The following is a 55,837-nucleotide window of genomic DNA, read 5'->3' on the forward strand; positions in this document are numbered from 1 at the left end:
GCCCTTCTCGCGGCACTGTTCGGCGATCATGGCGACGGCGCCCTCGGCCATCAGCCGGGGATCGAACGGGGCCGGGTCCAGCTCGAAGGCGTCAGCCTCCAGCCGGGAATAGTCGAGCACGTCGTTGATCACCCCCAGCAGGGCGTTGGAGGCGGCCGAGATGCGGGTGGCGTAGTGCCGCTCCTTGTCGGTCAGGGTCGGGCTGGCCTGCAGGAAGGCGGAAAAGCCGATGATCGAGGTCAGGGGGGTGCGGATCTCGTGGCTGGTATTGGCCAGGAAGTCGGACTTGGCGCGGGTCGCGGCCTCGGCGGCGTCGCGGGCCTCGATCAGGGCCACCTGGTCCCGCATGGTGTCGGTGATGTCCTGGAAGACGCCGAACAGGCGCACGGGCCGCCCCTCGGCGTCCATCTCGCAGCGGGCCTTGGACCGGGTGGTGCGTTCCTCGCCGTCGTCGCGGGTGATGCGCAGGGTGGCGTCATAACCTGTCCCGGTTCTGAGGGCCCGGTCGACCAGGGCCCGAACCACGGCGGCGTCCTCGGGATTATAGGCGCCGATGGCCGAATGGAGGGTGGGATCGACCGACCCGGGCTGGAGCCCGTGGATGCGATAGACCTCGTCGGACCAGGTCACCTGACCGGTGGCCACATCGACGCTGAAGTGCCCGACCCCGGCCATGGACTCGGCCAGCTCCAGGGTCTCGCGCTTGGCGGAGGCGGCGCGTTCGTCGCGCTCCAGCTCATAGAGGTCGCCGGCCATGACCGCGAACCGGCGCAGATGGTCGATCTCGTCGGGGGTCAGGGGCGCCCGGGCCTGGAAGTCCATGACCCCGAAGGAACCGACGGCCTTGCCGGAGCGGTCCGAGACCGTGGCCCCGGCGTAGAAGCGCAGTCCTTTCGGACCCTTGACCAGATCGAGGTGTTTGACCCGCGGATCCGTCAGGCCGTCCTCGATCAGCAGCAGGGCGCCCGGGCCTTCGGCGATCAGCAGCCGGGTCGGGCTGAAGGGGACCAGGCCGCCCTCGGCGGAGAAGCCGGGCAGGCCGATCAGGGTGCGCTGGGCGATCCGGTCGTCGACGAAGATGGAGCACAGGCCGACGGGCGCCGAAAACAGGGCGCAGGCCGTCTTGACCAGACGGCCCATGGCGCTGTCCGCGCCGGTTCCCGGTTCGAAGATGCTGCTGGGCAAGGCCTGACCCTTGATATTCAATCGCAGAAACTAGGTCAGGACGGGCCGGAAGCGGCTACTAACTTTGGTTATACGGCCCGGCTTTCACAGCCCTGCCGCGAAACCGGCGAGTTCGGCCAGCCGGATCCCGCCCAGCGGGACGCGGCCGTCACGACCCCACACGGGATCGGGCCAGAGGGGATCGTCGCGGCGGCGGCCGACGACGTGAACGTGCAGCTGGGCGGTGACATTGCCGAGCGCGGCGGTGTTCACCTTGTGCACCTCGAGATCCATGGCCTGACCCAGACGGCGGACGATGTCGGCGGCGCGGATCATTTCGGCCATCAGGACGGGACGGTCGGCGGGGGCGAGGTCGTCCAGTTCCGAGGCGTTCGCGACGCGCGGGATCAGCACCAGCCAGGGAAAGCGGGCGTCGTCCATCAGCCGCACGTCGCACAGGGGCCAGGCGGCGACGGCTGTGGAGTTGGCGATCAGGCGGGGGTCGGTTTCGAAGGCGGTCATGGCGCCATCCTAGTTCGCCCGGGGAAAATCGGCAGGGTCTTTAATCGGCCTTCAAGGACGATCGGTCATCCTGTGAGGATGACGCTGAAGGACCTGCTTCTCCTGATCGGCTTCGGCGTGGTCTTTATCGTGCTGGAGCGGTTGATCCCGCGCGACCGGACCCAGCCGGTCCTGCGCCCCGGCTGGCAGACCGATATCCTGCACGCCTTTGTCGGCGGCTGGATGATCAGCGTCGGGGTGATCCTGGTGAGCCTCGTTCTGAGCCTTCTAGCGGTCCACGCGGTCCCGCATTCGGTCGCCGCCGCGATCCGCAGCCAGCCCGACTGGCTCGAGTTCGTCGAAATCCTGCTGCTGTCCGATCTGGGCATCTACTGGATCCATCGGGCGTCGCATGCCGCGCCGGTCCTGTGGCGCTTCCACGCCGTGCATCACTCCAGCGAGCATCTGGACTGGGCCGCGGCGCACCGGGTGCATCCGGTGGAACAGGTGCTGTTCTCGACCGCCGCCTTCGGCCCCGCCGTCCTGCTGGGCTTTTCGCCGGGGCCGCTGGCCGTCTATGGGCTGCTTTATCACGCCCACGCCCTGCTGCTGCACGCCAATGTCCGACTGGATTTCGGCCCGCTCAGGCATGTCATCGGGTCGCCCGCCTTCCACCACTGGCACCATGCGGACCAGCGTGAGGCCTATGACCGCAATTTCGCGGCCCTGTTCGCCTTCTACGACCATCTGTTCGGCAGCTTCCGCCTCCCCGAGGGGACGCTGCCCGAGCGCTACGGCGTCGAGGATCCGGTGCCGAAGGATTTCCTCGGCCAGCTGGCGCATCCGTTCAGGGGCGGCGCCGACGAACCCGCACCCGCCCCCCAGGCGGCGGCTCAGTTCAACCCGTAGACCACGCAGGCGCTGTTGGTGAGGGTCTGGAGCGGCGGCTGCAGGGCCAGGCGCGCGGCCTCGATGGACTCTTCGCTCGGCGCCTGACCCGGAGCGGGCGGAGCCGGCGGCGGCGGCGGGGGCGCCATTCCGGCCCGAACCCGCGATCCGGTGACCACCACATCCCGGTCGACCGTGGTCGCCTGATCGCCGCCGGCGTTGTAGGAGGGCCAGCCGGCCAGGACGTCGGTCTCGCAGGCGCGGCCGGTCGGGTCGATGACCCGGACCGACCCGAGCGTGGCGCCGGCGTTGGTCGCGGCCGCCTGGGCCCGGCCGCGCGCATCCTTCATGGCCTCGGCGGCCAGATTGCTCTTCCAGACGTTTTCGGGCTCGAGGTTGAAATAGACGGTGCTGATCGTGGTCGGCTGACTGGCCACCACGGTCGCATAGACCCGTTCCAGCAGGGAGACGTCGCGGATTGTCAGCTGGACCGAGGCCTCGGTCTGGTAGCGGTTGATCTTGTCGGGGCGGACATTGTCGCGCAGCACCCCGGCTTCGTCGCGGTATTGCTCATAGAGGGGACGGGTGGTCAGGCGGGTCTCGACCCGGACCTTGTCGACGCCATAGGCCGCGAGCGCCTGGGACAGGGCGCGGACCTGATCGGCGGCCTTGCGCGAGGATTCGGTCGCGCTGCGCTCGATGGACTGGAAGCTGGCGCTGAAACCGGCGCGGTTGGCCGGAATCTCGACGCGCACGCTGCCGATGGAGGCGATGACGGGATCGCGCATCCACCAGGGGGCGGGGACATATTGCTGGCCGATGGTGGCGGGAGGGGTCTGGGCCGACGCAGGCGCGGCGGCCGCTCCTGCGAGGAGAAGGAGGGTCAGGGCGGCGGCTGTACGCATCGGTTTCACTCCCGTTTCACTCTCGTTATCCGGGCACCCTCGCAGTCATGGCCAAGGTCGTAAACCCCGAAGCTTGCCGAGGCCCGTTCACAGGTCTAGACCGCCGCCCAAAGATTTCCTCTCGCAACTGCAAACCGGCCTGAAGCCGCTCCCATCCGTGCGGCGGGCCACCCAAAACGGAGAATTCCATGGCTCGTGCGAAGATCGCCCTTATCGGCGCCGGCATGATCGGCGGCACCCTGGCCCATGTGGCCGCGCGCGAAGCGCTGGGCGACGTCGTCCTGTTCGACATCGCTGAAGGCACCCCCCAGGGCAAGGCCCTGGACATCGCCGAAGCCACCGCCGTCTTCGGCTCGTCGGTCTCGCTGAAGGGCGCCAACGCCTATGAGGACATCGCGGGCGCCGACGTCTGCATCGTCACCGCCGGCGTGCCGCGCAAGGACGGCATGAGCCGCGACGATCTGGTCTCCATCAACCTGAAGGTCATGAAGGCCGTCGGCGAGGGCATCAAGGCCCACGCCCCGAACGCCTTCGTCATCTGCATCACCAACCCGCTCGACGCCATGGTCTGGGCGCTGCAGAAATTCTCAGGGCTCCCCAAGGAAAAGGTCGTCGGCATGGCCGGCGTGCTCGACTCGGCCCGCTTCGCCTACTTCCTGTCGGAAAAGACCGGCGTCTCCGTGCAGGACATCCACGCCTGGACCCTGGGCGGCCACGGCGACGACATGGTCCCGATGGTGCGTCACTCGACCGTCGGCGGCCTGCCCCTGCCTGACGCCGTCGCCGCCGGCTTCCTGTCGCAAACCGATCTGGACGCCATCGTCACCCGCACCCGCAAGGGCGGCGGCGAGATCGTCGCCCTGCTGAAGACCGGTTCGGCCTTCTACGCCCCGGCGGAATCGGCCATCGCCATGGCCAAGTCCTATCTGCTGGACCAGAAGCGCGTCCTGCCCTGCGCCGTCTGGCTGTCGGGCGAATACGGCCTGTCGGACCTCTATGTCGGCGTGCCCGCCCTGATCGGCGCCGGCGGCGTGGAGAAGGTCGTCGAGTTCACGACCAACGACGAAGAGAAGGCGATGTTCGAGAAGTCGGTCGCCTCGGTCCAGGGTCTGATCCAGTCCTGCAAGGATCTGGATCCGTCGCTGGCTTAACGCCAGCGGGCGCGGTCACCTCTCCATTCGCGAAGGCGAATGGGGAGGACAGATCGCGGAGCGATCAGGAGGGGGCGACGCGGCGCTGGCCGTTTCGCCCCCTTTTTTTGTGTCTGGACGTCAGGCAGCGGTGTCGCCCTCTCCTGATCGCCGCTGCGCGTCGATCTGTCCTCTCCATCGCCCTCCGGCGATGGAGAGGTGAACGCTAGTTGGCCGGGGCCGCCGCCGCGGCGCCCGCGCCGGTGGTCAGGCGGGCGAACTGGGGCAGGAGGCTGCGCCAGATCGCCAGATGGTCGGCCAGCTGGTCGGGGCCGCCGGCGTTCAGCAGGACGTCGTACTGGACCACGGCCGAGGGCAGGCCGGTCCCTTCGGGCGCCTCATAGATGGCCTTGAGGAAGCGGCGATCGCGGTTCCAGCCGTTGATCAGCTCCGGCGTGACGGCGGCGTTGGAAACGCCGGTAGTGAACTGGATGTCCGAGCACAGGCCGTTCTCGCACGACTGGAAGAACAGCAGCCAGGCCAGGCCGTCGGCGTCGACGCGCACATACTGGCGGCCCTGATCCTCCTGGATCGCTCCGGCGGTCACCCCTTGCGTGTTGAGCCAGGCGATCGCCGCTGCGGGAGCGACGCCGAGCACCGCCGGGCGCGGGGCGGCGGCGGGCGCGGGAGCCGCGGCGGGCGCCGTCTGGCTCACCGGCGTGACGGACAGGGCGAGGGCCGACAGGGCGGCGGCGAGAACAGTCATCAGGGAACCTCCAGCTTCGAAAGCCAGCCTAACGGCCATTACGGCGAAGTTGTGTGCGGATTTTCGGCGTGTTCCGCCTTCTCCAGCCATGAGGCGCTCGACATCTCACGCAGACGCGAGACCGTGCGTTCGAACTCGAAGGCGCCGTCGCCGGCCGGATAGAGAGCCTCGGGCTCGGCCTCGGCGCGGACCACCAGCCGTGTCCCGGCTTCGTACAGGGCGTCGATGAGGGTCACGAGCCGCTTGGCCTCATGGCGCCGGTCGGGGCTGAGGATCGGCACGGAATCGAGGAACAGGGTGTGGAAGCGGGCCGCGATGGCCAGATAGTCCTGCGGGCCCAGAGGCCGGGCGCAGAGCTCGTCAAAGGTGGCGCGGGCCAGACTGCCGGCCGTGCGTTCGATGACCACGTCGCGGCCCAGCACCTGAAGATGGGCCGCCTCTTCCGACTCGCCGCCGCGCAGATCCGTCCAGAGGGCCTCGAAGGCGGCGCCCGACTTGCCGTCCGCATCGCCGACAAACCAGACGGGCGAGCCCATCAGCCTGTTCAGGCGCCAGTCGCGGGCGCCGGCGATCTCGATGACCACGCAGCGCTTTTTGATCTCGTCGATGAAGGGGGTGAAGAGCTGGCGGTTGATGCCGTTCTTGTAGAGTTCGTCCGGCGCCCTGTTGGAGGTGACGGCCAGAACCACCTTGCGTTCGAACAGGGCGTCGAACAGCCGGCCCAGGATCATGGCGTCGGCGATGTCGGTGACCTGAAGCTCGTCGAAGCACAGCAGTCGCGCCTCCGAGGCGATCAGGGCGGCGATCGGCTCGATGGGGTCGTCGCCCCTGTGGGTCCCGAAGACGGCCTGACGCTGCTTCCTGTCGCCCTCGCGCCATTGGCGGACCAGATCGTGGATGCGGGCCATGAAGGCGTGGAAGTGGGCGCGCAGCTTCTTCGGCTCGGGGGTGGCGGAGACGAACAGGTCCATCAGCATGGACTTGCCCCGTCCCGGAGGCCCCCAGATGTAGAGGCCGCGCACCTCGGGATGGCCGCCGAACAGGCCCTTTCTGGAGAGATCCTTCTCCAGCCGCTCCATCGCCTTGATCAACGGCGCCTGGGCCGGATCGGGCGCGATCACCCCCTCGTCGACGCGGATGTCATAAGCGGAGCGAATGCGGGAGGTCATCGAACTGGGGCATATCCTTGCGCGCGCGATGCGGAAAGCGATTGCTTCGCGCGTGCGAAAGACTACATGCGTGCCCCTGCCGCAAGAACCCTCGCGCGGCAGGTGTTCAACCGCGCCCGCATGGGCGCACCAGATGTCCGAAGGACCAGATACAATGGGCTATCGCGTCGCCGTCGTAGGCGCCACCGGCAATGTCGGCCGGGAAATGATGACCATCCTCGAGGAACTGAACTTCCCCGTGGACGAAATTCACGCGATCGCCAGCCGAAAATCCAAAGGCGTGGAGGTCTCGTTCGGCGACCGCACCCTGAAATGCCAGGACCTGGAGCAGTTCGACTTCTCGACCGTCGACGTCGTGCTGATGTCGGCCGGCGGGACCGTGTCGAAGGAATGGTCCGAGAAGATCGGCAAGGCCGGTCCGATCGTGATCGACAACTCCTCGGTCTTCCGCATGGACAAGGACGTGCCGCTGATCGTGCCGGAAGTGAACCCGGACGCGGTCAAGGACATCCGCAAGAACATCATCGCCAACCCGAACTGCTCGACCGCCCAGCTGGTCGTGGCGCTCAAGCCCCTGCATGACGCCGCCAAGATCAAGCGCGTCGTGGTCTCGACCTATCAGTCGGTCTCGGGCGCGGGCAAGGAAGGGATGGACGAGCTGTGGAACCAGACCAAGGCCATCTATGGCCTGGGCGACGCCAAGCCGAAGAAATTCCCCAAGCAGATCGCCTTCAACGTCATCCCCTTCATCGGGTCGTTCAACGAGGACGGCTATACCGACGAAGAGGCCAAGATGTGGAACGAGGTCCACAAGATGATGGACCCGGAGATCAAGCTGACGGTCACCTGCGTCCGCGTGCCGGTCTTCGTGGGCCACTCCGAGGCGGTCACGGTCGAGTTCGACCGTCCGATCTCGGTCGACGAGGCCCGCGCCATCCTGCGCGAGGCCCCGGGCGTTCTGGTGGTCGATAAGCACGAGCACGACGGTTACATCACCCCGGTCGACGCCGCGGGCGAGCACGCCGTCTATGTCTCGCGCATCCGCAAGGACCATACGGTTGAGAACGGTCTGAGCTTCTGGGTGGTGTCGGACAACCTGCGCAAGGGCGCCGCCCTGAACGCCGTCCAGATCGCTCAGCTGCTGGACGAGACGGGGACCCTCAAGTCCTCGACCGGCTTCCGTTCGATCACCGTCTGATCGCCCTCCCGAGGGAGGATTTCGCCGTCAAAAGGATGAGGGGCCGAAAGGCGCCTCATCCGACCGGTAGCCGTCTCCCGCACGGGAGAGGGAAGGATATGTCATGACTGACGCCGCGCCTTCGCAGACCCGCAACGCCCTGATCGCGGCCCTGCTCTGCTATTGCGTCTGGGGCGTTCTGCCGCTGCTGTTCATGGCTTTGGCCCATATGGGCTATTCGGCCCCCGAGATCCTGGCGCACCGCGTCCTGTGGTCGGCGCCGTTCGCGGCGGTTCTGGTGCTGCTGGCCGGACAGACGCGTCAGGCCCGGGAGGTGCTGACCAGCCCCGCAACCGTCGGCTGGCTGGCCCTGTCCACCCTGATGATCGTCATCAACTGGGGCCTCTATGTCTGGGCCACGACCCATCACCACACGATCGAGGCCAGCCTCGGCTACTACATCAACCCTCTGCTCAACATGGCCGCGGGCATGGTGCTGTTCCGCGAGCGGATCGACAAATGGGGCTGGGCCGCTATCGGTCTCGCCGCCATCGGCGTGCTGATCCAGGCCATTGCCCTGGGCCGTCCGCCCTGGCTGTCGATCGGCATCGCCCTGAGCTTCGCGGCCTATGGGGTGATCCGCAAACGGGTCGCGGCCGAGGCCCAGACCGGCCTGTTCGTCGAATGTTTGCTGATGCTGCCATTCGGCGCGGCCTACCTGATCTGGCTCGCCCATGCGGGACAGGCGGTCGGGTTCGCCAGCCCGTCGCACTGGGCCTGGTCGATCGCCTGCGGGATCATCACCACGATTCCGCTGGCCCTGTTCGCCTGGTCGGCGCGCCGGCTGCCCCTGTCGACGATCGGCTTCCTGCAGTTCCTGGCCCCGACGCTGCAGTTCGCCGTCGGCGTCTTTACGGGCGAGCCCCTGACCCTGCTGCGCCTCGCGTCCTTCGCCTTCATCTGGGCCGGGGCCGCTGTCTTCGCCCTGGCCGCCCTGTGGCGCAAACGGGCCGAGCGGCAGGCGATCAAGACGGTGGTCGACGCGGTCTGACGACCGGCCTAGCCTCGGGCGCATGACCGAGGCCCTGTCGAAATCCCACAAGCGCTGGATCCTCGCCGCGACGGTGCTGGGGTCTTCGCTGACCTTCATCGACGGCTCGGCGCTCGGCGTCGCCCTGCCGGCGATCCAGAAAGATCTTGGGGCCGGACCGGCGGCGGTGCAGTGGCTGTCGAACGCCTATCTGCTGACGCTGGGCGCGCTGGTCCTGATCGGCGGGGCGGCGGGGGACCGGTTCGGACGGAGGAAGGTCTTCCTGATCGGTGTGGCGGTCTTCACCCTGGCCTCCATCGTCTGTGGCCTGTCGCCGGATGTGCGGTTCCTGATCGGAGCGCGGGGGGTGCAGGGGATCGGGGCGGCCCTGCTGACGCCCGGAGCCCTCGCCGTGATCGGCGCGACCTTTCCGCCCGAGGAGCGGGGCAAGGCCTTCGGGGCCTGGGCCGGGGCGGGGGCCATCTTCGGCATGGTGGGGCCGCTGGTCGGCGGCTGGCTGGCCGACCACGCCGACTGGCGCGCCATCTTCTGGATCAACGTGCCTCTGGCCATTCTGGCCGTTCTGATCACCGTGAAGTTCACGCCGGAGAGCCGGGACGAGGAGGCGAAGGGGCTGGACGGGCTCGGCGCCCTGCTGGCCGTGGTCGGGCTGGGGGCGGTCACCTGGGGGCTGACGGCGGCGCCCGATCTGGGGATGGGCAGTCCGTGGATCGTGGGGTCGCTGGCTGGCGGGGTGCTGGTGCTGGCGGGCTTCCTCTGGGCCGAGGCGAGGGAGGCGCATCCGATGATGCCGCTGTCCCTGTTCCGGTCGCCGGTGTTCAGTGGAATCAACCTGTTGACGCTACTGCTCTATTTCGCGCTCGGCGGGGCCATGTTCTTCCTGCCGTTCGAACTGATCCGGGTGCATGGCTGGACAGCGACCGGGGCCGGATCGGCCATGCTGCCGTTCGCCGTGATCATGGGGCTGTTCTCGGGTCTGGCCGGGCGGATCGCCGACCGGTTCGGCGCCAAGCTGTCGCTGAGCGTCGGGCCGGTTCTGGCGGGCGTGGGGCTGGCCCTGCTGGCCCTGATGCCGAGGGACGCGGGCTATGTGGCCGGGCCACTGGCCGGGATGACGGTGCTGGCCATTGGCATGACGTTCGCCGTCGGCCCCCTGACCGCGGCGGTCATGGGGGCGGTGGCGCCCGGGCACACCGGGGTGGCGTCCGGGGTCAACAATGCGGTGGCGCGGGTCGCGGGCCTGTTGGCCGTGGCCCTGCTGGGCATGGTGCTGTCGGCGGTGTTCGTCGTGGCGCTGGGCCAGCCCGAGGCGCGAGCGCGGCTCGGCGACTTCATGGCCGGAGCATCAGGTCAGGCGGCCGAGAGCGCGGCCTTCCACCGGGCCTATCAGGTCGTGATGGGCGTCTGCGCCGCCTGCGCGATCCTGAGCGGAATCATCGGCGGACTGACGGCTCCGGGTCGGGTTCAGAAGCCCGCGTAGAAGGCGTCGATCAGTCGGGTCGCGCGCGGATCGCCTATCAGGTGCGGCGACTGACGCGTCATCACATAGGCGCCCGAGACCCGGGTCTTCGGATCGGCGAAGACGCAGGAGCCGCCCCAGCCGCAATGGCCGACCGTGTCGGGGTTGGGTCCGAAGATGTTCAGGCCTTCGTTGCGCATGACGCCGGTGGCCCAGCTGATCACATAGGGCAGGACCTTGTCGGGGCCGTGGATGCGTTCGCGGGTCAGCTGATCGACGACGTCGGGCGACAGGATGGAGCGGCCATGCAGGTCGCCGCGATTGGCGACGATGCTGAAGATGCGGGCCAGGTCGCGCGCCGTGCCGTGCACATTGGCGGAGGGAATCTCCATCGTGCGCCATTCGGTCGAGCCGCGCCCGCCGGGGGCCGCGCCCTTCGAGATGAAGGCGGCGGACTTGATCGGGTCGATGGTCCCGAGACTGGGCGGGGCGGCGGGTTTGCGGATGGCCGCGACCCGGTCGTGCTCGGCTTCGGGAAGACCGATCCACAGGTCGAGATCGTATTTCGTCGCGAAGTCCTCGCGCAGGGCCGCGCCCATTGTGCGGCCGTCGGTCAGGCGGAAGACCTCGCCCGCCAGATAGCCGATGGTGATCGGGTGGTAGCCCGAGGCTGTGCCGGGGGGCCACATCGGCGCCTGGGCCGCGAGGCGGTCCAGCACCGCCTGACGGTCGAACCAGATGGCCGGGTCCTCGGGCGTGTCGAAGCCGGGCAGGCCGTCCTGATGCGACATCAGCTGAGCGACGGTGATGCCGTCCTTGCCCGCCTGTCCGTAGGCGGGCCAGAGGCTGGCGACGGTCTGATCGTAGTTCAGTTGACCGCGCTCGACGGCGGTGGCGATCAGCAGGGCCATCACCGCCTTGCCGGTTGAGAAGACCGGGGTGAGCGTCTTGTCGGTGAAGGGCGTTCCCTCTCGCGGATCCGCCTGACCGGCCCAGAGATCGACGACGACCTCGCCCTCGACACAGAAGGAGACGCGGGCGGCCTGTTCATTGAGCCCGTCGGAGGCGTCGGTGAAATTGGCCGCGAAGGCGTCCTTCACGGCGGAGAAACGGGGCGGGCAGACGCCGGAGATGTCGGTCATGCGGGCCTCTTATCCGGGGACTTGGCGTTCAGCCAGTCCAGCACGCCCTTGGCCGCGACCACGCCCGAGGCGAAACTGGCCTGGAGCAGATAGCCGCCGGTCGGGGCCTCCCAGTCCAGCATCTCGCCGGCGACGAAGACGCCCGGGCGGGCGGTTAGCATCAATGATGGATTCACGGCCTCCAGACCCACGCCCCCGGCCGAGGAGATGGCTCGCTCCAGCCCCTGCATCCCGGTCAGCTTAAGGCGCACGCCCTTGATGCGTCTGGCCAGCTTGTCGGCGCCGAGCGGGATCTCGCCGGGGATGTCGCGCAGGACGGCGATGGCGGCGGGGGACAGGCCGCCGGACTTCCTCAGATGGTTGGTCATGGAGTCCTTGCCGCGACCCTTGGCCAGGCGGTCGGCGAGGGCGTCCTCCGTCAGGTCGGGACGCAGGTCGAGGGTCAGGGTCGCCGACCCCTCATGGGCGATGGTTTCGCGCAGGGCCGACGACAGGGCGTAGATCGCCCCAGCCTCGATGCCGTAGCGGGTCAGCATGACCTCGCCCCTGACCCGGAAGGGGCTGAGCGCGCTCTGTTTTCCCTCAGGCCCGACGGGGGTGAAGGAGACTTCGACCGCCTTGAGCGCTTGCCCTGAGGCGCGGTCCTTCAGGATGTCGGACCAGTCAACATTGAATCCGGCGTTGGACGGGCGCAGGGGAGCGATCGCGACGCCCTCGGCCTCCAGCAGGGGCGTCCAGCCGCCGTCCGAGCCCAGCCGCGGCCAGCTGGCCCCGCCGGTGGCGAGGATGACGGCGTCGGGGGTCTCGGCGGATCCGTTCTCGAAGGTCAGAGCCTCGCCGGACCAGCCGGTCCAGTGGGAGCGGGTCTTCAGGACGACGCCGAGCTCGGCCAGCCGGGCCAGCCAGGCGCGCAGCAGGGGTGAGGCCTTCATGGCGCGGGGGAAGACGCGGCCGCTGGAGCCGGTGAAGGTCTGCTGGCCCAGCCCCTCGGCCCAGGCGATCAGGTCGTCGGGGGTGAAGGCGTCGAGCCAATCGGACACCGTCGCCTCACCTGAGCCGTAGCGCGACAGAAACGCTTCCTGCCCCTCCGAATGGGTCAGGTTCAGTCCGCCGCGCCCGGCCAGCAGGAATTTGCGCGCCGGCGAGGGCATGCGTTCATGGACGGTGACCGCAACGCCGGCCCTGGCCAGAACCTCGGCCGCCATCAGCCCGGCGGGGCCGGCGCCGATGATGGATACGGTGCGAGGGGAGGAAGTGTCGGTCATCTCGCACCCTCTACCGCAAGAGGGGGGATTTCGGAGCAAAAACCCCTATATGTTTCCAAATGAGCGTCGCCTTCACCCGTGAGGAAGACCTGGAGGCCACGGCCGCCGATCTTCCCGACCGCCCCATCTCGCCCCACGCCAATCTGGTGACGGCGTCCGGCCTGGCCGCCATCGAGGCCGAGCTGGCAGCCGCGCGCGCGGCCTATACGGCGGCCCAGGCCCATGGCTCCATCGAGGCGGACCGCACCGCCATGGCCCGGGCGACGCGCGACCTGCGCTACTGGTCCGCGCGGCGGGCCAGCGCCCAGCTGCTGGAGGTTCCGGCCGAGGGCGTCGTGCGGTTCGGCGGCTCGGTGACCATCGAGCGCGAGGACGGTCGCACCCAGACCTGGCGCATCGTCGGCGAGGACGAGGCCGATCCGGCGGAGGGCTCGGTCAGCCATGTCTCGCCCCTGACCCGCGCCCTGATCGGCAAACGGGTCGGCGACGAGGCCATGGTGGCGGGGCAGTCGGTCGAGATCGTCGCGGTGGATTGATCAACGGTCGACGCGAGCGCCGACCTGCGCTCAACTGAGATCAGAAGAAGAAGGAAAGACTGCCCATGGCCCGTAAGCCCAACTACAGTTTCGAGCGTCAGGAACGCGAGCGCGCCGACGCCAAGAAGGCCGCTGAAAAGGCCGCCGCCAAGGCCGAGAAACGCGCCCAGCAGCAGGCCGAAAAGGCCGCGGGCGCCGAGCCCACTGACGAGGACTAGACCAGACCCTCACAAGCCGGGGCCTCGGCGGCGCTGCCGGGGAAGACGCGCGTGTCGAGCGCGGCGCGGTCGACGCCCATGTGATCGCGCAGCAACCCCTTGAAGACCGAGCGGACGTCGAGCGTCGGGGTCAGGTCGCGGTCCTCGAACAGTTTCGCCTCGGCCAGCGTCGGCCAGTCGCCGACCAGACCACCCTGTTTGAGCGCGCCGCCCGCCAGCAGCAGGGAGGAGCCGGTGCCGTGGTCGGTGCCTCCCGTGCCGTTGGCGCGGGCGGTTCGGCCGAACTCGGTGGCGACGACGACGACGGTGCGGTCCCAGTCGGCCCCCAGACCCTGATGCAGACCGCCGATGACCTGATCCAGACCGGTCAGACGCGTCTGGAGCTGGCCCAGCTGGCGGGCGTGGGTGTCCCAGCCGTCGATGGACAGGGCCACGAGGTCCGCGCCCTGATCCCCCGCCATCAGACGGGCGACGGCGGCGCCGAGGCTGGCGACGTCGTTGCGGCGCACCGTGGCGTCGCCCGCGACCATGGCCATCTGTTCGGTCTCCAGACCGCGCGCCAGATTGGTCCCGAGCATCGGGTCGTCGACATAGAGGTCCTGAAGCAGGGAGGCGATCCGGTCGCCGCCCTCGATCTTGCCGCCCGGCGCCCAGCTGGAGGTCGGGGCCGAACCGCGCAGGATCAGGGGCGTCTGGGCCCCGATGGAGAGGCCGTGATAGCGGGCGCCGGACGCCGCGAGCGCCCGGTTCAGCCAGCCGTCGGTCTGTTGGCGCAGGCCCTCGCCGCCGTTCTCCAGGACATCCTGGGCGTCGAAATGGGAGCGGATGCGGGCCGGGATGGCGACCGCCGGGGCGAAGCGCATCTGACCGGCTTGATACAGGCCGTGCAGACCCGCCAGCGAGGGGTGGAGGCCGAAGCCTTCCGAGAGGGCGAGCGCGCCATTGGGCTGGCCCGGCGCCGGGATGGCGAGACCGCCGCGCAGGGGAACATAGTTCGGATCGCCGTAGGGCACGGTGACCGACAGGCCGTCCATGGCGCCGCGCGCGATGATGACGACCATCTTGTTGCGCGGCCCGGCGGCGCTCTGGGCCGAGGCGCGACCGGCGAAGGCGAGGCTGACGCCAGAAGCCGCGAGGAACAGGCGGCGGTTGAGGATGGGGTAGGTCATCGGCGTTGGAACTCCGGCGACATGAGGAAGAGGGTCAGGGCTTCGGGGCGGCTTTGGGCGCGGGCGACGGCGAGGCGGGTGCGTTCGCTGAGACGGGCGCCGAGGGCGTTTACCGCCACCGTATTGGGATCGGCGACCTGGGCGAGGTCGGCGACGGCCTTGGACCAGTCGAGCCGCTTCACCAGGGCGTCGGGTCCGGCCCAGTCGGCGGCGGTGTCGGGCCAGCCCTCGGGCGAGGGGGCGGCGAAGGCCGGTTGACCCATGGCGACGAGGGCCTGCTGCAACGGTTGAATCCTCTGTGGACTGGTCCCCAGCGCCCGATGGGCCGAGACGATGAACTCATAGGGGGTCTTGATCTTGGCCGGTTGCGGCGACCAGCTTTCGGGGGCGGTCACCAGGGTCCGGGCCACGACGGCGAGGTCCCCGCCCGAGCGGGTCCAGGCCTGTTCCAGCTTCGCCACCAGAGACGGCGGTGGGTCGTCGGCGACGAAGTGGGCGGCGATCTTGCGGGCCAGCCGCCGGGCCGTCCGGGGACTGTTGGCGAGGTCGCGCAGGATGGCCTCGCCCTGATCCTTCTCGCCCGGCGCGTAGGTCTTGCCCAGCACCGTGCGGGCGCCGGGTTCGTGGACGATGGCGCGGTAGACGAAGCCGTTCAGGCCGGGCTCGCCGCGCACGGCCGCCCGGACGCCGCGTTCATAGAGGGCCTGTTCGCGTCGGCCGCCGCCGCCGAAGCCTTGCGCGCCCGCCGCGACATTGGCGCGGACCAGATCCATGCCCTGATCCCGGGGCGCGGGGACGGACCAGCCGGTCAGGGCGCGGGCGAACTCGGTCACGTCTCCTTGCGTATAGCCGCCGTCGGCGCCGACGGTGTGCAGCTCCATGATCTCGCGCGCGAGGTTCTCGTTCAGACCGGCGTTGCGGCGCTGGCCGGCGCGGCTGTCAGGGCCGATCGACTGAGCCTGATCGAGATAGAGCAGCATGGCCGGATGCTGTTCGGCGGCGACGGCCAGATCCTCGAACTTGCCGAAGACATGGGGGCGGATGGCCTCGCGCTCATACTGGCCCATGAAGACGGCCGACTGGAACTTGGTCGCGGAAACCGTGAAGCCGTTGGCCCAGAACAGGGCCCAGCGCTCGGCGAAACCGGCGTTGGTGGTGGCGCCCAGCCGGGTCCGGGCGAGGAACTCCTGCGCCGTGTCCTGAACCAGATCGCGGCGGCTGTCGCGGCGGGCGTCGAAGGCGGCCTGGGCCTGGGTTTGGGCCGCGTCCGGGGCGGGCATGGCCTGCGCGGCCATCGGAGCGGATTGGGCCGGATTGGCCATACGCTGGGCCCGACGTTGCTGTCGCCGGGGCTGGCCGGGCGCCCCCATGGCCGGCTGGGGGGCGGACTGGACGCCGGGCTGGCCAGCGGCTGCGGGCGGCCTGTCCTGACGCGCCTGCCGCACCTGCTGGGCGTCGCGCTGATAGTCGAGGAAGGCCTGCATCCGCTCGACGGAGGTGTCGAACGGGCCGGTCGGATTGGCCGCGCCGGAGGGGCGGATCTGGCCTTCCAGCCAGCCACGGGGGTCGGTCAACCGTTGAATCTCACCGGGCCGTGCCCCCAGACCGAAGCGGGTGAGGGCGATGGCGGCGTTGACGTCGGATTCCGAAGGCATGGCCCGTCCTCGCGTCGTTTGTGTCAGACCTGAAACGTCCTGCCCTGAAAAGTCCGTCGCGAATGAGGAGGTTGCAAGCCGGGATCGACGGGTATCCTATGCCGCCGAACAGCGAAGGCCCCTCTCCGATACCTATTGGGGGGACCTCAGCGGGAGTGAGACCGATGGGCCAGAGGTCCGAGACCCTGACCGACGCCGCGACCCATCCGGACCGGGTCCGGTCGGTGCTGGACGATGCGGCCGGGCCGGCGCGCTCGGCGCTGGCGGCGTCCTGGCGGCGGTCGATCACCCTCTATGGTCTCGATCCCGAGGACGGGCGGCCGCCCGAGGTGTTGACGGCGCAGGAGCTGGCGGCGGCGCGGCAGGAGATCGAACCCCTGATGCGGGCGGCGCAGTCGACGCTGGACCGGCTGTTCCAGGCCGTGGGCGACACCGGCTGCTGCGTGCTGCTGACCAATCGCGACGGGGTGCCGGTCGACCGGCGCGGCGCGGTCGCGGACGACGACCAGTTCCGCCGCTGGGGCCTGTGGTCGGGCGCGGTCTGGTCCGAGGCGACCGAGGGCGCCAACGGCATCGGCACCTGTCTGGCCGAGAGCCGGCCCCTGACCATCCACCGCGACCAGCATTTCCATACGCGCAACATCGGCCTGAGCTGCACGGCGGCGCCGATCTACGACCATCAGGGGCGGCTGGCGGCGGCGCTGGACGTCTCCTCCGCGCGGGCCGACCTGACCGAGGGGTTCGTCGGCCTGATCGCGGCGGCGGTGGGCGATGCCGCCCGCGCCATCGAGGCCGCCCATTTCCGCGAGGCCTTCGCCCAGACCCGTATCGTCCTGCCGCCCGGTGGTGAGCGCCATGGGGCTGCGCTTCTGGCCGTGGACCGTCACGATCTGGTGGTCGGGGCGACGCGGTCGGCGCGGCAGATGCTGGACATCACCGACGCCCGTATCGCGGGCCAGTTGCCGGCCTCGGATGTGCTGTCGGTCGGCGGAAGCGGCGAGGAGCTGGTCGAGGCCGAACGCGGCGCGGTGCGCCGGGCCCTGGCGCGGGCGGACGGAAACGTCTCGGCCGCGGCCCGGGCTCTGGGGGTGAGCCGCGCGACCCTGCACCGGAAGCTGAACCGGCTGGGGCTGGCGGGGCACTGAACCTGTCGCACGCCTGCGACAGGTGTGCGGCGCAGCATGGAAACCCGCCCTATCGCCGGACGTAAGGCGGGCGCTTCTCTGGCTCCAACGACGACGCCGAACGGGCGCGCCGACAGGAAACAGACGGAGACCGATCATGACCAAGCCCGAATTCATTCGCGCCGCGACGCCGAAATTCAAACCCCGCTACGACAACTTCATCGGCGGCGAATGGGTCGCGCCGGTCGCCGGCCGCTATTTCGAGAACCTGTCGCCGGTGAACGGCCGGGTGCTGTGCGAGGTGGCGCGGTCCGACGCCGCCGACGTCGAGCTGGCGCTGGATGCGGCCCACAAGGCGAAGGCGGCCTGGGGCAAGACCTCGGTGACCGAGCGCGCCGTGATGCTCAACAGGATCGCCGACCGGATCGAGGAGAATCTGCAGGCCATCGCCGAGGCCGAGACCTGGGACAACGGCAAGCCGGTGCGCGAGACCATGGCCGCCGACATCCCGCTGGCCATCGACCATTTCCGCTATTTCGCTGGCTGCATCCGGGCCCAGGAAGGCGGCATCTCCGAGATCGACCACGACACGGTCGCCTATCATTTCCATGAGCCGCTGGGCGTGGTCGGCCAGATCATTCCGTGGAATTTCCCCATCCTGATGGCGGCGTGGAAGCTGGCCCCGGCTTTGGCGGCCGGCAACTGCATCGTGCTCAAGCCCGCCGAACAGACCCCGGCCTCGATCCTGCTGCTGACCGAACTGATCCAGGACCTGATCCCGGCGGGGGTGCTCAACATCGTCTCGGGTACGGGCGTTGAGGTCGGCAAGCCGCTGGCCACCAATCCGCGCATCGCCAAGATCGCCTTCACCGGTTCGACCGCCGTCGGCCAGCAGATCATGCAGTACGCGACCGAGAACCTGATCCCGGTGACGCTGGAGCTGGGCGGCAAGTCGCCGAACATCTTCTTCAAGGACGTGATGGATCACGACGACGCCTTCCTCGACAAGGCGCTGGAAGGCTTCGCCATGTTCGCCCTCAATCAGGGCGAGGTCTGCACCTGCCCCAGCCGCGCCCTGATCCACGAGGACATCTTCGACGCCTTCATGGAGAAGGCGATCAAACGGGTGGAATCCATCGTGCGCGGCGACCCGCTGGACCCGAACACCATGGTCGGGGCGCAGGCTTCGCAGGCCCAGCTCGACAAGATCCTGTCGTACCTCGCCATCGGCAAGGCGGAGGGCGCCGAGGTCCTGACCGGCGGGGATCAGGCCGAGCTGAAGGGTGATCTGAACGGCGGCTATTACGTCGAGCCGACCATCTTCAAGGGCACCAACGACATGCGGGTGTTCCAGGAGGAGATCTTCGGCCCGGTCCTGTCGGTGACGACATTCAGGACGCTGGACGAGGCCATCGCGATCGCCAACGACACCGTCTACGGCCTCGGCGCCGGGGTCTGGTCGCGCGACATGAACACCGCCTACCGCGCCGGCCGGGCCATCGAGGCCGGCCGGGTCTGGACCAACTGCTACCACCAGTACCCCGCCCATGCGGCCTTCGGCGGTTACAAGAAGTCCGGCATCGGGCGTGAGAACCACCGGATGATGCTGGACCACTATCAGCAGACCAAGAACCTGCTGGTCAGCTACAGCCCCGACAAGCTCGGCTTCTTCTGATCCCCAACTCCCCCCGGAGACGTCCTGACCCGGACGCGACTGCGGCGGTCCTTCGCGAGAGAGGCCGCCGTGTTTTTTACCGGCTGCGGTAGCGCAGGGCGTCGACGAGGAGGGCGAAGGCGGGGGTCGGCTGGCGGCGGCTGGGGTAGTAGAGGTGGTACCCCGAAAAGGGCGGGGTCCAGTCGTCCAGCACGGTGGTCAGGCGGCCCTCGGCGATCAGGGGCGCGACCTCGTCGTGCATCATGACCGCCAGCCCCATGCCGGCGAGAGCCGCGCGCTGGACCAGGGCCATGCTGTTGAAGATCAGCTGGCCAGAGACGCGGACATTGGTCGTCTGACCGTCCTTCTCGAACTCCCAGGCATAGAGGCCGCCGAGGGTCGGCAGGCGGTAGTTGACGCAGATATGGTCGGCGAGGTCGTGCGGGGTTTTCGGCGCGCCGCGGCGGGCGACATAGTCGGGGGAGGCGATGACGACCATGCGCAGGTCGGGACCGATGGGGACGGCGATCATGTCCTTGCCCAGCCGTTCGCCCAGACGGATGCCGGCGTCGAAACGGCCCTCGACCAGATCGGCGAGGCTGTCATCGACCGAGATCTCGACCTTGATGTCCGGATAGGCGGGCAGGAGGCGTTCGAGCACGGGCCAGAGCACCTTGCGCGCCGCATGTTCGCCGGCGGTGATGCGGATGGTCCCGGCCGGACGATCGCGCAGATCGCCGAGCGCCGCGACCCGCTGTTCGATATCGTCGAAGGCGGGCTTGAGGGTCTCCAGCAGCCGTTCGCCCGCCTCGGTCGGAGCGACGTTGCGGGTGGTGCGGACCAGCAGGCGCAGGCCCAGACGCGTCTCGAGGCGCCGCACCGTATGGCTGACCGCCGACTGGGAGGTGCCCAGTTTCGCCGCCGCCCGGGTGAAGCTGCGTTCCTCCGCCACGACCATGAAGGTGGAGAGGTCGCCCAGCTCATCGCGCTTCATTCATGAATCCTCGACATGAGTGCATGCCGATATCTGCGCCTAATCGTTTGGGCGAACCAGTCCTAGATTGCCTTCACCGAAATCAGAGAGGGACCGTCCGGACGGCGCCCTCTTCGCCTGCTGGAGCGCCCCCCATGAAGACCATCGGTTACGCCGCCCATTCGACCACCGCGGCCCTGGAGCCCTGGACCTTCGACCGCCGCGACCTGCGCGCCAACGACGTGCAGATGGAAATCCTCTACTGCGGCGTCTGCCACTCGGACCTGCACCAGTCGCGCAATGACTGGGGCTGGTCGTCCTATCCGGTGGTGCCGGGTCACGAGATCGTCGGCGTGGTCACCGCCGTCGGCGCCGAGGTGAAGAAGTACAAGGAAGGCGACCGCGTCGCCGTCGGCTGTATGGTGGACAGCTGCCAGCACTGCGACCAGTGCGACAAGGGCGAGGAGCAGCTCTGCCGCCACGGCAACACCCAGACCTATAACGGCCGTGACCGGGTGACCGGCGACCCGACCTACGGCGGCTATTCCAAGCATCTGGTGGTGCGCGAGGAGTTCGTGCTGTCGGTGCCGGACAGCCTCGACATCGCCAAGGCCGCGCCCCTGCTCTGCGCCGGCATCACCACCTGGTCGCCGCTCAAGACCTGGGGCGTCAAGGAAGGCACCCGCGTCGGGGTCATCGGTCTGGGCGGTCTGGGCCACATGGCGGTCAAGCTGGCCGCCGGTCTGGGCGCCCATGTCGTGGTCCTGAGCCGCAGCGCCGACAAGGAGGCCGATGCGAAGGAGCTGGGCGCCCATGAGCTGCTGGTGTCCTCGGACAAGGCGGCGATGAAGGCCGCGGCCAACAGCCTCGACCTGATCATTGACACCGTGCCGGTCGAGCATGAGCTGAACCCTTATCTGCCGCTGCTGGATGTCGACGGCACCATCGTCCTGGTCGGCCAGCTGGGCCCGATCCCGAACATGTCTAGCCTGCCCCTGCTGCTGGGCCGCCGCCGCATCTCGGGCTCGCCCATCGGCGGCATCCGCGAGACCCAGGAGATGCTCGACTTCTGCGGCGAGAAGGGAATCCTGCCCGACGTCGAGATGATCCGCATGGACGAGATCAACCACGCCTTCGAGCGGATGGAGAAGTCCGACGTCCGCTACCGCTTCGTCATCGACATGGCGTCGCTGGAAGCCCCGGCCGCCGAGGCGGCCTGATCAAGACAGCGTAGTGGGGCGGCGATGCTCGCCGCCCGTCTCGTCTTCCCCCACGAGCCCGTCTGACCGTCCAGCGCGACAGAGCGATCCCGGCTGCCTTCGGCCCGGCGGACTGACATCAAGACAGGAGCTTCCGATGAAGATGCGTACCCTTGGAAATGCGGACCTCGAGGTCTCCGCCCTCGGTCTGGGCTGTATGGGCCTGAGCGCCGCCTATGGGCCGGCGACGGAGACGACGGAGGCTGTGTCGCTGATCCGCGACGCCTTCGATCTAGGCGTGACCTTCTTCGATACGGCCGAGGCCTATGGGCCGTTCGTCAATGAGACGGTGGTGGGCGAGGCGCTGGAGCCGATCCGCGACAAGGTCGTGATCGCGACCAAGTTCGGCTTCGACATCGATCAGACGACCGGCGCCCGCCGCGGTGGGACGAACAGCCGGCCCGAGCATATCGTGGCGGTGGTCGAGGCCATGCTGAAGCGGCTGAGGACCGACCGGATCGATCTTCTGTATCAGCACCGGGTCGATCCGGCCGTGCCGATGGAAGACGTCGCGGGCGCCGTGAAGGGGCTGATCGAGGCCGGCAAGGTGCTGCATTTCGGCCTGTCGGAGGCCAGCCTGGAGTCCATCCGCCGCGCCCATGCGGTGCAGCCGGTGACGGCGCTGCAGAACGAATATTCGCTGTGGACGCGGGATGTGGAGAGCAACGGGGTGCTCGATCTGTGCGAACAGCTCGGCATCGGCTTCGTGCCCTTCAGCCCCCTGGGCGCCGGCTTCCTGACCGGGAAGATTGACGCCGAGACGGCCTTCGCGCCCGGCGATTTCCGCTCCATCTCGCCGCGCTTCACCGCCGAGGCCCGGGCGGCCAATACGGCCCTGGTCGATCTGCTGAAGGCGACGGCGGAAAGCCACGGCGTGACCCCGGCGCAGATCGCCCTGGCCTGGCTGCTGGCGAGGAAGCCGTGGATCGTGCCGATTCCGGGGACCACCAAACTGCACAGGCTGAAGGAAAACCTCGGCGCGGCGGAGGTCGAACTGACCGCCGAGGACCTGACCGCCATCGGCGCCGCCGCCGCGCAAATCGACATCCAGGGCGCGCGCCTGCCCGAGGCCGTGCTGGCAATGACCAACCGTTGATCGGAGATCGACATGACTGACATCGCAAAACGCAAACTCGGAAACCTGGAGGTCTCCGCCCTCGGTCTCGGCTGTATGGGGCTGAGCTTCGGCTATGGGGCCGCGACGGAGACCAAGGAGGCCGTCGCCCTGATCCGGGCCGCGGTGGAGAAGGGGGTGACCTTCTTCGACACGGCCGAGGTCTATGGGCCGTTCGTCAATGAGACCGTGGTCGGCGAGGCCCTCAAGCCGTTCCGCGATCAGGTCGTCATCGCGACCAAATTCGGCTTCGCCCTCGACTCCGAGAGGGGGCCGTTGGGCGGGCTCAACAGCCGTCCGGACCATATCCGAAAGGCCGTCGAGGGTTCGCTGTCGCGGCTGGGGATCGAGACCATCGACCTGCTTTATCAGCACCGCGTCGATCCGGAGGTTCCGATCGAGGATGTGGCGGGCGCCGTCCGCGACCTGATCGCCGAGGGCAAGGTCAAGGCGTTGGGCCTGTCCGAGGCGGGCGTCCAGACCATCCGCCGCGCCCACGCCGTCCAGCCGGTCGCCGCGTTGCAGAGCGAATATTCCCTGTGGTGGCGCGAGCCGGAGGCGGAGATCATGCCGACGCTGGCGGAGCTGGGCATCGGCTTCGTGCCGTTCAGTCCTCTGGGCAAGGGCTTCCTGACGGGGGCGATCAAGGCTGACGAGACCTTCGACAAGGGCGATTTCCGCAGCAGCCTGCCCCGGTTCCAGGCTGAAAGCCGCGACGCCAACCAGGCCCTGCTCGGCATCATCGAGGCCTTCGCGAAGCAAAAGGGCGCCACCCCGGCCCAGGTCGCCCTGGCCTGGCTGCTGGCCCAGTCGCCGTCGATCGTGCCGATTCCGGGCACGACCAAACTGCATCGGCTGGAGGAAAACCTCGGGGCCGTCGCCGTTGAACTGACGGCTGAGGACGTGGAGGCCCTGAATACGGCCTCGGCGACGCTGCAGGTGACCGGTGACCGCTATGCGCCGGCCCAGCAGAAGATGATCGACCGTTGATTCCAGCCTGAGGGGAGGCGGTTCCGGAAACCCGTCCTATATGGGCGAGATGACCCAAAGAACCGCCTCCTGCGACTGCGGACAGCTCAGCATCACCGTCGAGGGAGAGCCTCGCGGGGTGGGGGTCTGCCATTGCCTGTCGTGCCAGCGGCGGACGGGCAGCGTCTTCGCGACCCTGGCGGGCTTTCGCGGCGCCTGGTCGATGAGCGGACGGGCCACCGAATATGTGCGGACCGGGGATCAGGGGGCGAAGTTCCGCTTCCGCTTCTGCCCGGTCTGCGGCTCCAACGTCTTCCATACGGAGGAGGGGTTCGAGGACCGGTCGGTGAGCATCTCCGTCGGGGCCTTCGCCGACCCGAACTTCCCGCCGCCGTCCGACAGTGTCTACGACAGCCGTCGCCATCCGTGGGTGGGTCTGCCGGAAACGGTGCAGGTCTGGGACAAGGATCCGGACTGAGACGGGTCCGGACGAAATCCTGTCGGAGCCTCCCGCAGGTTGAATACGCCCTGCGACCTTGCGGCGGCCTTGAACCAAGGGCACGGCTCAGCTATTGCGACCCATTCTCAGATTTGCGTCCTCCCCGACGCCGTTGAAAGTCGCGCCCATGTTCCGTTCCGTCCTCCTCGCCTCCTGCTGTGTCTTCGCCGTTTCAGGTCAGGCCATGGCCCAGACCACGCAGGCGCAGGACACGACGGAGCTGGAAGAGGTCATCGTCACCGGCTCGCAGGTCACCCTGACCTCGCCCTATGCCGGGGGTCAGGTGGCGCGCGGCGGCCGGGTCGGCCTGTTCGGTTCGCTGGGCGCGATGGACACCCCCTTCGCCACGACCAGCTACACCGAGGAGCTGTCGCGCAACCAGCAGAGCCGCAGCGTCGGCGACGTGCTGCAGAACGATCCGGCCGTGCGGGTGTCCAAGGGCTTCGGCAATTTCCAGGAGCTGTACGTCATTCGCGGCTTCCCGGTCTATTCGGACGACATGACCTATAACGGTCTCTACGGCATCCTGCCGCGCCAGTTCGTGGCGTCGGAGTTCCTGGAGCGGGTCGAGGTCTTCCACGGCGCGACCGCCTTCCTGAACGGCGCGGCCCCCGGCGGCTCGGGCGTCGGCGGCGCCTTCAACCTGACGCCCAAGCGGGCCGGGAACGATCCCCTGACGCGGCTGACGGCCGGGGTCGAGGGCGGCGGCGAGCTCTATCTGGCCGGCGATGTCGCCCGCCGCTTCGGCGCCGACAATGAATACGGCGCGCGCCTGAACCTCGTGCGTCGCGACGGCGAGAGCACGGTGGACGGTGAGGACCGCCAGCTGACGGCGATCGGCCTGGGTCTGGACCGTCGCGGCGAGCGTGCCCGCTTCTCGGCCGACATCGGCTGGCAGGACCACCATATCGACGCCCCGCGTCCGACCGTGACGCCCTCGGGCGCCGTTCCGGCCGCGCCCTCGGCCGACGTCAACTACGCCCAGCCCTGGACCTATACGGATGAGGAGCAGGTCTTCGGCGTGGCGCGTGGCGAGTTCGACCTGACCGACAGCGTGACCGCCTGGGCGGCCTTCGGCGGCCGTCAGGGCAAGGAGGCCAATGTCCTGGCCAATCCGAACGTCGACGCGGCCGGCAATCTGACCGCCTACCGCTTCGACAATACGCGTGAGGACACCGTCTGGTCGGGCGACGTCGGCATCCGCGCCGATCTGACCACGGGTTCGGTGGGGCACCGGATCGTGGCCTCGGCCTCGCAGGTGCAGTCCAAGTCGAGGAACGCCTATGCCTTCTCCAGCTTCGCGGGCTTCTCGGCCGGGACCCTGTCGAACCCGGTCGCCGTCGCCCAGCCGGCGGCCAACTTCTTCATCGGCGGCGACCTGTCGAACCCCAATGTGACCGAGCGGGTCGACAACTCCAGCCTGGCCATCGCCGACATGCTGTCCTTGCTGGACGGCAAGCTGCTGGTCACGGCGGGCGTCCGCTACCAGAAGATCGAGACCAAGACCTACGACTACAATACCGGCGCAGGCCTCTCGTCCTATGACGGCGACGCGACCACCCCGGCCTTCGCCGTGGTCTGGAAGCCGATCGATCGGGTCTCGCTCTACGCCAACTATGCCGAGGCGCTGATCCCCGGGAAGACCGCCCCGGCCGTGGTCAACGGCGTGACCGTCTCCAACGCGGGCGAGGTGCTGGACCCGTTCGTCGGCGAGCAGTTCGAGGTCGGCGCCAAATATGACGCCGGGACCTTCGGCGGTTCGATCAGCCTGTTCCGCACCACGCTTCAGACCGAACTCTTCACCCTGACCAGCGCGACGACGGGGGTCTATTCCTCCGGCGGCGAGCAGGAGAACCAGGGCGTCGAGCTGAGCGTCTTCGGCGAGCCGGTCGCGGGCCTGCGCCTGCTGGGCGGCCTGACCTGGCTGGACGCCGAGGTCGAGGGCGGCGCCCGTCCGATCGGGGTCCCGGACTTCCAGGGCAACGTCAATGTCGAGTGGGACGTGCCGCAGCTGGCCGGCCTGACGCTGGAAGGCCGCGCGGTCTACACCGGCGAGCAGGAGGTCAATGCGGCCAACACCGTCCAGCTGGATAGCTGGACCCGGTTCGATGCGGGCGTCCGCTATGAGACGCGCGTCGCCGACCAGCCGGTGACCTTCCGGGCCCGGGTCGAGAATCTGGCCGACAAGGATCAGTGGGTCGCCGTCGGCGGCTATCCGGGCGCCAACTATCTGACGCTGGGCGCGCCGCGCACCCTGCGGGTCTCGATCTCGACGGACTTCTGAGGCGGATGACGCCCGGCACGATCCGCGCCTGGTCCTGGGTTCACAAATGGTCGAGCCTCGTCTCGACCGTCTTTCTGCTGATGCTGTGCCTGACCGGCCTGCCGCTGGTCTTCACCCATGAGCTGAACCATCTGCTGCTCGACCAGAGCTGGCAGGCGGCTGAGCCCAATGCGCCGAAGAAGAGCCTCGACGAGGTTCTGGCCACGGCGCTGGCGCGGGAGCCGGGCGACGTGCCCGCCTTCATGAGCTTCGACGAGGACCGGCCAGTGGTGAACGTCACCAGCCGCCCCGCCGCCGGTCCCGCGACCGCCTTCCACTTCCAGCCGATCGACCAGACGACGGGCGATCCCGCCCCGCCGGTCGCGGGCCACCCGCTGCTGGAGTTCCTGCTGCAGCTGCATACGGACATGTTCCTGGGTCTGCCCGGGATGCTGTTTCTGGGGGCCATGGGCCTGTTGCTGATCGCGGCGGTGGTGTCGGGGGTGGTCCTTTATGCCCCCTTCATGCGCCGACTGCCGTTCGGGACCCTGAGGCTGGAGAAGGCGGCGCGGACCCGCTGGCTGGACTGGCACAATCTGCTGGGCATCGTGACGGTGGCCTGGGTGACGGTGGTCGGGCTGACGGGGGTGATCAACACGCTCGCCACGCCGATCCTGGCCGTCTGGAAGAATACGGCGCTGAAGGAACTGACGGCGGAGTACGCTGCCCCGGTCGCGACCGGCGAGCGGGCCTCGCTGGATCAGGCGGTGGCGCGGGCGAAACAGGCCCTGCCAGGCAAGACCCTGCAGTTCGTGGCCTTCCCCGGCACCGACTATTCGACCGATCACCACTATGCCGTCTTCTTCCACGGCGACACGCCGCTGACTGCCCATCTGACCACGCCCGCCCTGATCGATGTGCGGACCGGCGAGCTGGCGGCCGTGGCCCCGACGCCCTGGTATGTGAAGGCGCTGAGCCTGTCGCAGCCCCTGCATTTCGGCGACTACGGCGGACTGGGGCTGAAGATCGTCTGGGGCCTGCTGGACCTCGCGACGATCATTATCCTCGGCTCGGGCCTCTACCTCTGGCTCGCGAAGAAGAGGAAGCGGGCATGAAGCGCGGGAAGGATCTTACGGCGTGGGCCGTGTTCGGCGTTCCGCTGATCCTCGGCGTCCTGGCCCTGATCGGGCTGGTGGGAGCGCTGCTGGAGAACGGCCTGTGGGACGGGCTGGGCGCGGCCCTGCTGGCGACCTCGGCGGTCGCCGTCGTCTGGGCCCGGTTCCGTCGCCGATAGACCCTAGTGGGCGGCCGTCGCCGAACGGGGCACGGAGAAGATGATCACCCCCTCGAACTCGCCGACGCGGCGGCCGACCGAGGTGACACGCGGGTCGCGCACGGACTCGCGCGGACAGGCCAGAAGCTGGGCGCTATCATCGAACAGTTCGGAGGTCTTGTAAGTCTCGCCCAGCAGCCAGCAGGGGCCGCCCGGCTGCGGATAGCCGCGCTCGACCACCTTCAGACGGTCGGACAGGTCGCCATAGGCCCGGGGCTGGGTCGGGATTGTCGTGCAGGCGGCCAGCAGGGCGGCGAGGCCGAGGGTTCCGATGGCGATGAGGCGGCGCATGACGGGTCTCCGACAGACAGTGAAGCTACGAACCCACCCTGCCGGACCGCAGGTTGTTCGTCGAGTGACGAATGGGCGACGGGAGGGGCGAATTGTCCCGGGACGGCGTGGGCAACGCTTCCGCGCCTGTGACGTTCGACTCCGCGTTCCACAAGGGGAGACGACCATGGCGACGCGACCGACCTGGCATGGACATCTGAAGCTGTCGCTGGTGACCTGTCCGGTGGGGCTCTATACGGCGACGGCGTCGAACGCCCACGTCAGCTTCAACCTGATCAATCCGGAGACGAACAACCGCATCCGCATGGTGCCGACCGATCCCGACACGGGCCCGGTCGAACGCGCCGATCTGGTCAAGGGCTATGAGGTCTCGAAGGACGAATACGTCCTGTTCGACGATACCGATTTCGACAAGGTCAAGCTGGAGACGACCCACACCATCTCGATCGACAGTTTCGTCGACGAGGCCGACATCGACCGGCTGTACTGGGATGATCCCTTCTTCGTCGTGCCCGAGAAGGGCGTCGGCGCCGAGGCCTTCGCCGTCATCCGTGACGCCATGAAGGAAGCGGGCAAGGTGGCGATCGGCAGTCTGGTTCTGCGCGGCCGCGAGCGTCAGCTGGCGCTGGAGGTGCGGGGCAAGGGACTGGTCGCCTGGTCCCTGCGCGCCCACGACGAGGTCCGTGACGCCGACGACTATTTCGACGACATCCCGGCGGTGAAGCCCGACAAGGACATGGTCGAGATCGCCACCCGGATCATCGCCCAGAAGGAGGCGGACTTCGATCCGACGACCTTCAAGGACCGCTACGACGACGCCCTGCGCGACATGATCAAGGCCAAGCAGAAGGGCGGCAAGGGTCTGGTCGAGGTCGAACAGCCGGACGACACCAATGTCGTGGACCTGATGGCGGCGCTGCGGAACAGCCTCAAGGGCTCGGCCTCGGCCAAGCCGCCGGCGAAGAAGGCGGCGCCGAAAAAGGCGCCTGTAAAAAAGACGGCCGCGAAGAAGAAGGCGGCGTGAGTTTAGCCGCTGGGTCCCCGCCTGCGCGGGGATGAGCGGGATCGTTAGAGGCCCATCTTCTTCAGCGCCGGTTTCAGGCTGACCGCGCCGTCGCGGAAGTCCGCCCACGGATCGGCCTTTCTGAGCAGGGCCGGGGCCGTGCGGATGTTGAAGGCCTTGGGATCCAGCCCCGATTTCACCTGACCCCAGCTGAGGGGGAAGGCGATGCCGGCGCCCGGGCGGGCGCGCGGCGACCAAGGGGCCACGGCCGTCGCCATCCGGCCGTTCCTCAGATAGTCGAGGAAGATCTTCCCGCCCCGCGCCTTCTTGGCGAGGGTGGTGGTGAAGCGGTCGGGATCGTCGAGGCGGATGGCCTCCGACACGGCCTTGGCGAAGGCCTTGTTCTGCTCCCAGCTGATCTTGGAGCGGGCGTCGGTCCGGATGGGCACGACGACGTGCAGACCCTTGCCGCCGGTCGTCTTGACGAAGGGGTTGAGGCCGAGGCTTTCGAGTTTGGCCTTCACGACTTTCGAGGCCGAGATCACGTCGCCGAAGTCGAGGCCGACGTCGGGGTCGAGGTCGAAGGTGATCTGTTCGGGCGTCTCCGGATCGCCGGGCGCGCAGCCCCAGGGGTGCAGCTCCAGCCCGCCCGACTGGCCGATGGCGACCAGACCGCCGACGTCGACGACGGCGACATAGGGTTTGCGCTCATGGACGTCGATCAGCTTCAGCCGGGGGTTGGAGCCGGGCATGGCGTGGCGCTGGAAGAACTGCTCGCCCTCGATCCCCTCGGGTGCCCGGATGATCGAGGTCGGCCGGTCGGCGACATGGGGCAGGAGGCGTTCGGCGACGGTCTCGTAGTAGGCGACGAGGTCGGCCTTTGTGATCGCATCCTCGCCGTCATGGGCGGGCCAGAGGATCTTGTCGGGGTGGGAGATGGTGATCCCGGCGATGACGAGTTTGCCGGGCTTCGCGGCCGTCGCGACCTTCGCCGGCGCCTGGGGCTTCGTATCGACCTCGGGCGCGGTCTTGTCGTCGCGCAGGCCCTTGAAGGCGGCCTGTCTCAGCGAGCCGCTATCGGTATAGCCGCCGTGTTCGATCTCTGCGACGAGGACGGGCTTGAGCCAATGGATGGTCTCTTCGCCGGTCTTCCTCGGCGCGGGACCGGCGAAGGGGCTGTGGTCGGCGGCGGCCTTTTTCAGCGCGGGCAGCAGGGTCTTCAGCAGGGGCTCGCCGTATCCCGTGCCGACACGGCCGAGCGGACGCAGGCCCTTCTTGTCGTGGACGCCGACGATCAGGGAACGGAACCGCTCGCCTCCGGACGCGCCGTCCGATGTCCAGCCGCCGATGACCACCTCGTCGCGGCCCCGGCACTTCGACTTGACCCAGCTGGTCGAGCGCCCGGCGTGATAGGGGGCGTCCAGCCGTTTGGAGATGACACCTTCGAGGTCCATCCGGCAGGCGCTTTCCAGGACCGCCTTGCCGCTGGAGGCGAAGTGATCGACGTAGCGGATGCGCTTCGCCGCCGCCTTCGGGATCCGGTTCAGATACGCCTGCAGCCGCGCCTTGCGCTGCGACAGGGGCAGGGTGCGCAGATCCTCGCCGCCCTCGAACAACAGGTCGAAGGCGAAATAGATCAGGCCGCCGGTGTCGCCGTCCGAAATGGCCGCCTGCAGGGCCGAGAAGTCCGGGCTGGCGTCCTCGGTCAGGGCGCAGAGCTCGCCGTCGATCACGGCGTCGGGCCATTTCGCGGCGTCGGCGGCGTGTTCGGGGAAGCGGTCGGTCCAGTCGAGACCCTTGCGGGTGCGCAGCGTCGCCCGGCCGCCGCCGGTCGCGACCTGCAGCCGATAGCCGTCGAACTTGATTTCATGCGCCCAGCCGGCGGCCGAGGGCGGATAGTCCACGATCTTGCACAGCTGGATCGGGACGAAGGCGTGCGGCTTCTTCGCGGTCGAGGTCTGGGCCTTCGTCGCCTTCGGCTTGGGCGGCGCCTTGCGGCCGGTGGGCTTGGACGAGGTCCACTGTTTCTTGCCGTCGGCGATCTCGGCCATGGTCCGGCCGGTCGTGACCGAGGCGTCGATCTCCATATTGGCGTCGCCCTCGCCATCGACGGCGTATTCGTCCTTCTCCTTGATCAGCAGCCAGTTATTCCGTTTGGACGGCTTGCCGCGATCGGACTTCAGCCGGATCAGGGCCCATTTGCCCTTCAGCCGTTCGCCGTCGATCAGCATCTTGATCTGTCCGCGCTTGAAGGCGGCCTCCAGATCCGGCTCCTGCGGCGTCCAGCTCCCCGTGTCCCACATCTGCACCGTGCCGGCCCCGTAATTGCCGCCGGGAATGGTCCCCTCGAAGGAGCCATAGTCGAGCGGATGATCCTCGACCTCGACGGCGAGGCGCTTCACATGCGGATCCCGCGACGGCGCCTTGGTCACCGCCCAGGACTTGAGCACCCCGTCCGCCTCGATGCGGAAATCATAGTGCAGCCGCGTCGCGGCGTGGCGCTGGATCAGATAGCGGCCGCCGGTCGTGCCCGACTTCGCCTGCTTCCCCTTCGGCTCCGGCGTCGCCCCGAAATTCCGCTTCGCCTGATAGGTCTTCAGCTCGCCCAGCATGATCGTCTCCGCCGCGTCCGAACGGCAACGTTTGGCGTCCCATCGCGATCCCCTCTCCCGGCCTTCGCCGGGATGAGCGGTGGAAAGACAGCCGTCATCGCCCTCACGCGCCACTGCGCTGAAGTGCGGGGGCCTTGGCGGAGCGACGGGCCTTCGCCCGGGACCGATAGGGTATGTGAGTTTCGGCAAAGACAGATCGCTCCGCACGGACGGTTTTCGACTGCGCCGAGGGCCTGGCTTCGCTCTTAACGAACGCCCCGTCTGCGCGCCGTGGGCGGCGGAGGCGACGACCTCCTGCCGGACCGGTACGGGTACTCCTCCCCGCCCCTGAGCCTTCCGGACTTGCACCGGCTCGACTTCGCGTCCCCGTCGGCGTCTCCGCCTCTAGGTCGCGCCCACTCCCTCCGTTCCCGCCGCCGCTTCGGATCGCCGGCCGAGCGAGCCCCCTGACGACAGGACACGAGCATTATAGGCGGGTTTTCGGGTGTGCTTGGTCGATTGGGGTGCGGAGGGCGGAAACCCGGGAAATCGTTGGGATTGGCGATGGGAATTAGGCGGGCCAGCATCTTCGATGCAGCAGGCTAGGCTATAAGTTCTGCGTAGTGCCGCCGCAGAACGAGATCGTTTTCAGAGCGACGTCCCTCAGCAACGTTCCTCAGCATTTCAAGCAAATCTTCATCTGAAAGAGCAATTATATAGTGACCACGATGCATCGCAGAATCCCTGCATCGTTGAATGAAGGCTGCTCGATTCTCAAATGAACGGCAGCATAAGAGACCGAGATTTCCTCTAACGAGAGAAAATCGACCCTCGAGCTGGTCCAATTCCGGATTCGCTATGTCCTTAGAGTAATTTTTGCATTCAACCGGAATCATAATTGATCTAGTTTGGTTAGACTGAAGGGCGGTTAGGAAAAACCCTTCCGTAGCGCCATTTGTGTAGGAAATATCTATCCTCTTTCGGCCCTGATCTATCTCATGTTCCTTGACCGGTCTTATGAGAGATGGGTACAGAAGAAATGTGATCACGCCCATGCAAAAGGAATGATACTGACCTGCGGCGGCGTTTCCTGTTTGTATTAGTGGAAGTCTAGCGGCCAATTCTCTAGCGTAAGCATACTCATCAAAATCTTTGTCTATTTCGTCTGATTCAAGTACACCTTTCGCTCCGGCTATATCTTTGTATTGTTTCAGTACTTCTGGGTGCTGCTGGGCAAAATCGGCGAGGTAAGGTTTGGACTTGGGGTGGGTTCCTTTGAGGTCTTTCTTTGTAAATGGCCTCAAAACTTCTTCGCCAGATTTAAGTACGCGAACCAATCCTTGTCCCGCGTTCAGGTATTCCTGCTGGAGGAATCCAAGCATGTAGTGGTTGTAAAATTCCTGAGAATTTAGCGTCAAGGAACGACGAACCGAGAATTTTGGAACCAAAATTACTGGAGAACCGCCAACAACTAACGTTCTTCGTGGACCTTGGACCCAATCCTCGCGATTTGGGTCCCATACGGGATCGAGTGCCACGCCGTCAGTAAGTGGCATGCCCCACAATTGGGCCTGTTCTTGGGTGTATGCGAGAAGCGGACCTCTAATGATGTTGATGGTCAGGTCCGAAATTTTGTCAGAGCCGATCCCTTCGATGAATAGTTCAGTCTCAGCGAGTTCTGAAAGCAATCCGGTCTTCACAGCCTGACTGGACCGCAGCGCATCGACGAGCTGCGCAGCCTGATCTCGTCCAATGCCACGACCTTGGGGGCGACCTCTCGACATCCCCAAAAATGTCTCGCCCGCCTCATGAAGATGAGAGCAAAGATGAGTTGCTCTCGCCTCCTCACCTTTTCGTAGCGCGCTAATCAACGAGTTGAAGAAGGAGCGTAGATGCAGGGTACATTCCGCTGACCAAGCGTCATCGCGGATGTCGATCGCATATGGGTCGACAAACAGACGTGTGTCTTCGTCGGTATCTATATCGACAAAATCGAGTTCAGCTTGGCGATTGTGGATGCCAGCCCAGGCAGAAATACGCATCGTATCGCTCCAGCTTAAGGAGGAATTCACGTAACGCGATTCTTTGGGGCCTACATCTATCCTTAAGTGTGCAAAAACCCCCGGCTGGTTCCAGCCGGGGGTTCTTTTCGTTCAGCCGGTAGGCGTGGACTAGAAGTCCATGCCGCCCATGCCGCCCATGCCGCCGCCCATGTCGGGGGCGCCGGCGCCGCCCTTCTTGGGAGCGTCAGCGACGGCGGCTTCGGTGGTGATCAGGATGCCGGCCACGGAGGCGGCGTCCTGCAGGGCCGTGCGGACCACCTTGGCGGGGTCGATGACGCCCATGGCGACCAGGTCGCCGTACTCTTCCGTCTGGGCGTTGAAGCCGAAGGTGGGGCTGTCGTTTTCCAGCACCTTGCCGACCACGATCGAGCCTTCGACGCCGGCGTTTTCCGAGATCTGACGGATCGGAGCCTGCAGGGCGCGACGGATGATGGCGATGCCGGCCGTCTGGTCGGCGTTGTCGCCGGTGACGCCCGTCAGGATCTTCGAGGCCTTCAGCAGGGCGATGCCGCCGCCGGGAACGATGCCTTCGTCAGCCGCGGCGCGCGTGGCGTTGAGGGCGTCGTCGACGCGGTCCTTCTTTTCCTTCACCTCGACTTCGGTCGAGCCGCCGACGCGGAGAACCGCGACGCCGCCGGCCAGCTTGGCCAGACGTTCCTGCAGCTTTTCCTTGTCGTAGTCCGAGGTCGTGGCTTCGATCTGGGCCTTGATCTGGGCGACGCGGGCTTCGATGTCGGCCTTTTCACCCACGCCTTCGACGACGGTGGTGTCGTCCTTGGTGATGGTGACCTTCTTGGCGCGGCCGAGCATGTCGAGGGTGACGTTCTCGAGCTTGATGCCCAGGTCTTCCGAGATGACCTGGCCGCCGGTCAGGACGGCGATGTCTTCCAGCATGGCCTTGCGGCGGTCGCCGAAGCCCGGAGCCTTGACGGCGGCGACGCGCAGGCCGCCCCGCAGCTTGTTGACGACCAGGGTGGCCAGGGCTTCGCCCTCGATGTCCTCGGCGATGATCAGCAGCGGGCGACCCGACTGGACCACGGCTTCCAGGATCGGGAGCATGGCTTGCAGCGACGACAGCTTCTTCTCGAACAGCAGGATGAGCGGCTCCTCGAGTTGAACCTCCATCTTGTCGGCGTTGGTGATGAAGTAGGGCGACAGGTAGCCGCGGTCGAACTGCATGCCCTCGACGATGTCGACGGTGGTTTCGGCGGTCTTGGCTTCCTCGACGGTGATGACGCCGTCGTTGCCGACCTTGGCCATGGCTTCGGCGATCAGGGTGCCGACTTCAACGTCGCCGTTGGCCGAGATGGTGCCGACCTGGGCGATTTCCGAGTTGTTGGAAACCGGCTTGGAGTTGGACTTGATCTCTTCGAGGACGGCAGTGACCGCCTTGTCGATGCCGCGCTTCAGATCCATCGGGTTCATGCCGGCGGCGACGGCCTTGAGGCCTTCCTGCACGATGGCCTGGGCCAGGACGGTGGCGGTGGTGGTGCCGTCGCCCGCCTTGTCGTTCGTCTTCGAAGCGACTTCGCGGATCATCTGGGCGCCCATGTTCTCGAAGGCGTCTTCCAGCTCGATCTCTTTAGCGACCGAAACGCCGTCCTTGGTCGAGCGCGGGGCGCCGAAGGACTTCTGGATCACGACGTTGCGGCCCTTGGGACCCAGGGTCACCTTGACGGCGTTGGCGAGGACGTTGACGCCGCGCAGCATCTTGTCGCGCGCGTCGGTGTTGAACTGTACGATCTTGGCAGCCATTGAGGCAGCTCCTTATCTATTGTTTTCGAAGAAGAAGGTCGTCGACGCGGGTGCTTAGGACAGCACGCCCAGGACGTCGGATTCCTTCATGATGATCAGGTCTTCGCCTTCCAGCTTGACCTCGGTGCCCGACCACTTGCCGAACAGGATGCGGTCGCCGGCTTTCAGCTCGAGAGCGTTGACCTTGCCGGACTCGTCACGGACGCCCGGACCGACGGCGACGACTTCGCCTTCCTGCGGCTTTTCCTTGGCGGTGTCGGGGATGATGATCCCGCCCTTGGTCTTGGATTCTTCTTCAACGCGCTTGACCAGCACGCGATCGCCGAGAGGACGAAACGCCATCTGCATATTCTCCGGAGTGAGACTTCTAATGTTTCCTCGGTAGCGCTCCGGACCGGCGTTTTGGCAGCCGGCGCCTGAGAGTGCTAACGCGCCGTGCAAGTAGGGGTGGGCCGGCGGCGGGTCAAGGCACGGTTCCGCGACAGCGTTAAAGAATGAGCGGCTTTCGAAGGCGGATTGACGCAATGTACTTTGCAACATAAAGAACATTGCAGACGGCGATTGGCGCCGCCCACATTCGGGACGAACGACAATGAAAGCCTCTCTGATCGCTATCGCCGCTGCCGCGGCCGCCACCCTCGCCGCCGGCTCGGCCCTGGCCGGGGACGTCACCGTGACCCTGACCGGCGTCCAGGCGCGCGGCGGCGAACTGCTGGTCGGGCTGCAGACGCAAGGGCAGTTCCTGCAGCACGCCGGCGCCTACGGCCAGATCCTCGAAAACCCGACGGCGGGGACCAAGACCATCGTGCTGCACAATGTCGCGCCCGGCGACTATTCGATCACGGCCCTGCACGACGCCGACGGCAACAAGGATATGTCGATGGTCAACGGCCGTCCCGGCGAGGGCTGGGGCATGCTGCACGGCGAGACCCTGCGCGCCGCCCCGACCTTCGATCAGGTCAAGTTCACGGTCCCGGCCTCGGGCGATGTGAACCTGACGGTGGCGATGGACTACCCGGCCCAATAGCCGGGTGTGGCCCGGCGTAGGCTGCGCCGGGTCTTTACGAGGAAGAGGCGGCCTTATCCCAGGCCGCCTCGACCGTCAGGCGGAACAGGCTGCGGCTGCGGTTGAAGGCGCGCTGGGACTGGACCGTCTCGCTCGCGCTTCCCGCCCGCGACAGGGCGGCCTGACCGGCGGGGCGCAGGACGTCCAGCGCGTCGCCGGGCCGGTCGGCTTTCAGCAGGACGCGGGAGAAGTCCTCGGCCCGTTCGGTGGCCTGGGGGTGGCCGGGCGGCATGCGGCGGCGGGCCAGATCGATGCCCTGACGGAACCAGGGCTCCGACGCCGAGGGGCCTTCAACGGCGGCGACGGCGCCGGCCAGGGCGTTGACCGTCCAGCCGATGGCCGGGTGCTCGGGTCCGATGGTCCGGGCCAGACTTTCATACGACTTGCGCAGCAGGGGCAGGGCCTCGGCCTGTCTGCCTTGCGCCTGCAGATCGCCTGCGAGGTTCCCGATCGTGAAGCCGGTGTTGCGGGTCTCGCGGCCTTCGTGGGCGCGGATGTCGATCACAGCCTGACGTAGCAGGGGCTCGGCCTCGGCATAGCGGCCCTGACGGTCGAGGTTCCAGCCGAGGTTGGCGTTGATCACCGAGGTCTCGAACGGATCATCGGCGGCAACCTGAAGCCCCCGGCGATAGAGGGCCTCGCCCTGCGCATAGAGCTGCTGGCTGGTGCGGACCTGACCCAGGGTGTTGATGGCCTCGGCCAGACCGGGGCGGCCGTAGTCGCCCTGAAGCTCGAAGGCGGCGATGGCGGCGTCCAGGGCGGCGGCGGCCTCGTCGTAGCGGCCCTGGGCGTCCAGGGCGAGGGCCAGCTGCTGCAGGGGATTGCCGTCGTCGGGATCGCGGACGGCGACGGCCTGACGCAGGTCGACCAGCCCGCCCTCGAAATCTCCGGCCTCGGATTTCAGGCGGCCGCGCGTGGTCAGGGTCCAGGTCTTCATCGCATTCGAGCCGCCGTTGTCGGCGAGGGCCACGGCCCGCTCGGCCCAGGGCAGGCCCTGTTCGGGGCGGACGCGGGTCGACCAGGTCAGGGCGACGCCGGCGGCGGCCTCGGCGGCGTCGTCGATATGGCGAGGACTGGTTTCATAGAGGGTCAGGGCGGTGCGCCAGGCGGCCTCGGACTGGTCGGGCTTGGTGGTGTCGAGCGCCCGGGCTTCCAGCTTCCACAGGTCGGCGAGGTCGACGCCGCCGCCGCCGAGGGCGCGCGAGCGTTCGGCGATGGCCTGACGCCTGACCGCCGCCGCCTCGTCCAGCCGGCCGGCGGCGGTCAGGACGACGCTGAGGTTGAAGGCGTCGGTGGCGGCGGCGACCGAGCGCCAGCCGCGCGCCTTGCGGTGGCCCATCCAGGCCGAACGGTAGGCCGCGATGGCGGTGGGCCAGTCGTTCGCCGAGTGGGCAGCGGAGGCGGTCTTCACAGCGGCGTCGGCCTGGGCCTGGACGGCGGCGCGGTCGGGGTTTCCGGCGAGCGCGGGCGAGGCCGCGAGCGCGACCATGACTGCCAGAACTGCCCCGATCCCCTTCATGGCCTCATCCTGAACCCGAACGGCGGCGGCGTCGCCTGACGATTCCCGTCAGGGTGCGGCGGTCGCCAGACGCCAGTCGGCCTGGACCCTCTGTTCGAACAGGGGACCGGCGCCCTTGATGCTGGTGCGCCAATCGCGGCCGCCGGACCCTTGCCCGACCAGCGTGCCCAGCGAACCGCGCAGCTCGGCCAGGGCCTCGGCGGGGCGGTTCTGGTCCAGCAGGAAGCCGGCGTAGAGGCCGGACTGGTCCAGCCCGATCGGATGGGCCGCGGCGAGGCGGGTCGAGGCGATGGTCCGGGCGCGCAGGAACAGGGGTTCGGCCTCCGCCGGGCGATTCAGGGCGGCGAGGGTGCGGCCATAGCCGCCCAGGGTCTCGACCAGATCGGGACTGTCGGCGCCCAGACCCGCCTCCTGGGCGTGCAGGCCGGCGGCGAACTCGGGTTCGGCCTCTGCGGGGCGGTTCTGGTCCAGCAGGCTGAAGCCGATATTGGCGCGCACGGCGCCGACGAAGGGATGGTCCGGCCCGACCAAGGCCACGGCCAGATCCAGCGCGCGGCGGAACTGGATTTCGGCCTTCCTTCCATCGCCCTGGGTATGCAGGAACCAGCCATAGTTGGTCAGGCACTGGGCCAGCAGGACCTTGTCCCCGGAGACCTCGGCGACCGAGACGGCGCGGCGATACAGGGGGGCGGCCTCGCGCGCCCGGCCGGTGCGGCGGAGCGAATTGCCGAGGTTGGACAGGACGATGGCCAGGTGGAAATCCTTGGGTCCGTGCAGCACCTCATACATGCCTAGCACCTGCCGATAGGCGGGGTCGGCCTCGGCATGGCGGCCCTGGGCGGTCAGGGTGTTGGCGTAAAGGTTCAGGCTGTCGGCGGTCTTTTCCTGCACGGGGCCCAGCACCGCGCGGCGCAGGTCCCAGGACTGGCGGGCGGCGGTTTCGGCCTCCTCGTTGCGGCCTTGCGCGTCGAAGGCCTTGGCGCGGTCATAGATCAGGGTGGCGATCTCGGCGGCGTCGGGAGCCTCGGCGTCGGAGGTGGTCCGGCCGGCGCGGCGCAAGGCCAGGGCGCGGTCGAGGTCGGCGTGGGCTGACGGGTAGTCGCCGGCGTCGATCTTCAGCCGGGCGCGCGAACCCAGGGGGCGGGCGAGGCGGACGTCGTCCGAACCATAGGTCCGCTCCACGACCGAGACGGCGGCGTCCAGCGCCTCCATCGCCCCCTTCAGATCGTCGGCGGCGTAGCGCGTCGCGGCCAGGACGATCAGGGCCTCGGAGGCCTCGACCGGATCGGCATGCAGGGCGAGGACGCCGGGCACGTCGGTCGGAGTGATCTCCGACCGGGCCGAGATGCGGACGTCGGCGGGGGGAGGAGGCGGAGGTGGTGGAGGCGGCGGGGGCGCCGTGACCGGCGGAGGTGGAGGCGGCGGCGGCTGCTGGGGCGCGGTCTGGCCGGACACCTGGGCAAGGGCGCAGCCACAGACCAACAGGCCGGCCGCCATCCCGAATACGCCACCCTTCCAGACCATGGTTCTCCCCCGGATTCCAACGCTATGCGGGCCGAAGCCGGGCGGCAAGGCCGGTCCAGCGCGAAGACGGCTTTACGAAGATGAACCCGCCATGAATGCGCCGAACCCGGGTCGTTCAGAAGCGAGGCGCTAGAAAGGGATCATGACGTCGGCATCCGCCGGCCCAACATCTTGCAAGGAGACGCACCATGATGAAGTTCAAGCTCGCCGCCGCCGCCGCGGCTCCCGTTCTGGCCCTGAGCCTGTTGGCCGGTTCGGCCGACGCCCAGAGCTACCGCGATCGCGATCATCGTGAGGACAACACCGCCAAGAACGCACTGGTCGGCGCCGCCATCGGCGGCATCGCGGGCGCGATCCTGGGCAACGGCGACGGCCGCTATGTCGCCGGTGGCGCACTCGCCGGGGCCGCCGTGGGCGCCGCGACCTCCAACTCGCGCGACGACCGCAACTATCGTGGCGGCTACGGCTACAGCTACGACCGGGGTCCGGACTGCGGCTATTTCCGCGACGGCCGCTGCTATCGCAATCAGGGCCACTGGGAGCGCGAGCACGGTATAAACAGCCGCGACTATGACCGCGGCCGCTATGACCGGCGCGACTATCGCTACGACCGCCGCTGGTAGGTCGTAGCCGAGGGCGGGGAACGGGCGCTTCGGCGCCCGTTTTCGCGTCTGGCCTCTAGCCGAGCAGACGGGTCAGCAGGCCCGCCGTCGAGGGGTCGAGATCGTCCGAGGGGCCGCCCGCCGCCACGTCCTTGAGGATGGCCTTGGCCAGAACCTTGCCCAGCTCCACGCCCCACTGGTCGAAGGAGTTGATGTCCCAGACCACGCCCTCGACGAAGGTCTTGTGCTCATAGAGGGCCAGGAGGGCGCCCAGGGTCTGCGGCGTCAGCCGCTCCATGACGATGGCCGTCGAGGGGCGGTTGCCGGGGAAGGTCTTGTGGGTCGCCAGACGGTCGGCCTCCGCTTCATCCGCGCCCGAGGCCAGCAGTTCGGTGCGGGCCTGTTCGGTGGTCTTGCCCAGCATCAGGGCCTGGCCCTGGGCGAGGGCGTTGGACCAGAGGGGCGATTCCGGGGCGTCTTCATGCGTTTTCGCCACGATGACGAACTCGGCGGGGACGACCTGCGGCCCCTGATGGATCTGCTGGAAGAAGGCGTGCTGGCCGTTGGTGCCGGGCTCGCCGAAGACGACGGGGCAGGTCTGGCGCGTCACGGGCGAGCCGTCGCGATGCACCCGCTTGCCGTTCGATTCCATCTCCAGCTGCTGCAGGAAGGCGGGCAGACGGCGCAGGGCATGGGCATAGGGGGCGACGGTGCGGGCCGGGCGGTTCAGGCCGTCGACGTTCCAGATCTGGGCCAGGGCCAGAAGGACGGGGGCGTTCTTCTCCAGCGGCGCCGAGACGAAATGGTCGTCCATGGCGGCGGCGCCGGCCAGCATGGCTTCGAAGACATCGGGGCCCAGGGCGATGACGCAGCTCAGGCTGACGGCCGACCACAGGGAGTATCGGCCGCCGACCCAGTCCCGGAAGGCGAAGGTGCGGGCGCAGCCGAAGGCGACAGCCTTGTCCGGGGCGGCGGTGACGCCGATGAAATGCTTGTCGCGACCGGCTTCCGGCAGGCCCGCCGCCAGCCAGGCCTTGGCGGCCTCGGCGTTGGCGAGGGTTTCCTGGGTTGTGAAGGTCTTGGAGACGACGACCACCAGGGTGGTCTCGGGATCCAGCCCGGTCAGGGCCTCGGCCATATCGCGCGGGTCGATATTGGCGACGAAGCGCAGGTCGATGGCCGGGGCGAGCGGACGCAGCGCATCCCAGACGACGCGCGGACCGAGGTCCGAACCGCCGATGCCGATGTGGACGATGGCGGTGAAGGGTTGTCCGGTCGCGCCCGTCTCGGCGCCCGAGCGGACGGCGTCAGCATAGGCGGCCATGTCGGCGCGGACGGCGTCAACCTCGGCCGAGACCGGTTCGCCGAGCGCGATGAAGTTCGCACCCATCGCCGCGCGCAGGGCCGGGTGGAGGACGGCGCGGCCTTCGGTCGAGTTGATGGCTTCGCCAGCGAAAAGACGCGTGCGGGCGGCCTCGACCCCGGCGGAGCGGGCCAGATCGAGGCAGGTCTCGAAGCCTTCGCGGGTCCAGGCCTGTTTGGACAGGTCGAGATACAGGCCGGCGGCCTCGACGCCCATGCGCGCGACCCGGTCGGGGTCGGCGGCGAACTGATCGACGATGCGGGCGTCGGCGTCGCGGGCGGCGGCGGCGTCGAAGGCGGTCCAGTCGGCGCTCATGGTAAACATCCCCTTCAGAAATCAAGGTGTCGTTTACGGGTCAGGCGTAAGCCGGTTCAACGGTTATTCCGGTCCTGATTCCTGAATTGATCCGGCGGAGAAGTTTCGATGTCCTGCGGTCTCGCCCTGAGCCTCGCCCTGATGATGAGCGACCCCAATGTCGCGGTCGCCGCGGCCCAGCCGCACGCGGTCGCCGGCGCCCCGGTTTCGGTGGCGGGCGAGCCCCTGTTTCTCGACATCGTCAGCCAGTCGGGTTCGCTGAAGGCCGTGGTCGACGCCTGGGCCGCCGAAAAGGCCGCCGACGCCCCGGGCTTCCTGACCGGCGCCGACTTCACCGGCTTCAAGGACCGCGCCGCGCACCTGTCGCAGACCGACATGCAGGGTCACCTGATCCTCAAGGAACGGGGCACGGACGGCGACCTGAAATGCATCCTGCGCGGCATCTCGGAAGACATCCCCAAGAAGATCGCCGCCGTCGAGGCCGCGACCACGCCCGAGGCCCGGGCCACAGCCCTGTCGGAGCTGTCCTATCTGCTCAACGACAATGTCGAGGTGATCACCTCGCCGCCGCAGCCGGAAGTCTAGAGGGTCGGTCAAACGACCCGATTGGCGCAGGGGCCAAAACGCGCTTGAGTGGGGCAGGCCGCGTCGAGAGCGGTCGCGGCCGCAGTGAGCCCCATGCCCAGGAAGTTTCTGGTCGTCGTTGACGACAGCCCCGAGTTCGACGCCGCCCTGCGCTATGCCGCGCGCCGGGCCCGTTCGACCGGCGGGCGGGTCGCGCTTCTGGCCGTCATTCCGGACAGTTCCGACGAGCACTGGGCCGGGGTGCGCGAGGAGATCCAGCGCCAGCAGAGGGCCGAGGCCGAGGCCCTGCTGGCCCGTCTGGGGGCCGAGGCCGCCGAACGCTCGGGCGCCCAGCCCCTGTTCATCATCGAGACCGGCGACGCCCAGGCGGCGATCCGCAAGACCGTCGGCGACGATCCCGAGATCAAGATCCTGGTCCTGGCCTCGGCCGGGGGCGGCAAGTCGGCGGGGCCGCTGGTCTCGGCGGTGCTCAAACACGGCGCGGCCTTCACCGGACGCAAACTGCCGGTGACCATCGTGCCGGGCGAACTGACCGACGCCGAGATCGAGGATCTGGCATGAGTGAAGGTCCGGTGATCGAGGGGCCGGTGATAGAGACGGGGCGGCTGATCCTGCGCCCGACGGCGATGAGCGATTTCGAGCGCTGGTGCGATTTCCAGTCCGATGCGGAGACCACCCGTTTCATCGGCGGGGTGAAGACGCCGTCCGAGGTCTGGCGCATCCTGATGACCTGCGCCGGCGCCTGGAGCCTGACGGGGGTCTGTTTCTTCTCGGTGATCGAGAAGGAGACGGGGCAGTGGATCGGCCGGATCGGGCCGTGGGCGCCGCATCAGTGGCCGGGAAACGAGGTGGGCTGGAGCCTGCACCGCGACGCCATGGGCAAGGGCTATGCGCTGGAGGCCTCGGTCGCCTCGATGGATTACGCCGTCGATGTGCTGGGCTGGGACGACATCATCCACACCATCGCGCCCGAGAATCTGGCGTCTGCGGCGCTGGCGGCACGTCTGGGCTCGACCAACCGCGGACCGGGCAAGCTGCCCTCGCCGTTCGACGGGGCGGTGGTCGACGTCTGGGGCCAGACGGCGGCGGAATGGCGTGAGAACCGCAAGCGGTTCGTCTGAGGGGCGCCGGTTGAAACCGGAACGGACCCGGAACATAATGGCGCCGTGACTGCTCTCCTCGACATCGAACTCGTCTTCAGCCGGCCCGAGACCACGCTTTCGGTGACGCGCGGGGCGGCAAGGCTGCTGATCGACATGGGCTATGCGCCGCTGCTGGAGGTGTGTCTGCCGAACGGGCGGCGCGCCGACGTCATGGCCATCGGCAAGAAGGGCGACATCGTCATCTGCGAGGTGAAGTCCGGGATCGACGATTTCCGCGTGGATCAGAAATGGCCGGAGTACGCGCCCTTCTGCGACGCCTTCTTCTTCGCCGTGGCCCCGGAGTTTCCCGAAGGCGTGCTGCCCGATGAGCCCGGTCTGATCGTCGCCGACGCCTTCGGCGGGGCGGTGGTCCGGGAGGCGCCGGTGCTGACCCTGGCGCCCGCGCGTAGGAAGGCGCTGACCTTGGCCTTCGCGCGGCTGGGGGCGATGCGGACGCTGAGGGACTAGGGATCAGGGACTAGGGACTAGGAAGGAAAGCGAGCCGGGCAGTCGGACGCCCCGACAAACCTAGTCCCTGATCCCTAGTCCCTCAGCGCGTCAGCGCGGCGCGCGCTTCGCCAGAATCCGCTGCAGGGTGCGGCGGTGCATGCCCAGACGGCGCGCGGTTTCCGAGACATTGTGGTCGCAGAGCTCATAGACGCGCTGGATATGCTCCCAGCGGACCCGGTCGGCGCTCATCGGGTTTTCGGGCGGTTCGGGCGAGGCGTCGCCGATGGCGAGCAGGGCCTTGACCACGTCATCGGCGTCGGCGGGCTTGGACAGATAGTCGACCGCCCCGGCCTTGACCGCCGCGACCGCCGTGGCGATGGCGCCGTAGCCGGTCAGCATGACGATGCGCGCGTCCTCGCGGCGCTCGCGGATCGCCTCGACGATCTTCAGGCCGTTGCCGTCCTCCAACCGCATGTCGAGCACGGCGTAGGCGGGCAGGGAGGTCTTCAGCGCATCGGTCGCCTCGGCCAGGGATCCGGCGGTGGTGACGTCGAAGCCGCGCGATTCCAGCGCCCGCCCCAGCCGGGTGCGCAGGGCCTGATCGTCGTCGAGCAGAAGAAGGGTTTTATCGTGAAGCGCGGCGACGCGGTCCTCGATGACTGACATTTCAAGAGTCTCCATGGGCCTCAAGTCGCGGTCCGGACCGTGCGGGTCAAGACGTGCGCGGCGTTTGGTCGCGACCGAGGAAGCGCCTGTAATCAGGTGATTTCAAGCGCGTACTTCCAGAGCGGAGAGGGGCCAGCGCACGGTCACCCGGGCGCCGCGCTGGCCCAAAGGTCCGTCGCCCGCCCCGACCGTGACCCGCCCGCCGGTGCGCTCCAGCAGGGTGCGGGCGATGAAGAAGCCCAGCCCCATCCCGCCCTGGCTGGGGATCACCGCCTCGGTCGAGGGCAGGGGCGGATAGGGCGGCGGGGGTGGGGCGGCGTCCTTGCGGCGACCGAGAGCCACGCCCAGACCCACGCGGGCCGGGCGGGCGGCGGCGCGCAACTGGGCGGCCAGGGCCCGGCGGGCCTTGCCGTGCGGACGGCTGGTCACGTAGGGCTCGCCGAGGCGCGGCAGGATGTCGGGGGCGAAGCCGGGGCCGTCGTCCAGCACCTCGACCACGATCCAGTCGTCATCGACCACGGCCGAGACCCGCACCGACGAGGCGGCGAAATCGGCGGCGTTCTCCACCAGGGCGGACAGGCCGTGAACCACCTCGGGCAGGCGCTTCACCGGCGGGATCGGCCGGCCGTCGGCGGTGATCGTCGCCACGGTGATGTCGAGGTCGAAGCCCAGATGCGGATCGACGACCTCATTGAGCAGGGCCTTGAGGCCGACCTCGGCATAGAGGGCGTCGCCGTCCTCGGGCCGCTGGGACAGGCGGGTCAGGATCTCGCGGCAGCGGTCGGCCTGCTGCAGCAGAAGGGCGGCGTCCTCGGCCTCGGGGCTGTCGGCGGGGGCGCCGCGCAGCATCTCCTTGGCCACGACCTGGATGGTGGCGAGCGGCGTGCCCAGTTCGTGCGCCGCGGCCGCCGCCAGACCGCCCAGCGCGGCCAGTCTCTGCTCGCGCTGCAGCACGTCCTGGGTGGTGGCCAGCGCCAGCTCCAGCTTCTCCGCATCGGCCGCGACCCGCCAGGCATAGGCCGAGGTGAAGATCACCCCGGTGGTCAGGGCCATGGCCAGGCCGATCCGGTAGAGAAGCGGCAGGATCAGCTCGGTCCCCGACTGCCAGGGCAGGGGCAGGGACCATTTGAACAGGACGCCGGTGGCGATGAGGACCAGAAAGCCCAAGCCGATGGCCTGACGGCCCGGCAGCGACGCCGCCGCCACCGTCACCGGGGCGACCAGCAGCAGGCAGAAGGGGTTCTCCAGCCCGCCGGTCAGGCCCAGCAGGGTCGAAAGCTGGAGAATGTCGAAGCCCAGATGCAGGGCCGTCTGACGGCCGTCGGGCAGGCGGTTGTCGGTGCGCCTGAGATGCAGCAGGGCCGCCAGATTGACCGCCGCCCCGACCGCGATGGTCGCGACGCAGGGCCAGACCGCGAGGGGGAAATGCAGCAGCTCATGCGCCACCCAGATGGTCGCCGCCTGTCCCATGAGCGCGAGCCAGCGCAGGATGATCAGGGTGCGCAGGGTCAGGCCGCGGCCGCGCCGGGGCAGGTCGCGCCAGTGGTCGGCGGGGCCTTCGCCTCCCAGAAGCGGGGGTTGCGACGTCATGGCGGAGGAAGAGGCGGTTTCACGGATGTCCACGGCCGTTCTATAGACCGCTCGCGGCCGTCTGTCGGCAGCGCCGGGAAAGACCAAATGCCACGCCGTTCCATCCTGCTGTTCGCCGCCGCCTGTTTCGTCATTGCCGCCTCACTGGCCATCGTCACCGTGGTGGTGGTCACCGGACGCGAGCGCGGGGTCACCGAGGCCTCCGGCAGCACGGGTCAGCCGGCCGTCGGCGGGCCGTTCCAGCTGGTCAATCAGGACGGCCAGACGGTCGACCAGACGATGTTGAACGGCAAATGGACCCTGGTCTTCTTCGGTTTCACCTACTGCCCGGACTATTGCCCCACGACCCTGACCGGGCTGGCGGCGACGAAAAAGCAGATGGGCGACAAGGCGAAGGATCTGCAGATCGCCTTCATCAGCGTCGATCCGGCGCGCGATACGCCCAAGGCGCTGAAGGACTATCTGGAGTCGGACGGCTTCCCCGAGGGCGTCGTCGGTCTGACCGGGACGCCGGAGCAGATCGCGGCCGTCGCGAAAGAGTACCGTGCCTATTATCAAAAGGTCGGCGAGGGCGAGACCTACACCATGAACCACACCCTGACGGTCTATCTGATGGGCCCCGACGGCAAGTTCCGCGCGCCGCTCGCCTATGATCTCGGGCCCGAGAAATCGGCCCAGCTGATCGAACGGGTGATGGCGCGCGGCTGAGCCGGATCGGTCAGGCGAACGGCCATGACAACCGAAGCCCGCAAGACGGAACGGCGTGAGGAGGCCCTGTCGAAGGACCGGATCGTCGAGACGGCGATCGCGATCCTCGACGCCGAGGGCGACGCGGCCCTGACCTTTCGCGCCCTGTCGGCGCGGCTGGCGACCGGCCGGGGGGCGATCTACTGGCACGTGGCGGACAAGAAGGCGCTTCTTGCGGCGGCCGCCGACAGGGTCATCCATCAGGCACTGAGCGAGCCGGCAGCCGGCAACGGCGAACCACGTCAGGCGATCCGGACCCAGGCGCTCCGGGTCTTCGACGCCGTCCGGGCGCGGCCCTGGCTCGGCGTGCGGCTGGCCGGCGAGCCCTGGTCGTCGGCGGCCCTGCGGATCTTCGAGGAGGTCGGAGGCCGGCTCGACGCCCTGGGCGTGCCGGCCGAGGCGCAGTTCGACGCCGCGGCGGCCCTTGTGAACCTCATCCTCGGCGCGGCGGGACAGACGGCGGCGGCGGCCCGGATGGATCCACGGATCGCCGACCGTTCCGCCTTCCTGCGCGCCGTGGCGGGCCAATGGAGCCGGCGCGATCCCGCCCTCTATCCGTTCGCGCACCGTATGGCCGGGCAGCTGGCCGCACAGGACGACCGGGCGCGGTTTCTGGCCGGGATCGACCTCATCCTGACCGGGATCGAAAGCGGATCCGACGATCGTCATGGGGAACCATCACGCCCCTAAAGTGATAATCCTTTTGCAGTGCACAATGATTTATGGTGCCTTGCGCGCCATTCGGCGGGGGTCGATATCGGAATCTCATGCTCTACGCACTTCACGAGCTCGCCTACCAGTCGGCGCAGCCTTTCCGCCTCGGGGCGCAGTTCGCCCGGAAATTCTGGACCTCGCCCTTCAATCCGGCGTCGGACACGGCGATCGGCCGCACGGCCTATGCCTCGGCCGAACTGTTCGAGAGCGTCACCCGCCGCTATGGCAAGCCCGACTGGGGACTTGAGGTCATCACCATCGACGGCAAGCCGGTGCGCACCGTCGAACAGGTGGTCTGGGAAAGCCCCTGGGTGAAGATGGTGCGGTTCGCCCGCAACGTCGGGGACCTGAAGCGCGCCAAGAAGCCCGTCGCGGCGCCCAGCGTCCTGATCGTCGCCCCCCTGTCGGGCCACTATGCGACCCTGCTGCGCGGCACGGTCGAGACCTTCCTGCAGGACCACGACGTCTATGTCTCGGACTGGACCAATGCGCGGCAGGTGCCGATGCTGGAGGGCCGGTTCGACTTCCACGACTATATGGACCACGTCCGGTCGATGCTGGCCCAGATCGGCCCGCGCGCCCATGTCGTCGCCGTCTGCCAGCCCGGACCGCCGGTCCTGGCCATGGCCGCGGTGATGGCCGAGGAGAACGACCCCAACCGTCCGGCCTCGATGACCTTCATGGGTTCGCCCATCGACGCCCGCCTGTCGCCGACGGTGACCAACCAGCTGGCGGAAGAGAAGCCGTTCACCTGGTTCCAGTCGAACATGATCCACACCGTGCCCTGGCCCTATCCGGGGTTCGGCCGGCGCGTCTATCCGGGCTTCGTCCAGCTCTACAGCTTCATGTCGATGAACGAGGAGCGCCACACCGACGCCCACTGGACCTATTTCACCGATCTGGTGAAGGGCGACGGCGACGGGGTCGAGAAGCACGAACAGTTCTACGACGAGTATCTGTCGGTGCTGGACCTGTCGGAGGAGTTCTATCTCCAGACCATCGACATCGTCTTCCAGGACTACACCCTGGCCAAGGGCGAGCTGGATCACGACGGCAAGCGCGTCGACCTGTCGAAGATCACCGACATCGGCCTGATGACCGTCGAGGGCGAGAACGACGACATCTCCGGCGTGGGCCAGACCCAGGCCGCCCATATCCTGTGCCCCAATGTTCCCGTCGAGCGTCGGGTGCTCTATGTCCAGCCGGACGTGGGCCACTACGGCGTCTTCAACGGCCGGCGGTTCCGCGAGGAAATCTATCCGCGCACCCGGGACTTCATCGCGAAAAATGAAAAGCTCTGCGCCGTACCGGACCGGTCAGCGACTGCCGCTTGAGGCGCCGGCCGGCGCCGATCCGATCCAGCTGCGTCTGTCGGTGAACCCGAGGGCGCGGCGGATCTCGATCCGCATCGATGCGCGGGCGGGCGAGGCGGTGGCCATCGCCCCGTCGGAACGCCGCCTGTCCGAGGCCGTGGCCTTCGCTCGGTCCAAGGCCGGCTGGATCGCCGAACGGCTGGAGGCGCGGGTCGAGGGCCAGCCGCTCGCGCCCGGCCAGATCATCCTGCTGCATGGCGTCGAGACGCGACTGGAAGCCACCGGGACCAATGGCGCGGCGCGGCTGACGGCAGATGCGGTCGGGCCGGTGATCCGCTCGGGCGGCGAAGGGGAGGCCTTCGCGCGCCGGGTCGAGAACCTGCTGAAGCGCGAGGCCCGGGCCCAGCTGGTCGCCCGCACAGAGGTCCATCTGAAGGCGCTGAACCAGAGACCGGTGAAGGTCTCGGTCGTCGACACCCGCTCACGCTGGGGCTCGTGCAGCCCGCACAACCGCTCGATCCGCTATTCCTGGCGCATGGTCATGGCTCCCCCGGCGGTGCTCGACTATCTGGCCGCGCATGAGGTGGCCCATCTGGTTCATGCGGATCACAGCCCGGCCTATTGGGCGGTGGTGCATGGGCTGGTCGGGGATCACCGGCCGTTCCGCGCCTGGCTCAAGGCCCACGGACAGGCCCTGCACGCGGTAGGCCGTTAGGTCAGCGTAGCAGCCCGGCCAGCGGCATCGACAGCACCAGCAGGGTCGCCAGACTGTAGACGGCGAAGGCGTTCAGGGTCTGGCGGCGGCCCCGGGCCGAGATCGGGTCGCGCGGGCGATACCAGCGCTGGGCCCACAGCAGATAGACGGCTTGCGCGCCCCAGCAGGCCAGGAAGACCAGAACCGCCCAGGGCTGGAGCATCATCAGGGCCGCGCCCGAGGCGAGGACCAACACCGAGCCCATGGCCAGCATGACGTCGGCGGCGCGTTCCGTCGGGGAGGAGGGCAGGACGGCGGCGATCATCCGCTCCATCCGCCAATTGATCAGGACCTGCCGCAGGGCGAGGACGCCCGCGAGCACATAGAAGACACCCATCCCCCGAACGGCCCATTCCATGACAGGAAGGGTGATCTATTACTTCGTATAGGTAAACCTACGGATTCTGACAGGCGTTGTGGGGAGACCTGTCAGGCCATGGCGTAGAGGCAGCCCGCGAGGCTGGCGACCGCAACAGCGACAATGAAGATGACGCCGGTCTTGCGTGAAGCGCCGATGACGCCGTGGATTTCGTGCGCTTCAAGCTCCCCGACGCCGCCGTCGGCGCGGGCGTCGCGCGCCCATTCGCCGTCGTTATCGTCGTCTTCGGCGAAGGCGCCGTCGCGGGCCTGACGCAGGATGTCGCGGGCGCGCAAGACCTGATCGCGCGGCGCGACGACGCGTATGTCGCCGATGGCGATCTGCAGATGGGGCATGCTGTTGGCCATCTCCCGATCAGGCAGATGGGCGTCGATGCCGTGATTGCGCAGCAGAGCCACGGCGAGTTCGCCTTCAGGCAGGGTGGAAAAGCGCGCGACCTCCGAAACGTCCACGCGCTGTCTCCGGGTTCCCTAGAGGTCCAGCAGCGAGCGCTGCGGGTCTTCCAGGTGTTCCTTGACGCGGACCAGGAAGGTCACGGCTTCCTTGCCGTCGACGATGCGGTGGTCGTAGCTGAGGGCCAGGTACATCATCGGGCGGATCTTGACCTCGCCGTTGATGGCCATCGGACGCTGCACGATGTTGTGCATGCCCAGGATGCCCGACTGCGGCGCGTTCAGGATCGGCGTCGACATCAGCGACCCGTAGGTGCCGCCGTTGGTGATGGTGAAGGTGCCGCCCTGGAGCTGGTCCATGGTCAGGCCGCCGTCGCGGGCCGCCTTGCCGAGGTCGGCGATGCCCTTTTCGATGCCCGCCAGCGACAGGGTGTCGGCGTCGCGCAGGACCGGAACCACCAGACCCTTGTCGGTGCCGACGGCGACGCCGATGTCATAGTGGTTCTTGTAGATGATGTCGGTGCCGTCGATCTCGGCGTTGACGGCCGGAATCTCCTTCAGGGCGTTGATCACCGCCTTGGTGAAGAAGCTCATGAAGCCCAGCTTGACGCCGTGGCGCTTCTCGAAGGCGTCCTTGTACTGGGCGCGCAGGGCCATGACCTGGGTCATGTCCACCTCGTTGAAGGTGGTCAGCTGGGCGGCGGTGTTCTGGGATTCCTTCAGGCGGCGCGCGATGGTCTGGCGCAGACGGGTCATCTTGACCCGTTCTTCGCGCGGCTGATCGGCGCGCGGGGCGGCGGGAGCTGCAGCAGCGACCGGGGCAGGGGCGGCGGCCTTCGGAGCCGGAGCTGCGGCGGCCGCGAGGGCGTCGCCCTTGGTGATGTTGCCCTTGGGACCGGTCGGGGTGATCGAACCGGCGTCCAGACCGCCTTCGGTGACGATGCGCTGGACCGACGGCGACAGCTGGGCCGAGCCGGTGTTGGCGGCGGCGGCAGGCGCAGCGGCGGGAGCCGGGGCCGCAGCAGCCGGGGCGGCGGCCGCGCCGGCGCCGGCGGCGATCGAGCCGATGGTCTGGCCGGGGGTGACGGTCGCGCCTTCGTCGGCGGAGATGGTCAGGACGCCGTCAGCCGGAGCCGCGACCTCGACCGCGACCTTGTCGGTCTCGATCTCGACCAGCAGCTCATCCTTCTTCACGGCCTCGCCGTTCTTCTTGAGCCACTTGCCCATCGTGCCTTCGGCGACGCTCTCGCCCATGGTCGGAACCGGGATGGCGACGGTCGCGCCGCCAGCGGCGGGCGCGGCGGCGGCAGGAGCCGCAGCGACGGGGGCTTCAACAGCCTTTTCGGCCTTCGCAGCGGGCTTGGACGCGGCCGGGGCGGCCGAGGCGCCTTCGGTGACCACGCCCAGGACCGTGCCCGGAACGACGGTGTCGCCCTCGCCGGCCTTGATGTCCGACAGGACGCCGTCGGCCGGGGCCACGACTTCCAGCGAGACCTTGTCGGTCTCCAGCTCGACCAGGACCTCGTCCTTCTTCACCGCGTCACCGACCTTCTTGGTCCATTTTGCGATGCTGGCTTCCGAGACGGATTCACCAAGGGTCGGGGTCAGGATGTCGGCCATGTCGGGTCCAGGCTTTCGTATTTCAGGCTTCAGGCGGCGTTGTAGGTCAGTGTTGTGTCAGGCGAACGAAGGAAGGTCTAGGCGAAGGCCTCGTCCGTGAAGGTCTGCAGCTCCTTCAGGTGGCGGCTCATCAGGCCCGCGGCGGTCGAGGCCGAGGCCGGACGGCCGACGTAGCGGGCGCGCTTGGACTTCACGTTCAGCTTCTCGAGCGTCAGTTCGATCCACGGATCCACGAAGGTCCAGCCGCCCATGTTCTTGGGCTCTTCCTGACACCAGACCAGTTCGGCGTTCGGGAAGCGGGCCAGTTCGGTCATCATCGACTTCATCGGCCAAGGGTAGAACTGCTCCAGACGCAGCAGATAGACGTCATCGACGCCCTTCTTCTCGCGCGCGTCGAGCAGGTCGTAATAGACCTTGCCCGAGCAGACCACGACGCGACGGATGTCCTTGTCGGCCTTGATCTTGATGCCCGAGATCTCGGGACGGGTCTGGGCGTCGTCGTGCAGGACGCGGTGGAAGGACGAACCCTCGGCCATGTCGGCGATGGACGAGACCGCCTTCTTGTGACGCAGCAGCGACTTGGGCGTCATGATGATTAGCGGCTTGCGGAACGGCCGCTGCATCTGGCGACGCAGGATGTGGAAGTAGTTGGCCGGGGTCGTGCAGTTGGCGACCTGGATATTGTCCTCGGCGCAGGCCTGAAGGAAGCGTTCGAGGCGGGCCGAGGAGTGTTCCGGACCCTGACCCTCATAGCCGTGCGGCAGGAGCATCGTCAGGCCGCTCATGCGCAGCCACTTGCGCTCGCCCGAGGTGATGAACTGGTCGATGACCACCTGGGCGCCGTTCACGAAGTCGCCGAACTGGCCTTCCCACATGACCATGGTGTTCGGGTCGGCGAGCGAATAGCCGTATTCGAAGCCGAGCACGGCCTCTTCCGACAGGGCCGAGTCGATGACCTCGAAATTGGCCTGGCCTTCGCGCAGGTTGTTGAGCGGGATGTACCGCTCCTCGGTGGTCTGGTCGATGATGCCCGAGTGGCGCTGCGAGAAGGTGCCGCGCACCGAATCCTGACCCGACAGGCGGACCGGGAAGCCTTCGTCCAGCAGGCCGGCGAAGGCCAGGCTCTCGGCCGTGGCCCAGTCGATCGTGCCGGCGGTCAGGCTCTCGCGACGCGCCTCGATGACGCGCTTGAGCGTCTTGTGCATGTCGATGGAGTTCGGGATGGTCGTCAGGCGGTGGCCGTAGTCCATCAGCTTCTCGGCCGGGATGCCGGTCTTGCCGCGACGCTCGTCGTCCTCGGCCAGGCCCACGCCCTTCCACTGACCGTCCAGCCAGTCGGCCTTGTCGGCCTTGAAGGTCTTGCCGGCCTCGAACTGTTCGTCCAGCCAGGCTTCCTGTTTGGCGACCAGGGCGTCGACCTCTGCCTCGGTCAGGACGCCTTCGGCGACCAGACGGGCGGCGTAGATTTCGCGCGTCGACCGCAGGGCGCGGATCTTCGAATACATCAGCGGCTGGGTGAAGGTCGGATCGTCGCCTTCGTTGTGGCCGAAGCGGCGGTAGCAGAACATGTCCACCACCACGTCCTTGTGGAATTTCTGGCGGTATTCGGTGGCCACCTTGGCGGCGAAGACGACCGCTTCCGGATCGTCGCCGTTCACGTGGAAAATCGGCGCCTGGACCATCAGGGCGACGTCCGAGCAATAGGGCGTCGAGCGCGAGTTGCGCGGCGAGGTAGTGAAGCCGATCTGGTTGTTGATGACGAAATGCATCGTCCCGCCGGTGCGGTAGCCCTTCAGACCCATCAGGGCGAAGCATTCGGCGACCACGCCCTGACCCGCGAAGGCGGCGTCGCCGTGGATCAGCAGGGGCATGACCTTGGACCGATCCAGCGCCCACTTGTTCTCGGGCACGCCGACATTGGCCTCACGGATGTCGAAGGCCTGTTTGGCGCGCGCCTTGCCCAGGACGACCGGGTTGACGATCTCGAGGTGCGAGGGGTTGGCGGTCAGCGACAGGTGGACGGTCTTGCCGTCGAACTCGCGGTCCGACGAGGCGCCCATGTGATACTTCACGTCGCCCGAACCCTCGATGTCCGAAGGCACGGCCGAGCCGCCCTGGAACTCGTGGAAGATGACCTTGTGGGGCTTGCCCATGACGGTCGCCAGGGTGTTCAGGCGGCCGCGGTGGGCCATGCCGATGACGATCTCGTCGATGCCGAGGGCGCCGCCGCGCTTGATCATCTGCTCCAGCGCCGGGACCATGGCCTCGCCGCCGTCCAGACCGAACCGCTTGGTGCCCGGGAAGCGCTTGTGGGAGAAGCGTTCGAAGCCCTCGGCCTCGATCAGCTTGTTCAGGATGGCTAGCTTGCCTTCCTTGGTGAAGCCGTTCTGTTCGAACTTGTCGGCGCCCTCGAAGCGCTGCTGCAGCCAGGCTTTTTCTTCCGGCTCGGCGATGTGCATGTACTGGATGCCGATATGGCCGCAGTAGGTGCGCTCCAGGATCGCCATCAGCTCGTTCACGGTCGCGTACTGCAGGCCCAGAACGCCGTCGAGGAAGATCGGGCGGTCCAGGTCGGCGGCGGTGAAGCCGTGGAAGGCGGGGGTCAGCTCGGGGTTGTCGATGGGCTGTTCGATGCCCAGGGGGTCGAGCTTGGCGTGCAGGTGACCGCGCACCCGGTAGGTGCGGATCAGCATCAGGGCGCGGATGGAATCGTGGGCGGCGGCGCGGACTTCGTCGGCGCTGACGCCGGCTGCGGCCGGAGCTGCAGCGGCAGGAGCGGCGGCTTTCGTGGGAGCGGCGCCGGCCTTCTTCGGATCAACCTTGGGGGCGGGCCACTGGCCGTCGAAGACGCCGGTCTCTTCGGTGGGCTCCAGGATGCCGTTGCGGCCCCAGCCGCCGGCCGCGCCCGAGGCCTTGACCACCGCGGCTGAGTCCTTGAGCTGGTCGAAGAAGCTGCGCCACTCGGCCGAGACGGAAGATGGGTCGGTCGCCCATTTCTCGTGGAGGTCCTCGATGAAGGCGGCGTTCGCGCCATAGAGGAAGCTGGTCTCGGCAAAGACCTGGTTCAGCCGACCGGCATCGTCCGCCATTTTCTCACGTCGTCCTTTTGGGGCCTCACGGTCACAACCGCGTGAGGCCAGCGCGGTTCATATAGGCGCTGTTTCCTTATGGGTCATGACCGAAGAGGGGCGAAACGATAAGAAATTGGTTCCGAGTGTAAACAAAAACGCCCCCGGCCGTGACCGGGGGCGTCTTCGATGCGGGTTTCCGGCACGATCGATGCCGAAACCGGTGTCATGCGGCTCGAGCGGAGCGACAATTCACCGCGATGTCTTTGGCTGAAGGGCCTTAGCCCTTCAGCACTTCGACCAGAGTCTTGCCGAGGCGGGCCGGCGAGGGCGACATCTTGATGCCGGCCGCTTCCATGGCCGCGATCTTGGATTCCGCATCGCCCTTGCCGCCCGAGACGACAGCGCCGGCGTGGCCCATGGTGCGGCCCTTGGGAGCGGTGCGGCCCGCGATGAAGCCGGCCATCGGCTTCTTGCGGCCCTTCTTCGCCTCGTCGATCAGGAACTGGGCGGCGTCTTCTTCCGCGCCGCCGCCGATTTCACCGATCATGATGATCGAGGTGGTTTCCGGGTCGGCCAGGAACAGTTCCAGGACGTCGATGAACTCGGTGCCCTTGACCGGGTCGCCGCCGATGCCGACGGCCGTGGTCTGGCCGAGGCCTTCGTTGGTGGTCTGGAACACGGCTTCATAGGTCAGGGTGCCGGAACGCGAGACGATGCCGACGTTGCCCTTCTTGAAGATATTGCCCGGCATGATGCCGATCTTGCACTCGTCCGGCGTCAGGATGCCGGGGCAGTTCGGGCCCAGCAGGCGCGACTTGGACTTCTCGAGGCGCGCCTTGACCTTGACCATGTCCAGCACCGGGATGCCTTCGGTGATGCAGGTGATGAAGGGCACTTCGGCGTCGATGGCCTCGATGATGGCGGCCGCGGCGCCCGACG

Annotated in this window: 52 protein-coding genes (2 of these 52 cut by a window edge); 27 read left to right on the plus strand and 25 right to left on the minus strand. The window is 67.9% G+C overall.

What is annotated here, in order from left to right:
• On the minus strand, positions 1–1,185 hold the 5' portion of the coding sequence (locus tag AC1ROD_RS01105; RefSeq protein ID WP_492946422.1) for a sensor histidine kinase. The gene continues 420 nt to the left of window position 1, outside the view; the window shows 1,185 of its 1,605 coding nt (coding positions 1–1,185); its start codon is at positions 1,183–1,185; its stop codon lies beyond the left edge, outside the window.
• Between the two features lie 84 nt (positions 1,186–1,269).
• Positions 1,270–1,686 carry an HIT domain-containing protein gene (locus AC1ROD_RS01110; RefSeq protein ID WP_492946423.1) on the minus strand — a complete coding sequence of 139 codons (417 nt, stop codon included), beginning with the start codon at positions 1,684–1,686 and terminating at the stop codon, positions 1,270–1,272.
• Between the two features lie 78 nt (positions 1,687–1,764).
• Between AC1ROD_RS01110 and AC1ROD_RS01115 the strand changes: the two genes are divergently transcribed.
• Positions 1,765–2,574 carry a sterol desaturase family protein gene (locus AC1ROD_RS01115; RefSeq protein ID WP_492946424.1) on the plus strand — a complete coding sequence of 270 codons (810 nt, stop codon included), beginning with the start codon at positions 1,765–1,767 and terminating at the stop codon, positions 2,572–2,574.
• Here the strand turns inward: AC1ROD_RS01115 and AC1ROD_RS01120 are convergent.
• Positions 2,559–3,458: an SIMPL domain-containing protein gene (locus AC1ROD_RS01120; RefSeq protein ID WP_492946425.1), complete on the minus strand. Its 900-nt coding sequence runs from the start codon at positions 3,456–3,458 to the stop codon at positions 2,559–2,561. The two genes, AC1ROD_RS01115 and AC1ROD_RS01120, sit on opposite strands and share 16 nt — an antisense overlap.
• A gap of 188 nt (positions 3,459–3,646) precedes the next feature.
• Between AC1ROD_RS01120 and mdh the strand changes: the two genes are divergently transcribed.
• Entirely contained in the window at positions 3,647–4,609 is a 963-nt protein-coding gene (gene mdh / locus AC1ROD_RS01125) for a malate dehydrogenase (protein ID WP_492946426.1), read from the plus strand.
• A gap of 205 nt (positions 4,610–4,814) precedes the next feature.
• Here mdh and AC1ROD_RS01130 read toward each other — a convergent pair whose 3' ends face one another.
• Together AC1ROD_RS01130 and zapE are read right to left on the minus strand one after the other, a co-directional pair.
• Positions 4,815–5,354 (minus strand): YbjN domain-containing protein, encoded by a 540-nt coding sequence (locus tag AC1ROD_RS01130; protein ID WP_492946427.1) that lies wholly within the window; start codon positions 5,352–5,354, stop codon positions 4,815–4,817.
• Between the two features lie 38 nt (positions 5,355–5,392).
• On the minus strand, positions 5,393–6,523 hold the full coding sequence (gene zapE, locus AC1ROD_RS01135) for a cell division protein ZapE (protein WP_492946428.1): 1,131 nt from the start codon (positions 6,521–6,523) through the stop codon (positions 5,393–5,395).
• A gap of 154 nt (positions 6,524–6,677) precedes the next feature.
• Between zapE and AC1ROD_RS01140 the strand changes: the two genes are divergently transcribed.
• The 3 genes from AC1ROD_RS01140 (at position 6,678) to AC1ROD_RS01150 (ending at position 10,231) form a co-directional block, all read left to right on the plus strand.
• Entirely contained in the window at positions 6,678–7,721 is a 1,044-nt protein-coding gene (locus AC1ROD_RS01140) for an aspartate-semialdehyde dehydrogenase (RefSeq protein WP_492946429.1), read from the plus strand.
• 103 nt (positions 7,722–7,824) lie between these two features.
• Entirely contained in the window at positions 7,825–8,751 is a 927-nt protein-coding gene (gene rarD, locus AC1ROD_RS01145) for an EamA family transporter RarD (protein WP_492946430.1), read from the plus strand.
• A gap of 22 nt (positions 8,752–8,773) precedes the next feature.
• Positions 8,774–10,231 (plus strand): MFS transporter, encoded by a 1,458-nt coding sequence (locus AC1ROD_RS01150; protein ID WP_492946431.1) that lies wholly within the window; start codon positions 8,774–8,776, stop codon positions 10,229–10,231.
• Here AC1ROD_RS01150 and AC1ROD_RS01155 read toward each other — a convergent pair.
• Positions 10,216–11,352: a serine hydrolase domain-containing protein gene (locus AC1ROD_RS01155; RefSeq protein ID WP_492946432.1), complete on the minus strand. Its 1,137-nt coding sequence runs from the start codon at positions 11,350–11,352 to the stop codon at positions 10,216–10,218. The two genes, AC1ROD_RS01150 and AC1ROD_RS01155, sit on opposite strands and share 16 nt — an antisense overlap.
• Positions 11,349–12,617, minus strand: coding sequence for a BaiN/RdsA family NAD(P)/FAD-dependent oxidoreductase (locus AC1ROD_RS01160; RefSeq protein ID WP_492946433.1), 1,269 nt, complete (start codon positions 12,615–12,617; stop codon positions 11,349–11,351). Before AC1ROD_RS01160 ends, AC1ROD_RS01155 begins: the two co-directional genes overlap by 4 nt.
• Before the next feature lie 59 nt (positions 12,618–12,676).
• Here AC1ROD_RS01160 and greA point away from each other — a divergent pair, with 59 nt between their 5' ends.
• Both greA and AC1ROD_RS01170 read left to right on the plus strand, forming a co-directional pair.
• Entirely contained in the window at positions 12,677–13,153 is a 477-nt protein-coding gene (gene greA, locus AC1ROD_RS01165; protein WP_492946434.1) for a transcription elongation factor GreA, read from the plus strand.
• A gap of 65 nt (positions 13,154–13,218) precedes the next feature.
• Positions 13,219–13,371 carry a hypothetical protein gene (locus AC1ROD_RS01170; protein ID WP_492946435.1) on the plus strand — a complete coding sequence of 51 codons (153 nt, stop codon included), beginning with the start codon at positions 13,219–13,221 and terminating at the stop codon, positions 13,369–13,371.
• Here AC1ROD_RS01170 and AC1ROD_RS01175 read toward each other — a convergent pair.
• On the minus strand, positions 13,368–14,540 hold the full coding sequence (locus AC1ROD_RS01175; RefSeq protein ID WP_492946436.1) for a DUF1501 domain-containing protein: 1,173 nt from the start codon (positions 14,538–14,540) through the stop codon (positions 13,368–13,370). The two genes, AC1ROD_RS01170 and AC1ROD_RS01175, sit on opposite strands and share 4 nt — an antisense overlap.
• A complete protein-coding gene (locus AC1ROD_RS01180; protein WP_492946437.1) occupies positions 14,537–16,195 on the minus strand; it encodes a DUF1800 domain-containing protein in 1,659 nt (552 codons plus the stop codon). The genes AC1ROD_RS01175 and AC1ROD_RS01180 overlap by 4 nt, the downstream gene beginning before the upstream one ends.
• 164 nt (positions 16,196–16,359) lie before the next feature.
• On the opposite strand from AC1ROD_RS01180, the gene AC1ROD_RS01185 reads away from it, so the two are divergent.
• Together AC1ROD_RS01185 and exaC are read left to right on the plus strand one after the other, a co-directional pair.
• Positions 16,360–17,340 (plus strand): GAF domain-containing protein, encoded by a 981-nt coding sequence (locus AC1ROD_RS01185; RefSeq protein WP_492946438.1) that lies wholly within the window; start codon positions 16,360–16,362, stop codon positions 17,338–17,340.
• Between the two features lie 136 nt (positions 17,341–17,476).
• On the plus strand, positions 17,477–18,994 hold the full coding sequence (gene exaC, locus AC1ROD_RS01190) for an acetaldehyde dehydrogenase ExaC (protein ID WP_492946439.1): 1,518 nt from the start codon (positions 17,477–17,479) through the stop codon (positions 18,992–18,994).
• A 76-nt stretch (positions 18,995–19,070) separates the two neighbouring features.
• Here exaC and AC1ROD_RS01195 read toward each other — a convergent pair whose 3' ends face one another.
• Positions 19,071–19,967, minus strand: a complete 897-nt coding sequence (locus AC1ROD_RS01195) for a LysR family transcriptional regulator (RefSeq protein WP_492946440.1) — start codon at positions 19,965–19,967, stop codon at positions 19,071–19,073.
• A gap of 134 nt (positions 19,968–20,101) precedes the next feature.
• Between AC1ROD_RS01195 and AC1ROD_RS01200 the strand changes: the two genes are divergently transcribed.
• From AC1ROD_RS01200 to AC1ROD_RS01230, 7 genes are all read left to right on the plus strand, one after another.
• The gene (locus AC1ROD_RS01200; RefSeq protein WP_492946441.1) at positions 20,102–21,166 is read left to right on the plus strand and encodes an NAD(P)-dependent alcohol dehydrogenase; all 1,065 of its coding nucleotides are present in this window, start codon (positions 20,102–20,104) and stop codon (positions 21,164–21,166) included.
• Positions 21,167–21,302: 136 nt separating this feature from the next.
• A complete protein-coding gene (locus AC1ROD_RS01205) occupies positions 21,303–22,301 on the plus strand; it encodes an aldo/keto reductase (RefSeq protein WP_492946442.1) in 999 nt (332 codons plus the stop codon).
• 21 nt (positions 22,302–22,322) lie between these two features.
• Positions 22,323–23,309, plus strand: coding sequence for an aldo/keto reductase (locus AC1ROD_RS01210; protein WP_492947715.1), 987 nt, complete (start codon positions 22,323–22,325; stop codon positions 23,307–23,309).
• A 49-nt stretch (positions 23,310–23,358) separates the two neighbouring features.
• Positions 23,359–23,766 carry a GFA family protein gene (locus AC1ROD_RS01215; protein ID WP_492946443.1) on the plus strand — a complete coding sequence of 136 codons (408 nt, stop codon included), beginning with the start codon at positions 23,359–23,361 and terminating at the stop codon, positions 23,764–23,766.
• A 148-nt stretch (positions 23,767–23,914) separates the two neighbouring features.
• Entirely contained in the window at positions 23,915–26,071 is a 2,157-nt protein-coding gene (locus tag AC1ROD_RS01220; protein ID WP_492946444.1) for a TonB-dependent receptor, read from the plus strand.
• Positions 25,981–27,165 (plus strand): PepSY-associated TM helix domain-containing protein, encoded by a 1,185-nt coding sequence (locus tag AC1ROD_RS01225; protein ID WP_492946445.1) that lies wholly within the window; start codon positions 25,981–25,983, stop codon positions 27,163–27,165. Before AC1ROD_RS01220 ends, AC1ROD_RS01225 begins: the two co-directional genes overlap by 91 nt.
• Entirely contained in the window at positions 27,162–27,344 is a 183-nt protein-coding gene (locus AC1ROD_RS01230; protein WP_492946446.1) for a hypothetical protein, read from the plus strand. Before AC1ROD_RS01225 ends, AC1ROD_RS01230 begins: the two co-directional genes overlap by 4 nt.
• A 3-nt stretch (positions 27,345–27,347) precedes the next feature.
• Here AC1ROD_RS01230 and AC1ROD_RS01235 read toward each other — a convergent pair whose 3' ends face one another.
• Positions 27,348–27,674 carry a hypothetical protein gene (locus AC1ROD_RS01235; RefSeq protein ID WP_492946447.1) on the minus strand — a complete coding sequence of 109 codons (327 nt, stop codon included), beginning with the start codon at positions 27,672–27,674 and terminating at the stop codon, positions 27,348–27,350.
• Between the two features lie 166 nt (positions 27,675–27,840).
• On the opposite strand from AC1ROD_RS01235, the gene ku reads away from it, so the two are divergent.
• Positions 27,841–28,698 (plus strand): non-homologous end joining protein Ku, encoded by an 858-nt coding sequence (gene ku, locus AC1ROD_RS01240; protein ID WP_492946448.1) that lies wholly within the window; start codon positions 27,841–27,843, stop codon positions 28,696–28,698.
• A gap of 44 nt (positions 28,699–28,742) precedes the next feature.
• Here the strand turns inward: ku and ligD are convergent, their stop codons facing one another.
• The 4 genes from ligD to groES all read right to left on the minus strand — a co-directional run bounded on the left by ligD (position 28,743) and on the right by groES (position 35,428).
• On the minus strand, positions 28,743–31,289 hold the full coding sequence (gene ligD, locus AC1ROD_RS01245) for a DNA ligase D (protein WP_492946449.1): 2,547 nt from the start codon (positions 31,287–31,289) through the stop codon (positions 28,743–28,745).
• A gap of 581 nt (positions 31,290–31,870) precedes the next feature.
• A complete protein-coding gene (locus AC1ROD_RS01250) occupies positions 31,871–33,310 on the minus strand; it encodes a DUF8370 family protein (protein WP_492946450.1) in 1,440 nt (479 codons plus the stop codon).
• A gap of 129 nt (positions 33,311–33,439) precedes the next feature.
• Positions 33,440–35,086, minus strand: coding sequence for a chaperonin GroEL (gene groL / locus AC1ROD_RS01255; protein ID WP_492946451.1), 1,647 nt, complete (start codon positions 35,084–35,086; stop codon positions 33,440–33,442).
• Positions 35,087–35,140: 54 nt separating this feature from the next.
• Positions 35,141–35,428 (minus strand): co-chaperone GroES, encoded by a 288-nt coding sequence (gene groES, locus AC1ROD_RS01260; RefSeq protein ID WP_492946452.1) that lies wholly within the window; start codon positions 35,426–35,428, stop codon positions 35,141–35,143.
• A gap of 250 nt (positions 35,429–35,678) precedes the next feature.
• On the opposite strand from groES, the gene AC1ROD_RS01265 reads away from it, so the two are divergent.
• Positions 35,679–36,113 carry a DUF2141 domain-containing protein gene (locus AC1ROD_RS01265; RefSeq protein ID WP_492946453.1) on the plus strand — a complete coding sequence of 145 codons (435 nt, stop codon included), beginning with the start codon at positions 35,679–35,681 and terminating at the stop codon, positions 36,111–36,113.
• 34 nt (positions 36,114–36,147) lie between these two features.
• Here AC1ROD_RS01265 and AC1ROD_RS01270 read toward each other — a convergent pair whose 3' ends face one another.
• Positions 36,148–37,671: a tetratricopeptide repeat protein gene (locus tag AC1ROD_RS01270; RefSeq protein ID WP_492946454.1), complete on the minus strand. Its 1,524-nt coding sequence runs from the start codon at positions 37,669–37,671 to the stop codon at positions 36,148–36,150.
• Between the two features lie 48 nt (positions 37,672–37,719).
• Positions 37,720–39,195, minus strand: a complete 1,476-nt coding sequence (locus AC1ROD_RS01275; protein WP_492946455.1) for a tetratricopeptide repeat protein — start codon at positions 39,193–39,195, stop codon at positions 37,720–37,722.
• Positions 39,196–39,383: 188 nt separating this feature from the next.
• Between AC1ROD_RS01275 and AC1ROD_RS01280 the strand changes: the two genes are divergently transcribed.
• A complete protein-coding gene (locus AC1ROD_RS01280) occupies positions 39,384–39,818 on the plus strand; it encodes a YMGG-like glycine zipper-containing protein (RefSeq protein ID WP_492946456.1) in 435 nt (144 codons plus the stop codon).
• Positions 39,819–39,873: 55 nt separating this feature from the next.
• On the opposite strand, the gene pgi is transcribed toward AC1ROD_RS01280, so the two are convergent.
• The gene (pgi, locus tag AC1ROD_RS01285) at positions 39,874–41,484 is read right to left on the minus strand and encodes a glucose-6-phosphate isomerase (protein WP_492946457.1); all 1,611 of its coding nucleotides are present in this window, start codon (positions 41,482–41,484) and stop codon (positions 39,874–39,876) included.
• Between the two features lie 99 nt (positions 41,485–41,583).
• On the opposite strand from pgi, the gene AC1ROD_RS01290 reads away from it, so the two are divergent.
• From AC1ROD_RS01290 to mmcB, 4 genes are all read left to right on the plus strand, one after another.
• Positions 41,584–42,060, plus strand: a complete 477-nt coding sequence (locus tag AC1ROD_RS01290; protein ID WP_492946458.1) for a hypothetical protein — start codon at positions 41,584–41,586, stop codon at positions 42,058–42,060.
• Positions 42,061–42,153: 93 nt separating this feature from the next.
• Positions 42,154–42,621 carry a universal stress protein gene (locus tag AC1ROD_RS01295; protein ID WP_492946459.1) on the plus strand — a complete coding sequence of 156 codons (468 nt, stop codon included), beginning with the start codon at positions 42,154–42,156 and terminating at the stop codon, positions 42,619–42,621.
• Positions 42,618–43,181: a GNAT family N-acetyltransferase gene (locus AC1ROD_RS01300; RefSeq protein ID WP_492946460.1), complete on the plus strand. Its 564-nt coding sequence runs from the start codon at positions 42,618–42,620 to the stop codon at positions 43,179–43,181. The genes AC1ROD_RS01295 and AC1ROD_RS01300 overlap by 4 nt, the downstream gene beginning before the upstream one ends.
• A 63-nt stretch (positions 43,182–43,244) precedes the next feature.
• Complete coding sequence (gene mmcB, locus AC1ROD_RS01305; protein ID WP_492947716.1) at positions 43,245–43,670, plus strand: DNA repair putative endonuclease MmcB; 426 nt, start codon at positions 43,245–43,247, stop codon at positions 43,668–43,670.
• A 90-nt stretch (positions 43,671–43,760) separates the two neighbouring features.
• Here the strand turns inward: mmcB and AC1ROD_RS01310 are convergent, their stop codons facing one another.
• Together AC1ROD_RS01310 and AC1ROD_RS01315 are read right to left on the minus strand one after the other, a co-directional pair.
• Positions 43,761–44,318 (minus strand): ActR/PrrA/RegA family redox response regulator transcription factor, encoded by a 558-nt coding sequence (locus tag AC1ROD_RS01310; protein WP_492946461.1) that lies wholly within the window; start codon positions 44,316–44,318, stop codon positions 43,761–43,763.
• Positions 44,319–44,420: 102 nt separating this feature from the next.
• Positions 44,421–45,908, minus strand: coding sequence for an ActS/PrrB/RegB family redox-sensitive histidine kinase (locus tag AC1ROD_RS01315; RefSeq protein WP_492947717.1), 1,488 nt, complete (start codon positions 45,906–45,908; stop codon positions 44,421–44,423).
• Between the two features lie 87 nt (positions 45,909–45,995).
• Here AC1ROD_RS01315 and AC1ROD_RS01320 point away from each other — a divergent pair, with 87 nt between their 5' ends.
• From AC1ROD_RS01320 to AC1ROD_RS01335, 4 genes are all read left to right on the plus strand, one after another.
• On the plus strand, positions 45,996–46,616 hold the full coding sequence (locus AC1ROD_RS01320; protein WP_492946462.1) for an SCO family protein: 621 nt from the start codon (positions 45,996–45,998) through the stop codon (positions 46,614–46,616).
• A 24-nt stretch (positions 46,617–46,640) separates the two neighbouring features.
• Positions 46,641–47,345: a TetR/AcrR family transcriptional regulator C-terminal domain-containing protein gene (locus tag AC1ROD_RS01325; protein ID WP_492946463.1), complete on the plus strand. Its 705-nt coding sequence runs from the start codon at positions 46,641–46,643 to the stop codon at positions 47,343–47,345.
• Between the two features lie 77 nt (positions 47,346–47,422).
• Complete coding sequence (locus tag AC1ROD_RS01330) at positions 47,423–48,703, plus strand: polyhydroxyalkanoate depolymerase (protein WP_492946464.1); 1,281 nt, start codon at positions 47,423–47,425, stop codon at positions 48,701–48,703.
• A complete protein-coding gene (locus AC1ROD_RS01335) occupies positions 48,657–49,397 on the plus strand; it encodes a M48 family metallopeptidase (RefSeq protein ID WP_492946465.1) in 741 nt (246 codons plus the stop codon). The genes AC1ROD_RS01330 and AC1ROD_RS01335 overlap by 47 nt, the downstream gene beginning before the upstream one ends.
• Position 49,398: 1 nt before the next feature.
• On the opposite strand, the gene AC1ROD_RS01340 is transcribed toward AC1ROD_RS01335, so the two are convergent.
• From AC1ROD_RS01340 to sucD, 5 genes are all read right to left on the minus strand, one after another.
• The gene (locus AC1ROD_RS01340) at positions 49,399–49,773 is read right to left on the minus strand and encodes a hypothetical protein (RefSeq protein WP_492946466.1); all 375 of its coding nucleotides are present in this window, start codon (positions 49,771–49,773) and stop codon (positions 49,399–49,401) included.
• A 92-nt stretch (positions 49,774–49,865) separates the two neighbouring features.
• Entirely contained in the window at positions 49,866–50,267 is a 402-nt protein-coding gene (locus AC1ROD_RS01345; protein ID WP_492946467.1) for a putative signal transducing protein, read from the minus strand.
• Between the two features lie 18 nt (positions 50,268–50,285).
• The gene (gene odhB, locus AC1ROD_RS01350; protein ID WP_492946468.1) at positions 50,286–51,827 is read right to left on the minus strand and encodes a 2-oxoglutarate dehydrogenase complex dihydrolipoyllysine-residue succinyltransferase; all 1,542 of its coding nucleotides are present in this window, start codon (positions 51,825–51,827) and stop codon (positions 50,286–50,288) included.
• Between the two features lie 77 nt (positions 51,828–51,904).
• Complete coding sequence (locus AC1ROD_RS01355; protein WP_492946469.1) at positions 51,905–54,916, minus strand: 2-oxoglutarate dehydrogenase E1 component; 3,012 nt, start codon at positions 54,914–54,916, stop codon at positions 51,905–51,907.
• Positions 54,917–55,175: 259 nt separating this feature from the next.
• A protein-coding gene (gene sucD, locus AC1ROD_RS01360; protein ID WP_492034655.1) for a succinate--CoA ligase subunit alpha crosses the window boundary here: on the minus strand, positions 55,176–55,837 show its 3' portion. It continues 241 nt past the right edge of the window; only the last 662 of its 903 coding nucleotides appear in the window; its start codon lies off the right edge, out of view; its stop codon occupies positions 55,176–55,178.

It is taken from the genome of Brevundimonas sp. GW821-FHT12E07 (assembly GCF_058807035.1).

Coding starts and splice junctions, on each gene's coding strand:
- AC1ROD_RS01110 (WP_492946423.1), bottom strand. CDS start 1,686: ATGACCGCCTTCGAAACCGACCCCCGCCTGATCGCCAACTCCACAGCC.
- AC1ROD_RS01115 (WP_492946424.1), top strand. CDS start 1,765: ATGACGCTGAAGGACCTGCTTCTCCTGATCGGCTTCGGCGTGGTCTTT.
- AC1ROD_RS01120 (WP_492946425.1), bottom strand. CDS start 3,458: ATGCGTACAGCCGCCGCCCTGACCCTCCTTCTCCTCGCAGGAGCGGCC.
- mdh (WP_492946426.1), top strand. CDS start 3,647: ATGGCTCGTGCGAAGATCGCCCTTATCGGCGCCGGCATGATCGGCGGC.
- AC1ROD_RS01130 (WP_492946427.1), bottom strand. CDS start 5,354: ATGACTGTTCTCGCCGCCGCCCTGTCGGCCCTCGCCCTGTCCGTCACG.
- zapE (WP_492946428.1), bottom strand. CDS start 6,523: ATGACCTCCCGCATTCGCTCCGCTTATGACATCCGCGTCGACGAGGGG.
- AC1ROD_RS01140 (WP_492946429.1), top strand. CDS start 6,678: ATGGGCTATCGCGTCGCCGTCGTAGGCGCCACCGGCAATGTCGGCCGG.
- rarD (WP_492946430.1), top strand. CDS start 7,825: ATGACTGACGCCGCGCCTTCGCAGACCCGCAACGCCCTGATCGCGGCC.
- AC1ROD_RS01150 (WP_492946431.1), top strand. CDS start 8,774: ATGACCGAGGCCCTGTCGAAATCCCACAAGCGCTGGATCCTCGCCGCG.
- AC1ROD_RS01155 (WP_492946432.1), bottom strand. CDS start 11,352: ATGACCGACATCTCCGGCGTCTGCCCGCCCCGTTTCTCCGCCGTGAAG.
- AC1ROD_RS01160 (WP_492946433.1), bottom strand. CDS start 12,617: ATGACCGACACTTCCTCCCCTCGCACCGTATCCATCATCGGCGCCGGC.
- greA (WP_492946434.1), top strand. CDS start 12,677: ATGAGCGTCGCCTTCACCCGTGAGGAAGACCTGGAGGCCACGGCCGCC.
- AC1ROD_RS01170 (WP_492946435.1), top strand. CDS start 13,219: ATGGCCCGTAAGCCCAACTACAGTTTCGAGCGTCAGGAACGCGAGCGC.
- AC1ROD_RS01175 (WP_492946436.1), bottom strand. CDS start 14,540: ATGACCTACCCCATCCTCAACCGCCGCCTGTTCCTCGCGGCTTCTGGC.
- AC1ROD_RS01180 (WP_492946437.1), bottom strand. CDS start 16,195: ATGCCTTCGGAATCCGACGTCAACGCCGCCATCGCCCTCACCCGCTTC.
- AC1ROD_RS01185 (WP_492946438.1), top strand. CDS start 16,360: ATGGGCCAGAGGTCCGAGACCCTGACCGACGCCGCGACCCATCCGGAC.
- exaC (WP_492946439.1), top strand. CDS start 17,477: ATGACCAAGCCCGAATTCATTCGCGCCGCGACGCCGAAATTCAAACCC.
- AC1ROD_RS01195 (WP_492946440.1), bottom strand. CDS start 19,967: ATGAAGCGCGATGAGCTGGGCGACCTCTCCACCTTCATGGTCGTGGCG.
- AC1ROD_RS01200 (WP_492946441.1), top strand. CDS start 20,102: ATGAAGACCATCGGTTACGCCGCCCATTCGACCACCGCGGCCCTGGAG.
- AC1ROD_RS01205 (WP_492946442.1), top strand. CDS start 21,303: ATGAAGATGCGTACCCTTGGAAATGCGGACCTCGAGGTCTCCGCCCTC.
- AC1ROD_RS01215 (WP_492946443.1), top strand. CDS start 23,359: ATGACCCAAAGAACCGCCTCCTGCGACTGCGGACAGCTCAGCATCACC.
- AC1ROD_RS01220 (WP_492946444.1), top strand. CDS start 23,915: ATGTTCCGTTCCGTCCTCCTCGCCTCCTGCTGTGTCTTCGCCGTTTCA.
- AC1ROD_RS01230 (WP_492946446.1), top strand. CDS start 27,162: ATGAAGCGCGGGAAGGATCTTACGGCGTGGGCCGTGTTCGGCGTTCCG.
- AC1ROD_RS01235 (WP_492946447.1), bottom strand. CDS start 27,674: ATGCGCCGCCTCATCGCCATCGGAACCCTCGGCCTCGCCGCCCTGCTG.
- ku (WP_492946448.1), top strand. CDS start 27,841: ATGGCGACGCGACCGACCTGGCATGGACATCTGAAGCTGTCGCTGGTG.
- ligD (WP_492946449.1), bottom strand. CDS start 31,289: ATGCTGGGCGAGCTGAAGACCTATCAGGCGAAGCGGAATTTCGGGGCG.
- AC1ROD_RS01250 (WP_492946450.1), bottom strand. CDS start 33,310: ATGCGTATTTCTGCCTGGGCTGGCATCCACAATCGCCAAGCTGAACTC.
- groL (WP_492946451.1), bottom strand. CDS start 35,086: ATGGCTGCCAAGATCGTACAGTTCAACACCGACGCGCGCGACAAGATG.
- groES (WP_492946452.1), bottom strand. CDS start 35,428: ATGGCGTTTCGTCCTCTCGGCGATCGCGTGCTGGTCAAGCGCGTTGAA.
- AC1ROD_RS01265 (WP_492946453.1), top strand. CDS start 35,679: ATGAAAGCCTCTCTGATCGCTATCGCCGCTGCCGCGGCCGCCACCCTC.
- AC1ROD_RS01270 (WP_492946454.1), bottom strand. CDS start 37,671: ATGAAGGGGATCGGGGCAGTTCTGGCAGTCATGGTCGCGCTCGCGGCC.
- AC1ROD_RS01275 (WP_492946455.1), bottom strand. CDS start 39,195: ATGGTCTGGAAGGGTGGCGTATTCGGGATGGCGGCCGGCCTGTTGGTC.
- AC1ROD_RS01280 (WP_492946456.1), top strand. CDS start 39,384: ATGATGAAGTTCAAGCTCGCCGCCGCCGCCGCGGCTCCCGTTCTGGCC.
- pgi (WP_492946457.1), bottom strand. CDS start 41,484: ATGTTTACCATGAGCGCCGACTGGACCGCCTTCGACGCCGCCGCCGCC.
- AC1ROD_RS01290 (WP_492946458.1), top strand. CDS start 41,584: ATGTCCTGCGGTCTCGCCCTGAGCCTCGCCCTGATGATGAGCGACCCC.
- AC1ROD_RS01295 (WP_492946459.1), top strand. CDS start 42,154: ATGCCCAGGAAGTTTCTGGTCGTCGTTGACGACAGCCCCGAGTTCGAC.
- AC1ROD_RS01300 (WP_492946460.1), top strand. CDS start 42,618: ATGAGTGAAGGTCCGGTGATCGAGGGGCCGGTGATAGAGACGGGGCGG.
- AC1ROD_RS01310 (WP_492946461.1), bottom strand. CDS start 44,318: ATGTCAGTCATCGAGGACCGCGTCGCCGCGCTTCACGATAAAACCCTT.
- AC1ROD_RS01315 (WP_492947717.1), bottom strand. CDS start 45,908: ATGACGTCGCAACCCCCGCTTCTGGGAGGCGAAGGCCCCGCCGACCAC.
- AC1ROD_RS01320 (WP_492946462.1), top strand. CDS start 45,996: ATGCCACGCCGTTCCATCCTGCTGTTCGCCGCCGCCTGTTTCGTCATT.
- AC1ROD_RS01325 (WP_492946463.1), top strand. CDS start 46,641: ATGACAACCGAAGCCCGCAAGACGGAACGGCGTGAGGAGGCCCTGTCG.
- AC1ROD_RS01330 (WP_492946464.1), top strand. CDS start 47,423: ATGCTCTACGCACTTCACGAGCTCGCCTACCAGTCGGCGCAGCCTTTC.
- AC1ROD_RS01335 (WP_492946465.1), top strand. CDS start 48,657: ATGAAAAGCTCTGCGCCGTACCGGACCGGTCAGCGACTGCCGCTTGAG.
- AC1ROD_RS01340 (WP_492946466.1), bottom strand. CDS start 49,773: ATGGGTGTCTTCTATGTGCTCGCGGGCGTCCTCGCCCTGCGGCAGGTC.
- odhB (WP_492946468.1), bottom strand. CDS start 51,827: ATGGCCGACATCCTGACCCCGACCCTTGGTGAATCCGTCTCGGAAGCC.
- AC1ROD_RS01355 (WP_492946469.1), bottom strand. CDS start 54,916: ATGGCGGACGATGCCGGTCGGCTGAACCAGGTCTTTGCCGAGACCAGC.